Here is a 57,671-nt window from a genome sequence, read left to right as displayed (position 1 = left end):
CGACAAGCTTTAACGTTCAATAATGTTTTTTTCTTTTATTTTAAACAGCTTCTAAAAAATCTTCAATTCGATAAACGGCGTAGCCTTCTTGAACGACCTTAAAAATAAACAAATGGTGAAAAATTCCGGTTCAGGAAACATTAGTCCGTTGAATCCAATTATTAATTGCGATTGTACTTAATCCTGCTTTGGGACAAAGCCATTAATCATAATATCAGCTATGGCTGCAATTATTAATAAACCAGCTAAAGCAATGTACGATATATTCGATAGCCTTTTCATAGGCTTCATAAAATCCTGGTTTAGCTGATTTTTCGTACCGTCGTCAGATATATTTTTGATTTGCCGGGAAACATATATGTTGTTCACTAAAAAGAAGGTAACGGCTGCGTGTACCAAAAATACAGTTATGACTTTAGAGACAAATCCGAAATCGGCTTGCTCCATGGGGCCAATCGCATTGTGCAAATGCACCGGTTTGAGATCTGTCGACCATACAATGTAAATGAAATGTGCGATCAAGAAAACTACGGGCACAAGCGCATTCACGGTAACCCACTTTGCCCCATTAATTGTCTTGTTAAAACTGGTTACTAAATAAGCCTGGTAGCCAACAATAAAACATGGATTAACCGCGAAGAGCAGGTTTGATATTGTTTTAATTACTCCATATGCTTGCCAGAAAGAGTGAGGAATGTTAGACATTTGGGACGCAATTATTGCCGGCAAAAACAACAATATCAGCTGCCAGTAATTCAAGCGTATTTTCATGGATAAGGTTTAAGTTAATTAGGTAGTAATATAATCAATATCAATTTAGTCTGAACCCGGATTAAACGAATTTTTTAAAAGGGCAGAATTTAGCTGCGAGGGGATTTTAAAATTCTAAAAATTCTTTAATTCTAAAAATTCCGGTTCAGATAACATTAGTCCGCTCACTCCAATATTAATTGGATTGTACTTATTCCTCATTTGATATAAGTACACTAATCCTTCAAAAACCTCATTTTAATAACCAAGGCAACTATTGCCAAAACAAAACTGCCTGCTGAGCCAAGGATAGATATGATCAATAGTTTTTTCATGGGTTCCCAAAAATCATCGGATAGCTTTTGGCGCAGCAAACTGTCTTTCACCCTTTCAATTTTAGCTGATACATACAGGTTGTTTATCACAAAAAAAGTAATGAGCTCATGAATAAAAAGGATACCCACAATTATTTTGACCAGCCAGAAATCTGACCCGGAGGTTGGGCCGTCGGGCGATTTCTTACCATTAAAATCCTCTGCCAATAAAAGTGTACAGCCATATGTGCAAAAAAACGTCAGTAAAACCGGGGGTACATTATTAATAATTATCCATATGCTGCCCTTTATCTTTTTGTTGAAAAAAACTACAAGGTAGGTTTGATAGCTGATGGCTAACAGGAAAACGATACACAACAACAGGCATATCATTTCGGCGTTAATGTAATATTTTGCCCGGATGTGGTTAGGCATAAACGTACAGCCGATAACCAATATGAATGGTGAAAAAAGGGCGATGAGCTGCCAGTAATTCAATCGTAATTTCATCGGATAAGGTTAAACTAATAAGGCAGCAATATAATCAATATCGCTGCCTTATTAGTTGATGAAAATAAGATTTTTATCTATACCGCTATCACATGTTTCCCCTTTTTATAACCGATGGTTGCAAAATAGAAGATGAAAAGGTAGATAGGGATCAGGATTACATAAGCTGTTTGAGCCGATATTTTATCAACCAGTAAACCATAAATAGGAGGGAATACCGCTGCGCCTGCTATGCCCATTACCAGTAATGAAGAACCAATTTTGGTAAAGCGGCCTAACCCTGAAAGTGCCAGCGGCCAAATAGCAGGCCACATTAATGAGTTTGCTAAACCTAATAAAGCGATGCAGCTAATAGACGCGTATTTGGGTGTAAATAAAGCTAAACCAGTTAAAATAACTCCCAATACTGCCGAATATACCAAAGCTTTTTGCTGAGAAATATAACGGGGAATAAACACGATACCAGCAATATAACCTATTACCATACAAATTAGGGTGCCCGATGCAAAATATTTGGCAGTTGACAAAGGAATATGATGTGCTATCCCGTAACCAATTATGGAGTCGCCGGCTATAACTTCGGCGCCTACGTAAAAAAACAAGGCTATCACCCCCAATATTAAATGCGGGAATTGCGTAATACTTGTTTTGCCCGAATTTGCTGCAGCTACAGTTTCATCTTCGTGGTCGGTATCAATTTCTGGCAGGCCCGAAAAATAAATGAGCACTGCTAATATGGCTAATACGATAACCATTAATACATAAGGCAATATTACCCTTGATGCCAACTCGTTCAATTCGGCAGTTTTTTGGGCAACATCTAATTTGGCAAGGTTAGCGTTAAAAGCATCAATGTTATTTAAAACAACCGCACCAAGCGCTATTGGCGCCAATACGCCGGCAAACTTGTTAAATATACCCATAACGCTGATGCGCTTTGCAGCACTTTCGGGCGGGCCAATTATAGTGATGTAGGGGTTTGATGCCGATTGCAAAACCGCAAGGCCACTGCCTTGTACAAATAAGCCAATTAAAAAGATGGCGTAGGTACGGGTTAAAGCGGCAGGTATAAAAATAAGAGCGCCAATGGCTATGATGAACAGGCCCACTGCCATTCCGTTTTTAAAACCAAATATTTTAAGCAACCATGCCGATGGCTTGGCCATTAACAGGTAAGCAATATAAAATGCACTTGCCACCAGGTACGACTCGCGGTTGTTTAGCTGGCAAGCTATTTTTAAATATGGTATCAATACCGAATTTAACCAGGTTACAAAACCGAAAATGAAGAATAGAACGCCGATAATTATTACCGGACTTACAATTGTTTTCTTTTGTGCCGATATTTCGGGATTGCTCATGGATGCCATTTTTTTATTTAAATCGTTAAGAAGTTAATTAAGTTTCTAAAATAATTAAAAAAGTTTAGTATTTGCAATCTTGATGTTGAAAATTTAACAAATTAATATTTTATGATGGATTTTTTGGTGCTTTTACTAAAATAGATCAATCAATGGCGAAATGGATATGAAAAAAGCCAGATATTACTAAAATACAACAATCCGATTTAAATTCCGAAATTCGGGCGCTTGCATTTTCAAATGAGGATATTAATAGTAAACAATACCCGCATCCCGGCCCCCAAATATGGCGGCACCGAACGTGTTATCTGGTGGCTGGGTAAAGAGCTTAGCCGGTTGGGGCATACGGTAACCTATCTTGTTGCGCCCGGCTCAACCTGCGCTTTTGCTAAAATATTGGTTTATGACCCAGCTGTCGACATTAACCTGCAGGTGCCCGACGATGTGGATGTGGTGCACTTTCACTTCCAGGTAAATGGGTTTAGCAAGAAGCCTTATTTAATTAATGTACATGATAACCCCGGCTTTGGGCAGCAGCTAAATCGAAACTCGGTATTTGTATCTGCCAACCAGGCATCGCGCTACGGTGGCGAGGCCTTTGTACACCACGGCCTGGACCCGGATGATTACCGTAAGCCAGATCTGTCGGAAAAACGGACACATGCCCATTTCCTGGCCAAAGCCGCCTGGAAGGTTAAAAACGTAAAAGGCGCTATTGATGTAGCCACCCAAAGCGGCAATAAGCTGATGGTGTTGGGCGGTACGCGCCTCAATTTAAAAATGGGGCTGCGTTTTACAGCAAACTTAAATGTGCGATTTAAGGGCATGGTAAATAACGATGTAAAGGCGACTGTGCTAAATGCTTCCAAAGCATTGTTGTTCCCCGTATTATGGCACGAGCCTTTTGGCCTGGCTATTATTGAAAGCCTGTATTTTGGCTGCCCGGTGTTGGGTACGCCCTACGGATCGCTGCCCGAACTGGTGCCGGCAGAAGTTGGGCTGTTAAGCAACAGTAAATCGGACCTGGTAAACGGACTTAAGGCGATAAATCAATTTAGCAACCAGCTTTGTTACCAATATGCCATGGATAACTTTAGGGTACATACCATGGTGCAAAAATACCTTAAGTTGTATGAGCGTGTTTTAAATGGCGAACAATTGAATTTGGGATTGCCAACATTACAGGTTGCTGGCACGGTGAAATATTTGCCCTGGAATGAGTAGGGATGGTTCTCTTTTACCAAGATACCCAATTTTTCAGACTGCTTTTTCTGAATTTTGCCCACAAAAAAACTTCATTTTATTTTTGTGTTAATAAATGCACTATTTGTATCAATAAATAGTGCATTTGTTGCTGAAAAGTGTGAAATAATTACCTGTTTGTAACTGTTTGTATATGAAAAAACAGCGGTTTTTAAATGTAAAAGGAAAGGGGTAAATTTGTGTTATTCGGGCGCCGAAAAGTGGATTATACGCCTGTATTGCAGCTTAAGCAGGCAACTACGTCAAATATGTTAAACTGAAATGGGAACTTTTGCATGCATTTCATGTTAATTAAAATTCCGAAATTAGCCCCTTAATAATTCCGAAATCGAACATCCGAAATCCGACATCAAACTTCCATGCTGCAAATACAAGAAAACGTATCTCTTAAAAACTTTAATACATTCGGCATAGATGCCAAGGCGCGTTATTTTGTAGAAATAGCCCACCAGGATGACCTGGTTGAACTATTTGCCGACCCGCAATGGCAGCAAACCGAAAGGTTGGTTTTAGGTGGAGGCAGCAATTTATTATTAGTTACAGATTTTGATGGCCTGGTTATCCGTATGAATATCAGGGGCATTGAACACCGCATTAGCCATAACGATGTATTTGTAGAAGCCGGCGGCGGCGAGGTATGGAACGATTTGGTGAACTTTTGCGTTGCCCGTGGGTATGCCGGCATCGAAAACCTGAGCCTGATTCCCGGTTCGGTGGGGGCATCGCCTATTCAAAACATCGGCGCGTACGGCGTAGAGCTTAAAGATGCGTTTGTAAGCTGCAGGGCTTTTGAAATTGCCACCGGTGCATTTAAAACCTTCAGCAAAGCCGATTGTAAATTTGGCTACCGCGAAAGTGTTTTTAAAAGTGAGCTAAAAGACCAATATATCATTGTATCGGTTAAATTCCATTTATCGCTTATTCCCAACATCAATACCCAGTACGGCGCCATAGGGCAGGAGCTGGCCAACAGGGGCATCACATCGCCTACTATAAAAGATGTATCGCAGGTGGTATCACACATCCGGGTATCTAAACTGCCCGATCCTACAACTATAGGCAATGCCGGTAGTTTCTTTAAAAACCCGGTAATAGCTCAGCACGAATTTGAAACTGTACACACTAAGTTCCCCGATGTGGTTAATTATCCGGCTGCCGACGGACAGGTAAAGTTGGCTGCCGGATGGCTTATTGAACAATGCGGCTGGAAAGGAAAAACCATTGGCCATACCGGAACGTGGAAGAACCAGGCGCTGGTATTGGTGAACCACGGCGGAGCCACCGGAACCGAAATTTATAACTTTTCGTCGCAAATTATAGACAGTGTGTACGCTAAATTTGGCGTTATGCTACAACGCGAGGTGAATATTATTAGTTAAAAAAATAAATTTTAACTAAATTTTCGATTTTGTTTTCATTTGTTTTCAATAAAGTTTTTGCTGGAATATTTGTTTTGGTATTCTGTTTTGTGGTGCTTTTTTATGTATTTAATAGTCTGATAAGCAGGTTGTTGTTTGTTGTTAAAGTGTAATATTTACACTTTTGTTTTGTTTGTTGATTTTAAGGCGCAAAGTGGTGTTTTGTGCTGTATTTAATACAGTACTGGCACTATGCTTGCCTAACTGTTAACACAAAACTTTAACAAAATGACAAAGATTGAGTTTAACACCCTTGTACTGCGCCAGGCAACTTCATTAAGATCATACGCCTTACATTTTACGCACGACGCAGACGATGCTAACGACCTTGTTCAGGATACAATGTTGAAGGCCATAACTTATTACAATAAGTTTAAAGAAGGTACCAATTTAAAAGGGTGGTTATACACCATCATGAAAAATACGTTTATTAACAACTATCGCCGTTTTGTTAAAATGAGCACATTTGTTACCAAAAGCGACGAAATCTCTTCGCCAAACCTGGTATTCAGTTCAACAAAAAATCAAGGTGAAGCTAAATTTGTGATGGATGATATTAAAAGAGCTTTAGATAGGTTGCCCAGTGATTATTATGTGCCATTTACCATGTATTTTGAAGGTCACAAATACCATGAAATTGCCGATCATTTAGATATTCCGATAGGTACAGTAAAAACCCGGATACACGTAGCACGTAAACTGCTGAAGAAGAACCTGAAAGCCTACGATAACGGAATTGCCAAACCCGTTTACGCCGAAAACTAAATTTATAAACTCAACCATATATATAATAAAAAACCCGCTTATTAAAGGCGGGTTTTTTGTTTTGAAACATTATGGGTTTCAATTTGTACTTTTGACTAAGCCGTGGCGGCTACCAGGCGACTGTTAACACGTTGCCACAAGGGCTAAATTGCACCTCATGAACAACCGTATCTATTTTATTGCATCTATTATCCTGATGTTGCTGGTTACCCAACAAAGCCGTGCAGACGAGCCTAACCTGAGGCGTATCCGGAGTTTATTGGTGGTGTGCATGAACAGCAGCAAAACAACCGATTCGTTATATAAAAGCCTGGCTGTAATCAAGAACCCTGCCGGGGTTATTAAAGCATACATTGCTACATTATCGGCATGTAAGGCCAAGCTCAGCTGGAATCCTTATATGAAGGTGAAACACCTTAACAATGCCGAGGCTACCTACAAAACAGCCGTAAGCGCCGATCCGCACAATATCGAGATCCGGTTTTTACGTTTTTCGGTTGAGCATAACGTGCCTGGCTTTTTAGGTTTTAACAAGGACCTTGTTACCGATCGTGACGAAATTATAACTCAGCTTGATAAAAAAAACTATGGTACTGGTGATAAGGATTTAACGGTAGCCATCATCAAATTTCTGCTGAATTCCAAACGCTGCACCCCCGCACAAAATGATGATCTGAACAAACATTTAGCCGAATTAAAGTGAGATACACTTACCTCATCATCAATATATTGACGGTTTTTTTCCCGTTTGGATTGTCGTTTGATAAAAAGGTGCATTTTTATAAAAGCTGGAAATATATATGGCCGGGCATGGCTATAACCGGCCTTTTCTTTTTGTTTTGGGATGTGCTGTTTACCATGAAAGGCGTTTGGTCCTTTAACCCGCAATATATTGTCGGTGTTACAATCTGGGGTTTGCCGTTAGAAGAAGTGCTTTTCTTTTTAACAGTGCCTTTTGCATGTATTTTTATTTATGCCTGCTTAAACTATTACGTAAAATGGCAAATAGATACCCGGTTAACCAATATCATCAGTAGCCTGGTTGTAATGTTTTCTGTTTTAGGGCTTATTTTTTATTATAATAAAATTTATACTGCAATTACTTTTGGGCTTTTACTTGCATTGGTGTTAATGGTTCAATATGTAATTAAAGCAGAGTGGCTTAGCTGGTTTTACGCAGCATATGTAGTGGCGCTGCTCCCTTTTTATATCGTCAACGGAATTTTAACAGCCATCCCGGTGGTTATATACAACAATAGCCAAAACATGGGCAAAAGGGTAGGGACTATACCCGTAGAAGATCATTTTTATCTAATGGCGCTGTTACTTATGAACATCGGCTTTTTTGAATACTTTAAAGCAAGACGAAAAACTAATGACTGAGCTGCCCCAATATACCAAATCGCAACTGGCGCTGCGCAACGGGCAGGATAAACCCCAGATTTGGGTGGCCTATAAAGGCATTATATATGATGTAACCGAAAGCCGCCTATGGCGCAATGGCAAACATTACGAACATTGGGCCGGCCAGGACCTAACTCCCGAGCTTGTTGATGCGCCGCATACTGAAACTGTATTTGAAAAGTTTGAAAAAGTGGGTACGCTACACGCAGGCCCCCTCTAAATCTCCCCCGGTGGGGGAGACTTGAAAGTTTGCAGGGCAATATTAAAGCCCTCCCTTCCGGGGAGGGTTTGGGTGGGGCTGGCTCCTTATATCTCAAACTTGGCCAATCCCACAAATTGGGCTATGCGGGCAGTAATTTCTTCCTGTGTCAGGTTCCTTAATCTTTCAGATCCAAACTTCTCCACGCAGAATGATGCCAGGGCCGAGCCATAGATGATGGCGTTTTTCATGCTTTCGAAGCTCACAGTGCCCGCTTTGGCCATATAGCCGATAAACCCGCCTGCAAACGTGTCGCCTGCGCCTGTGGGGTCAAAAACCTCCTCTAATGGAAGGGCGGGGGCGCTGAATATTTTATCTTCATGAAAAAGCAGGGCGCCGTGCTCACCTTTTTTAATGATCAGGTACTGCGGGCCCATGGTTAAAATTTTACGGGCAGCTTTTACCAGCGAAAATTCGCCCGATAGCTGGCGTGCTTCCGCATCATTAATGGTTAGTACATCTACTAGCTTCAAAGTTTTCAATAATTCATCTAATGCAATATCCATCCAAAAGTTCATGGTGTCCATTACAATCAGTTTGGGGCGGTTTTTAAGGCGTTCGATAACGCTTTGCTGAACCTGTGGCGATAAATTGCCCAGCATCAGGTATTCACAATCCTGGTATGATTCGGGAATTATTGGATCAAAATCGGCCAAAACGTTCAATTCGGTAACCAATGTATCACGGCTGTTCATGTCGTTATGATACCTGCCGCTCCAGAAAAATGATTTTTCTCCCTGTTTAATTTGCAGCCCTTCGGTATCTACATTGTGTTTGTTAAGGTCTTCAATCTCGCTTTGCGGGAAGTCATCGCCTACCACGGCAACGATATTTATATCATCAAAAAAGTAAGATGCGCCCAAACTTGCGAAGGTTGCCGACCCGCCGACGATTTTATCCGTCTTCCCGAAGGGGGTCTCAATTGCGTCAAATGCCACAGTACCAATAACTAACAAACTCATGGAAAATATTTTAAATTTTTTTTGCGCAAATATTGTGAAATTACCGCAGAAATTATACTTTTGCACCACTCCAAACGGAAAAATAGTCCTGAGTAGCTCAGCCGGTTAGAGCATCTGACTGTTAATCAGAGGGTCGCTGGTTCGAGCCCAGCCTCAGGAGCCACAAAATCAATGATTTATCCCCACTCCGGCGAGTGGGGATTTTTTTTGCATGAAATTTTATACCTTTTTTGGGGTCCGCAATCTCCTTCAACGGGAACCCGGCGTTTATCAATCTAACCCCAAAAGGGATAAAAGTTTACACTACAGACCTAATTACTATCGATATTAGATTGATAAACGTTAATTAGCGTTTTTTCTAAACATTTAAGCATAGCTTTACATTACAATATAAAATTAACTCTTAAAACCAGTTGCTGTTCAATGAATTCACCTTATCGTACTGCTGGACGGGCAGCAATTGCAAGCGGCATATTGGGGATGATTGCGTATTTTTCACTTATTGGGTTTCTTTTAATCCGCAATCAAGATTCACAAAATGGAACTCTTCCAATTAGAGTTCATGACTCCTGTGTTATTTTCCAATTTCTCTTTTTAATTCCAGTTTCAATTGCGCTGTTTAAAATCATCAAGGAACAAAATTTAAAAATAACGCAAGCATTTCTCAATGTTGGAATTGGTGCGCTTTGTTTTACTGTACTATTTCTATTGCTCATCTTCCCTAAAATTCTTGCAGATACTTTGTATATGGCTCCACAAGGTGTTTTTGGTGCCTGGGTTATCGTTGCATGTTGGCGTTTAAAGGTATTTATTCCTCAATGGCTTAGGTGGTTTGGAATAATTGTTGGCTCGGGACTTATATTAGCCGGCTTATTTCCCATTGGATATGGCATATTTGTGGATAATGTTATTTTTCATATACCTGCTCCATCAGATGAGGTAATGGACAAGATACCCGCCGAAACCACGGCAAATATAGTTGTACATCTATTTCTTTATATTGGCTCATTTATCGGCGTTTTGACCCTCCCGGTCTGGACTATATTAATAGGCGTCAGATTGCTTCGAAGTAAAATCGAATAGTAATTTAATATGTCGCTCGCTGCCTGAAGTTTTTCAACATTAGTCAGCAAATCTGTATAGCTTTTTCCGGACGGGACGGCACATTTCAAAAGCGGACAACGGCATGTTCGTTTTTATTACAATGTTAATAATGTTGCTTTTTTAATTATCAATATATCAGCATATTAGCTATTTGGAACAACGATTGAGTTATTTGATCTTGTGAAGCCATATATATTCCATATTACCCTTTATGATCTGGCGTTTTTGGCGGCGATATTTATAGGCCTGACTTTTACCGTATTGTTATGGTTTACCCCAAAACTGAACCGTACTGCAAACCGGTTTCTGGCCCTTGGCTTGTTAGCTGTTGTTTTATGGATGGTCCGGATATTGGGACAAAGCGTTGGCCTGGATGCATACTTTCCCTACTGGAACCAATTACCACTTCAATTTTCGTTGGCTCTTGGGCCGCTTATTTATTTTTATGTGCGCAAGATAAGCCTGCCGGGATACAAATTACACCGGAGGGATCTGTTGCATTTTACTCCTTCCCTGCTGCAACAGGGTGTGCTTGTATGGGAGAATAAGCAGAGCATCGGTATTGGCGCAACAGCTTATAATACATCACTCTTTGGGCAAATTAGCCCTGTGTTGAACATAGCGGCTTTTATTTCGGCGTTGGCCTACTTGTATATCTCCTTCGGGGTAATAAAACGTTATTATCAACAGATAAAATTTAATAACGTAAATGACCGGTACCGCCATCAAATGCGATGGCTGCAACGTTTAATAAAAGCTTTAGCGCTGTTATGGTTGTTGTGGGTGCCGTACGCTTTTGTAGATTATTTTTATTTCCACTACAGTTTAGGTATAACTACTTACTATTCCTTGTACCTGATGTTGGCCGCAATGATGATTTGGATAGCGGCCACGGCGCATTCAAAAACGGAAATCGCGACGACGATGCATGCAATGCCAATTTCAAAACCTACAACGCCCGCGTTGCTGAGGCAAAAGGGTAACTGGCTGAAGAAGGTTCTTGAAGATAAACGTTATTACCAGGATCTGGAGTTAAGTTTAAGTTCACTGGCCGAAAAACTTAACCTCAGCACGCATGAATTATCGAGGATAATCAACACAGGGCTCAAAAAAAGCTTCAATGATTTTATCAATGAATACCGGGTTTTAGATGCAGCCCGTAAAATGGAGGATCCGGCCTACAGCCATATCACACTGCTGGGCATTGCATATGAATCAGGCTTTAATGCCCAAAGCACATTTAGCCGTATTTTTAAGCAGGCCACCGGTAAAACTCCGCTGGAATATAAAAATGACCTCAAAAAAGGCTACCCATCCTATAATTTGAGAAGTATTAGGCTATCCGCTGCGGTAATTTCGAACCATGAAGCCACTATCAGGTGGTCTACAGAGAAATTAAACCGCAATTATATGTTCAAAAATTATTTCAAAATCGCGTGGCGCAATATCGTTCGCCATCAAAGTTACTCGGCAATTAATATAGCCGGCCTGGCAGTAGGGATTGCAGCCAGCCTGCTCATATTTGTAGTTGTTCAGTACGAACTGAGTTTTGATACGTATCAGCCGGGTTATAAAAATACCTACCGCATTGTTACCAAAAAAGTGCGGGAAGGCAACATCAGGTACAGTGCCGGAATATCGACACCAGCTGTAGACGCCTTTCGCCTTTATTTTCCGCAAGCCACTGTTGCAGGCATCAATGCCATTTATGGCAGCCAGATTGTTGCCCGGGCGGCAAATGGTAACCCGGCAGCAGACAAAAAATTTGTAGAAAACACAGGCATCATGTTTGCCGAACCCGGATTGTTTGATGTTTTTTCAGCAACCTGGCTGGCCGGCGATGCATCAGTTTTAAAAGATCCCAACATGGTGGTGATTGATCAAAGCAGTGCGATAAAATACTTTGGCGATTGGCACTTAGCTGTAGGAAAAACACTCAGGATGGACAACCTGCTTACATTGAAGGTAGCAGGCGTAATACAGGATTTACCTGCAAATACCGACCTCCCGTTTAAAGTGTTGGTTTCATACATCACCTGGAAGCAAAATGCGAAAAGCTACAACTACCGAAATACCTGGGACGAAACCAGTAGCGATTGCCAGGTATACATCAAATTCCCGGCAAACGTATTGCAGAGCACCGTAGACAGTCAGATGCTCAGCTTTTCAAAAAAACAATTTGACAATAATAAACGTACCGGCCGGAAGAGATTTGCTGTAGCACAACCCTTATCAGCCATCCACTTCGATACCAGTTTTGGCGGTACACTGGGCGATCATATAACCAGCAGGTCTACGCTACGCACGTTGTCGCTCATCGCAGTACTGATCATCATTATGGCATCCATCAATTTTATTAATCTATCAACTGCGCAATCGGTGGGCCGCTCCAAAGAGGTAGGGATCCGCAAAGTGCTGGGTAGCAGCCGCGGGCAATTGATTGGCCTGGTGATGTGCGAAACAGCCATCATCGTACTGTTTTCTGCAGGGCTTGCGGTAGTTGTGGCCGAACTGGCCTTTCCATTGCTTAAGCGCATAGCCAGTGTGCCCGATACTATAAGCTTGTTCAATCCCGGCATATTGCTTTGCCTGGCTTGTGTAATAGCTGCAGTAGTATTGCTTTCCGGCGTATATCCGGCAATCATTGTATCAGGGTTTAAACCTATCCAGGCGTTGAAAAACAAAATCAACTCCAAAGCGGCGGGCGGCATATCGCTCCGCCGGGTGTTGGTAGTTACGCAGTTTGCCATTTCGCAATTATTGATTATTGGAACGGCTATCGCCGTTAAACAAATGGATTTTGTAAACAATGCCGATCTTGGCTTTAATAAACAAGCTGTTCTTGCGGTACCTTGCCCTGCCGATAGCGTTGGTTTATCGCGCCTTAACAGCTTTAAACAACAGGTACTGGCGTTACCAGGCGTACAGGCGGCCAGTTTTTCGGCTGATGTGCCTTCTTCGGCGCATAACAATTCCAGCAATTTCTTCTATAATCATTCCGAAAAAGATCCGGGTTTTGATGTTTTCATGAAGGCAGCCGATGCCGATTATTTTAAAACATTTGGCCTTAAATTTATAGCGGGCAAAGGCTATGAACCAAGCGATACCGCGCGTCAATTAGTGGTTAACGAAACTTTTGTACGCAAACTTGGCCTTAAACGTGCAGATGATGTTTTGGGCAAAACCATCACCTTTGATAATTACTCAAACCTGCCTATAGCAGGTGTGGTTGCCGACTTTAAAACAAACTCGATGCGCGAGGAAGTTAAACCCCTGTTGATGTACCCCTTCAAACAATTGGAACAGGAAATAGCGATAAAAATTGAAGGGAAAAATTTAAGGAAGACTGTCGCGCTTGTGCAAAGTACCTGGGAAAAGAAATATCCCGAATATGCCTATACAGGCTTTTTTGTTGATGACAGCATTGCTAAATTTTATGAGCAGGAAAACCAGCTGGAACTGATTTACAAGGTATTTGCAGTTATTGCCATTTTTATATCCTGCCTTGGGTTGTACGGATTGGTTTCGTTTATGGCGATACAGCGTACCAGGGAGGTAGGGATACGAAAAGTTTTAGGCGCATCAATTAGCAGCATCCTGTATTTGTTTTCAAAAGAATTTTTAGCGCTTATCATGGTGGCATTTGTAATAGGTGCGCCAGCTGCCTGGTACCTGATGAACGGATGGCTGCAAACGTTTGCCTATCGTATTTCGCCGGGCGTATTGGTTTTTATTGGAGCGGTTGGAATCTCGTTATTGATAGGCTGGTTGACTATAGGTTACAAAGCATTAAAAGCCGCACTGGCAAACCCGGTGAAAAGCTTACGGAGTGAGTGATTATTTTGTCGACTAATGGGCTTTCTAATTGTCTTAGGTGCAATTGCTTCTATATCAATTTACAAAAAAAGGGAACGGGCATCCCGCATACCCCGGAATTGTAATTTAAAGTTTGGGGTTCCATTGCACTTTCGTACTTTGAACGGCAGTTAGGCAGAAGCGGTTAGTTTCGCCGTATTTGCTTGTAATAAATTTATTTGATCGACCATGAGACTTAAACTAAGGGAGGAAAACACAGGAGGGGAATTACTGCTTTTTAAGGACGAGGCGGCATTTGACCGGTTGTTTTTCAGCAAAGACCGGTTCAATAAGTATTTTACTATTGCGTGGAATACAGGAGAAAGCCAAACGGTTACCATTGACGGATCTGAATATGATTTTCCGTCCAATTCTCTGCTAACCCTTTTGTTTAATCAATCTTTTAGCTTTAAAAATTCTGCAAATATTATTGCCTGGCAATTTAACCGTGAATTTTATTGCATTATCGATCACGATAGTGAGGTGAGTTGTGTTGGGTTCCTGTTTAGCAGTACCGATCATATGTTTGTTGAGCTGGATGACATGGCACAACAAAAGTTACAACTGCTCTCCGACGTTTTTATTGAGGAATTCAAGACTTCCGACAATATCCAGAGTGAAATGCTGCTGGTGCTGCTAAAGCGCCTGATTATGTATGTTACCCGGCTGGCCAGGTTTGGGTATGTACCGGCCAAAAAACTTCAGGACGAAAGGTTTCACATCATCCGAAAGTTTAACCTGCTGGTAGAAGCAAATTTTAAAACCGAGCACTCGGTTAGTTTTTATGCGGAACAGCTTTGTAAGGCCCCAAAAACCTTATCTAATCTTTTTGCAATTTTCAACCAAAAAACGCCTTCGCAAATCATCCAGGATAGGATCGTCGTAGAGGCCAGGCGGCTCCTGTGCTATACCGATAGATCGATAAAGCACATCACTTTTGAGCTTGGTTTTGAAGATGTGCCTTACTTCTCCAACTTCTTCAAAAAAAATATGGGTATATCGCCATCTGATTTCAGAAATTCTCCAAAAATTTCTCAGGAAGGGAAATAATTACAACTAACCGGGTAATGTACATATAAACCCGCCCTGCTTTTCGGCCCACCTTTGTATTGTTGATTCAAACAAAAAACTTCAACAATAAAAACGATGAAAAAGCAAACAACAAAAAACACATTGAAAGCAGGTCTTTTAATTTTAACAGTCGCTCTTTTTGCCGTAACCGGCACAATAACTAAAGCAAATGCACAAACAATCAAAAATGTAGTGCTGGTACATGGCGCATTCGCCGATGGCTCGGGATGGAAAGCCCTTTACACCGTACTTACAAAAAAAGGTTACAATGTTACTGTGGTGCAAAATCCGTTAACATCACTCGAAGATGATGTGGCCGCAACCAGGACAGCGCTTGACAAGCAGGACGGCCCTTGTATTCTTGTTGGCCATTCATGGGGAGGCGCTGTTATTACCGAGGCAGGCAATCACCCAAAAGTGGCCGCATTAGTTTATGTAGCCGCATTTCAGCCCGATAAAGGTGAATCGGCATTACAATGGTTGCAAACCGCGCCTCCGGCTCCCGAAAACGGTGTACTGGCCCCAGACAATAAGGGCATTGTTTACTACGACAAAGCTAAATATCATGCAGGTTTTTGTGCCGATATAAGCCAGGAGGAAGCCGACTTTATGTATGCATCACAAGGTGCATTTTATGCCAAAGGTTTTATAACACCGATTACTGACCCAGCCTGGAGGCATAAACCAGCTTACGCCTGTATTGCAACTGAAGATAAAAGCATCAACCCTGTTATCCAGCATAAAATGTACGAACGCTCAAATACTAAAGTAACAGAAGTGAAAGGCAGCCACGTAATCTTCATGTCGCAACCGCAGGCAGTGGCCAGGGTGATTATCCAGGCTGCAAATGAAGTATCGGCAAATCATTAATCTGTAAGCAAGATCTTCCCGAATACCAATGATTTATCCCTGCTCTGGTGAGTGGGGATTTTTTATTTGCACAAAATTCACATATAAGTGAACAAAAAAAACTCTCCGAGGCCCATTAGTCGATAGTTAATTACTATTCATCGATACTTTTCTTTTGCCGGTTTAATATAACCTACATTTAGGCTTTACTATCATAGTAGTGATTTGAAGAGGGAAAAGTTTATTCCCTGTTGCAAATCAACTTAAGGGAAAACGGCTATCTGTTTTTATATGATCCTATAAGTTATATAAAAAAGATGTTTGGCAAATTACCCATCTGTTGCCGGTTAATACCGGTAATCAATAATCGGTTAACAGCCCTAATACGGGTGGTTCGATTTTTCTACCTAAATCAAATTAAATTTTAACAAGGCTTTGCAGGCAAAATTGAATAAATAGAAATATGAAATATTTAGAAAATACAGTTTCATCAGTAACAAGATTAGATCGGTTTAAGGAAGAGTACATGCAATTGGCAGAGGCGGTTAACGCTTTTAAATCCGAAGCGGTTCAACTGGTGATTGCAGAGCGCCTTGTTACACTTATTCACGGCGCTGCTGATGAGAATGCCACGCTGATAAAAAGCAGTAACGTTCCATTTTTAGGAAAAAAGCCGGGAGCCACCAAAGCTGTCCAGCGGTTGCTGCAAACTGATTATTTTGATTCGCCCAGGGCAATAGGCGATATTGTTGCTCATTGCGCTAAATTGTTTGGCAAGGATTATAAAACGTCTGAATTTTCGGGCGTATTGTCATTTCACGTAAAAGAGGGTAACCTTTCAAGAACCGAGGGGGAGTATAGCAGCCGTTTTGTTTATTTTAGATAACACTCTTAACCTCAGGTTTTAGAGTTACGTCAAATGCCGCAAATCCATTTCTGCAATTTATTCCCGCCCGGTTTATAAGTCAACCCATTACACGGGCTATGGCAATTTACAACTTAAACGTCCCGGTTGCCGCTATAAGCAAGCAAATGCAACGCTGCGGCAAATGCAAAACCGAGAAGTACTATTGCTGTCTACATGCATATCCCGATCTGATTGGTTACCTGCTTTGCCCGCAATGTTTAATATTCACCCTCCGGTAACTCATCTCTAAATCGCATCCCTTCGTTTTTAACTTTTTTCGTTTTCTGTCAAATTTCCCCGTGTGTGCTACTATGCGTACAGAAAAACCACAGGGGTTGAATGTCGGTAGAAATAGATCAAAATAGCTTTACGTGCCGTAGGTAAGTCACCATTGAACATTTCATATCAAATGAGCATGGATAAATGCCCAATTTTAGTGGCCAGTTTCGTACCTGCGGCACGAAAAGGAGGGGGACTTAATTATTCTACCGACATTTTACTCCTAATGGAGTGCTTTTCAAAATCACTATCTCCTATAAACATGTGTACATACGGTAGCTCTATTGGAGGATAAATGCAATCCTGATAGCGTGAGATTAAATATATAGCATGCGAAAGTTAACCTTCACCACCTGTAATTCCTTCTCCCGATCCGCAGGTAAAAGTGCCAACACATCTTCTTTTTCATTTAACAGGCAAGGGTAAAACTTTAAATGAAACCACGTCAAAATATTTAAAATAATAAGAAACATCAGGGAGCTTATTGAAAAATATTTTTCCTTCTACTTTTTCTGGGATAATTCATATTTTTTATAAATATTTTAAATAAATACTGCATAAATTTAAATATTTGTAATTTTTATACCATTCTATTAAAATTAATATAAATTTGACAATCACTTAATTGATCTTATACGATGAAAAAACTACTACTCACAGCTTTGTGCCTTGTGGTGTTATTCGCTAACGCTGTATTAGCACAAAACAAAACAATTACCGGTACGGTAATTTCAAAAGACGACGGATTGCCGCTGCCCGGTGTATCCGTAAGGGTATCGGGAACAACAATTGGTACCCAAACCGGCGCCAATGGCCAGTTTACTTTAAGCGTGCCCGGCACGGCAAAAAGTTTGGTATTCAGTTTTACGGGTTTCACCAGCCAGACGGTCGAAATTGGCTCGTCGCCCATTAAGGTCATGTTGGCTATCAACACCAATAGCCTGTCCGAAGTAATCGTAACAGGTGCTTACGGCACCAGGCAAACTTCCCGATCGGCCTCCTATGCCGCGCAGGTTGTAAAATCCGAAGCCCTGAATACTATCCGCGAGCCAAACCTCAATGATGCTTTGGCCGGTAAAGTTGCAGGCATCCAGGTAAGGAGCCAGTCGGCTGCAGCTTTGGGTCGTAACACCAATATCCGGTTACGCGGCGCTACCGGCTTTGGAAGCGGCAACAACCCGCTATATGTGGTAGACGGTACTATTTTACCCAACTCCGACGATTTAAGTAACGACGATATTGACAACATTACGGTTTTGCAGGGCCCGGCGGCATCTGCCCAGTTCGGATCGCAGGGTGCTTACGGTGCCATTGTCATTACAACCAAAAAAGGTAAAAAAACCAGCGGGCTGGGTGTCGAAATAAACTTAGGGGCCAACTTTGATAAAGCCTACATATTGCCTAACTACCAGAATACCTATGGCGGTGGCGCATCTGCCGATTTTATGCAGTATACCTACAAAGAAGGCGACCCTGAAGGATGGAAAGCTTTAAACGGTAAGTATTATCCCGATTATACTGATGACAGCAGCTGGGGACCTAAAATGGTTGGCCAGGAGTATATCCCCTGGTATGCCTGGGCAGCCGGTACTAAATACTCTTTTAAAACCGCAAGCTGGACAGCCCAACCAAACAACGCCAAAGACTATTTTCAAACCGGAATAGCGTTAAATAATAGCTTCGCGTTTACAAAGGCGGCTGATAATTACAATATCAGGATGTCATACAACAACCAAAATACCCGTGGCATTTTACCAAGCAGTAATCTTAACAAGAATGTTTTTAGCTTAAATGTTAACTACGATCTTAACAAGCATTTTACGGTAGGTGCAAGCGTTAATTTTGTAGGCCAGCAACTTACCGGCCAAATTAATGATGCGTACGCAAGTCAGTCAAGCGGGTCATTCAACTCCTGGTTCCACCGCGATCTGGATATGGGGATCATGAAAGAGCTGCAAAACTTGAAGTCGCCCGACGGAACCTACGTAAGCTGGAACCATCAAAATCCAACATCGTACGATGCCTCAGATCCATCAGCCTTTTATGGTGGCAATTACTGGTACAATTTTTACACCTATGCCAACCAGATTAACAACGTAAGTCAGCGCGATCGTTTATACGGCAACTTTTCGCTTACCTATAAAATCAATAACGATTTAAGCGTTAAAGCTACTTACCGTAAAAATGCCACAGATAGCTGGTATGAAAGTAAAACAAGTTCCGAACTGCAATATAGCGGCACGCAAACCGGTGTTAAAGGCGGCTACGCTACCGGAACTGTTTACCAAAACAGGGAGAATTACGAAACCCTGGTTACCTATAGCAAAAAGATATCCGATTTCCAGGTTAACGCCAATGCCGGTAGCGACATCTTTAATTACATCTATAAAGACAATACGGCCAATACAAATAACGGTTTAAGTATTGATGATCTTTACACTATCGGCAACTCCGTAGATGCTGCTACTGTTGGGAATACCCGCATCCAGGAACAATACCGTGCTTTATTTGCAAAAGCATCTGTAGGTTACAAAAGCTGGTTGTTTGCCGATGTTACCATCCGTAACGATTGGTTTTCAACCCTGTCGGTTGTTAATAATGCCAACTCGGTGCTGTCCAAATCGTTTGGCGGTTCATTTGTTTTCAGCGAATTATTGCCGCAAACAAAAAGTTGGTTAAGTTTTGGTAAAGTAAGGGCATCATACGGCGAAATTCCGCTGGCGCTTGGTACATCTACAGAAACATTTGGTGCATACCGCAATAATACCACTTACTCAATAAGCTCCAATAAATGGAACGGGAACCTGCTGCAGGCCGGTAACGGTGTTTACATCGATCCAAGCCTGCACGGAACAACTACCAAACAAACTGAGTTTGGTTTAGACCTGGGGTTCTTTAACGACAGGCTTACCTTTGCCGGTACCTATTACCAGGGCGATGATAAAGATATCCCGGTATCATTATCTGTAAACGGGGCCAGTGGTGTTTCAACCATATTAACCAATATTGGCTTAATCAAAAAACGCGGTGTCGAGTTCTCTTTAGGCGGCTCGCCGGTTAAGTTGCCTAACTTCAGCTGGACGGTTAACACAAACGTGGCCCGGATCATTGAAAATACAGTTGTGGAAATCAGCGATAAATACGGCGTAGACCGTGTGGCTGTTGCCGGTGTTTGGGGCAGCACTATGCCTTACCTTATCCAGCAAAAAGGTAAAGAGTGGGGCCAGATTTACGGTAACGGTATTAAACGCAATGCCGATGGCGTGCCCATCCTTACATCAGCCGGAGCTTATATTAATGATCCTAATGTATATTTTGGCAGCGTACTGCCTAAGTTTACCGGTGGTTTGCAAAACTCATTTGCAATATTTAAAGATTTTGTTGCCAGCTTTAATATTGACTACCAGATAGGCGGCAAGTTTGTTTCATTATCAAACATGTGGGGCCAATACAGCGGTTTAACTGCTAATACCGCCGCGCTGAATGATAAGGGAATGTCGGTACGTGATCCTGTTGCCGATGGCGGTGGTGTTAAAGTTACCGGCGTTGATGCCAACAATAACCCGGTTACCTATTATGTAGATGCTAAAACGTACTACCAGGGCTTATACAACAACAAAACTTTCGATTCCTTTATTTATGATTTAACGTTTGTTAAGCTTCGCGAGGTTGCTATCGGCTACAACATTCCGGTTAAAAAACTCGGGTTTGGTAAAACGCTTCAATCGGCCAGGTTTGAACTAACAGGGCGTAACCTGTTACTGCTGTATGCCAAAACCAAAGACTTTGACCCATCGGAAATAACCGCATCGCAGGGAGAAACGGCCCAATGGCCCGGCACCAGGGGTTTCGGCTTCAATCTCAAAGTAACATTCTAAGCATTACCTACCAATCAATATTTTAAACAAAATGAAAAAGATATACATATATACAGCTGCAATGGCCGTTGTTTTATACACAACGGGCTGCAACAAGCTGAAAGATTTTGGCGATGTTAACAGCAATCCGGGCGCTACAACAACAGCCATTACATCGGCTTTATTAACCAACGTACAATCAAACCTTGGGGGCTACGCTTCTACCAATACCGAGCCTTTATCTGGCGCCCAGTACGGCCAGTATTTTTCTGAAACCCAATATTCAGGAACATCATTATATAATTTACCGCAAAACTCATTTACCGGTAACTATAGTGGCAATTTAAATAACCTGCAAACTATCATCAACCTTAATGTAAGTAACAATTCAACCGCTGTAGCAAAAATTATGCAGCAATACATCTATTGGATAATTACAGATTCATGGGGCGATGTGCCTTACACCCAGGCTTTAAAAGGGAGTGCGGTGATACAGCCGGTGTATGATACCCAGGAGACTATTTATAAAGGCATAATTTCGACACTTACATCGGCCATAAGCGAGTTTGATTCATCATCGAGCCTGGCCGGCGATATTATTTATGGCGGCGATGTAGCTTCATGGAAACGCATGGCCAACTCGTTGAAGTTGTTGGCTGCAATACAATTGTCAAACAGGGTAACCGGCGCCAGCGATTATGCGGCTGTAGCAGTTAAAGAGGCTATTGCATCGGGTGTAATTACCACCAATGCCCAAAACTTCACCCTGGTTTATCCCGGCGGCACTTACAAAAGCGCATGGTACAGCCTTTACAACGGCCGCAAAGATTATGGCGAATCAAAAACGCTGACAGATATCACCGTAGGAAGCAACGACCCCCGGCAGGCCGAATTTGGCGGGGCAAGCGAATTATCGGGCAACGTAACCACATCAAATATTGGCGTGCCCTATGGTTTGGTACGCCTGAGCGTTTTGGCATTTGAGGATGCAAACCCAACCTGGGCCCGCGTTTTGCGTGGCGACCTTCGGTTAGAGACGGGATCGGTGGTGATGATTAATGCTGCCGAAGTTTGGCTGGCGCGCGCCGAGGCAGCCAATTTAGGTTGGACCGACGAAAGTATTACTACCGATTATACCACAGGCGTTGCCGCATCATTTGAGCAGTGGGATGCCGGAACGCCATCTGCTTCTTACCTGGCGCAGTTCCCGGTAACTGATACTAAAAACGCCGACATCACCGGTTCGCAAATAAAAAACATTTCTATCCAAAGGTGGATAGCCAGCTACCCTGATGGCCATGCAGCCTGGGCCATATGGCGAAAAACCGGCTGGCCGGCGCTTACCCCGGCACCGGATGCCACAAACTCATCGGGCCAGATTGTAAGGAGGTTTACCTATGCATCATCTGAATACAACACCAACGGAACAAATGTTAATGCTGCCGTTGCCAGGTTAACAGGCGGCGATACCCAGGATGCACATGTGTGGTGGGATACAAGAACAACTAATTAACCCTTCAACTTAAAAAACATGAAAAAGAATATATTTTTTAAATACCTGGTTGTGGCCTGTGCATTTGCTGTTGTGTTTGCAGGATGCAGAAAGGAACCCGCTGCCGATAAGGTTACTACAGAAACACTCAATGCCGGTAAAACCTTGATAGGCTTTCCCGATGGTATGGAATCATCAACATTTTTTGATCCGTTTACTGATGTTAAAACCATTGATGTTTTTACGCTGAAAAAAGATGCGGCAAATAATACAGATCTGAAAAAGGCGCAAAACTTTGTGGTATCGGCTGAGCCGGATTCAATTGATGCTTACAACGAAGCCAATGGTACGGCTTATGAATTATTACCATCATCTTTTTATACAATCGGAACCTCATCTGCCGATGTTTCGGTATCTGGCGATAACCTCACTTTTAAATTTGCCTCGGGCGATTTTGCAAAGAATTTTGTGATAAAGCTCGACGGCAGTAAACTTGATTTATCAAAAAGCTACGCCCTGGCCTATAAAATTACAGATTCGGCCGGAGTGGGTATCCATGCGGCAAGCAGGGGCACTATGTATGCATTTTACAGTGTTAAAAACAAATACGATGGGGTTTATACACTTGGCGGCACTATTGCCCGGTATATTGATGGGGTTGCCGATGCTACGCTGGGCGGCACCTATCCCGATGGGCTGCAGGTTGATGTTGCTACCATAGGAACTTACACCAATTCGTTTTCTTTAAAATGGATTACCGGCAGCGGCGTTGGCGGTATTGCCGGGCTGCAGCTTACGGTTGACCCTGCAACTAACAAGGTTACCGTGATAGCAACCGGGAATGCGGCTGTGCAGAACACTGCCGGAAAAGATAATTATTACGACCCCGATACCAAAACATTCCACCTGGCATTTGACTGGGGAGCCAATGCCACCAACAAAAGGGTTTTTGATGGTACTTTGACCTATGCTGGCTCACGATAAAAATTACAAAGGCTTTTAAAATACTCCTTTAGTTCTTGCGGTTTTTTCATTTACGTTAATAAATAAAAATGAACAGTTAAAGTTAATTAAATGTGTCTTCCAAAGGAGTGGGGACACATTTTTTATTGGGGGTAAATAATAAATTTGTCTAAAAAGGTATGCCTTCCGAACCCCCGGAAATAAATCAGAACAAAAAACATCCGATATTGGCTACATAAACCACTACCATGGAAAAGATAGCCCCGAATACAAAGCTTTTTACCACTAAGCATTACCAAAAAACAACTGCCCTTTTTGTGGTGATGAAACGGGTGTTATTACTTTTAACATTCCTTGCTCCTTTAATAGCACAAAGCCAGCAAATACAGCCGGACACCCTTGGCGGATACAAACAGGTTTGGGCCGATGAATTTAATAACGAAGGGCCGCCAAACCCCGCCAACTGGAAGTTTGAGCAAGGCTTTGTACGTAACCATGAAGACCAATGGTACCAGGCCGATAATGCCACCTGCCACAACGGGTTATTGGTAATAGAAGCTAAAAAGGTGCACCTGCCCAACCCCGCATATGTACCCAACAGTACCAACTGGCAGACCAGCCGGCGGTTTATTGAATATACATCGGCCTGTATGAATACCAATGGCCTGCAAAGCTGGCAATATGGCCGGCTGATTATGCGGGGCCGGATAAATACCGATGCCGGTTTATGGCCGGCCTTCTGGACCTTAGGCCTGAACAAGCCCTGGCCATCAAACGGCGAAATTGACATTATGGAATTTTACCGCGATAAACTGTTGGCCAACATAGCCTGCGGCACCGATGTACCATATAAGGCCAAATGGTATAGTAATGTAAAAACACTCGATTCATTTGAACCCGGCTGGAACCAGCGCTTTCACACCTGGCGAATGGATTGGGACGAAACATCCATTAGCCTGTATGTTGATGACATATTGCTTAACCATGTGGCCTTAAAAGACCTGGTTAACCAGGACGGCAGCAACTTTAATCCCTTTAAACAGCCACATTACATCCTCCTGAACCTGGCCATTGGCGGCGATAACGGCGGCGAACCATCGGCAACCACTTTTCCAAAACGGTTTGAGGTTGATTACGTGCGTGTGTATCAAAAATAAAAATGCGGGATAACCTGCGTTAATATTTATAGAAGACAGTTCATGACGGTTTCACCGTTTCAACACGTATTATTGTGTAAATAATTATAAAACCACATTCTGCTTTTTTATTGGGTTGATACAAGCTATCGGGCGGTAATGCCTGCGGATGGCTGGCATTTACTGTATGAGCAATAGGTTATGCCCGTGTTTATAAGTCAAAGTGTGGTTTTATTATTGAAATTATTAAACTTAGTTAACCATACCCCCCTTCATGAAAAAGAGTTGCCTGTTCGCTTTTAAAAGTATTACGCTTGTTTTCGCCTTAGTTTTTTTTATTTATCCTGGTAATGATGCGGCTGCATTTGCCACGCAACTAAAGGCCAATCCCGCGGCAAGTATTGATAACCTACAGGTGGAGTATACCGATAAGCCCATGGGTATCGATGTGGAAACGCCGCGCTTTAGCTGGCAAATGAAAGCGCCGGCAGGGGCAAGGGGCTATGTGCAGCTATCCTACCAGCTGGAAGTAAAAGATGGCGCAGGCAAACCCGTTTGGAGTACCGGGAAGGTAAACAGCAGTAAATCATCAGGTATTGAATATGCGGGGAAAAAGCTTAAAGCGGCCACCCGTTACACCTGGAAAGTGACCGTTTGGGACCAAACAGGCGCCATGTTAACCAATACCTCGTGGTTTGAAACGGGTTTGATGAACGCCGATCCCGGATTATCGGCCTGGGATGGTGCTACCTGGATTGGCGGCGGCAATAACGACCTGGTTTTATACTCCAAATACCTGCCCGTTTTTAACATGAATTACAAGCTGGCCATAGCGCCCGGCAGCACCCGTGCAAGCATCATCATGGGCGCCAATGATGCCCGCCTAATGGATAAAAACAAAAATATTTTCCAGGTTGAAAATAAAATGAACGAGAGTTATTTCAAGATCGAGCTGGACATTTCAAAGCTGGGCAGCGCCGGTACAGGTAACGCTAAAATTAACATATACCGCAGCGGTTATACCGGCAATGATACCGCTACACGGGTGCTAAAATCATTTGATATTAAAACAAGTGTAATTAATGAAGGCAATAAAAACAAAGAGCACCGTTTTGCAATCTATAACGAAATGGGCACTTTAACCTTTAGCGTAGATGGCGACTATGATTTTCTTGTAGATAATGATAAAACACCTGCAGGTGCCCAGCCTGTTTTTCCGCCGCGCGGGCCGCACAGGGCAGTAGTTACCCTTAACCCGCTGGGCGCTCGTGATGTAATCTCGTTCGGTTTGCTTTGCGATATCGGTTATGCTGTGGATGCCGGGCAGCAGGCCGCATTTTCGGGGTTGGAAGTATCGAACGCGCGCAAACCGGGCAATATTTTGTTTAAGGAAGATCTATCGGCACAGCATTACGCGGGTATTTATAAATCTTTCATAGGCAACGGTGGCATCAGTATAAAAAACGACCGTTTCCAGGTTTCGGGCGGTAGCCAGGGTGTTTTTGCGGTGGCCGACCCAAGCCATAACTCCATGCCTATGCTGCGTACCCAATTTGAAACAAACAGCAAAAAAATTACAAGCGCCCGCCTGTACGTTACCGCCCGCGGCATTTACGAGGTGTACCTCAACGGTAAACGCGTAGGCAATGATTACTACAACCCCGGCTTAACGCAATACAACATTACCCACCTGTATCAAACGTATGACGTTACCACGATGGTTAACAACGGACAAAACGCTATAGGCGCCATGCTGGGCGAAGGCTGGTGGAGCGGCCTGCTAAGCTACGGTACCATCTGGAACCACTTTGGCGACAGGCAATCATTACTGGCCAAACTGGTGATTAAATATGCCGACGGTTCAAAAAAAGTAATTACTACCAACGATAAGGATTGGAAATATTACAACAAAGGCCCTATAGTTTACAGCAGCCTGGATATGGGCGAAGTTTATGATGCCTCGTTAGAAGCCGGGATAAACAACTGGACTACGGTAAGCTATAATGACAATGCCTGGCAAAAGGCGGTTAAAGTACCGGTAGATGGTACCACCTATTCGGGCGTATCCTATGATTTTTTTGGCCATAAGGATGAATTGAACTACGATAAGCTATCGCTGATTGGGCAAATTGGCCAGCCGGCCGGCATCTACAAAACGCTTACCGCCCAAAGCATGCAGGAAGTACGCAAGGGCGTTTACGTGTACAACATGGGGCAAAATATGGTGGGCGTGCCTAAAATTTACATTAAAAATGGTAAAGCGGGTAAAAAGTTATTGCTGCGCTATGCCGAGGTTTTATACCCGGCCCTCAAACAATCGGGCAAAAACGTGGGGATGATCATGACCGAGAATTACCGCGGGGCCCTGAGCCAGGATGTGTATACCATGAAGGATGGTGAGCAAACATTTCAGCCTCACTTTACATCGCACGGGTATCAATATATTGAAATTACCGGGGTTGATGCACCGCTGCCGTTAAGTGCTGTGCAGGGTTTGGCCATCAGCTCCATCCACAAGCTAACGGCAGATTACGTCACCTCAAATCCCAAAGTAAACAAGCTGTGGTCAAACCTTACCTGGTCAAACATCGATAACTTTTTAACCATCCCTACCGATTGCCCGCAGCGTAACGAGCGCATGGGCTGGTCGGGCGATATCAGTATTTTTTCGCGCACTGCCACCTACTTGTCCAACAGCGACCAGTTTTTAAGACGGCACCTTTTTGCCCTGCGCGATTTGCAGATGCCCAATGGCAAGTTTACCGATATTGCCCCGGTTGGCGGCGGTTTTGGCGGCGTACTTTGGGGCAGCGCGGGTATTACTATCCCCTGGGAAGCCTACCAGCAATATGAGGATGTGGCCTTGTTGAAAGAGCATTACCCGGCCATGGCCAGGTACATGAGTTTTATCGATTCTACCATCAGCAAAAAAAACGGTCTCAGTTCCGATTCGCAGTTAGGCGATTGGCTTGGCCCTCAAAATAACCAGCTGGGTACCGATTACCTGGTAACCGCTTACCATATTTTCGACCTGGGTATAATGGTGAAGATTGCCAGCGCTTTAAACAAGCCCGACGACGCTGCCAAATACCAGGAAAGATATGATGAGCGCAAGGCATTTTTTAACAAAACCTTTATCAATGCCGATAAAAAGGCGATGGGGCTTTTGGGTGGCGGCATATTTGCACCCCGCGATGCAAAGCAGGAGTTTAAAGTAGCCGATATACAAACTGCTTATGCCGTTGGCCTGTCATTAGGTGTTTTTAACGATGAGAACACGCCTTATATGGCCAAAAATCTACAGGCCGCTGTCGAACGTGAAAACAAGGACGATGACGGTATTACCCGCCCTAAATACTCCTTAATGACTGGCTTTATAGGTACCGCCTGGATCAGCAAATCGCTATCCGATTACGGCCACGCCGACCTGGCCTACAAAGTGCTTCAAAATGATCATTATCCCTCATGGCTATACGCTATTGACCAGGGCGCAACCACCATATGGGAACGCCTGAACGGCTACACGGTTGAAAACGGTTTCGGTGGTAACAACAGCATGAATTCCTTTAACCACTACTCCTTTGGCGCCGTTGGCCAGTGGATGATGGCCTACTCACTGGGCATCCAGCGCGGCGAGGTTGGTTTCAAAAACTTTATCCTGCAACCCGAACCCGACCCAACCGGCCAGATGACCTACGCCAAAGGCTACTACGATTCGCCCTACGGGAGGATTAGCAGCAGCTGGAAAACGGCAGGCACCAACCTTATTTATAACGCAAGAGTACCGGCAAATACCAAAGCCACTTTATACCTGCCAGCCGCTTCGGCAGCTGCTGTAACCGAAGGCGGTAAGCCCGCGGATAAGGTAAAAGGAATTAAGTTTTTAAGGTATGCCGATGGGAAAGCTGTTTATGAATTGGCATCGGGGAGTTATGTGTTTAGTGTGGAGAAGTAGGGGAGGGGATAGGATGGTCTCTTCTACACGGTCTCACAGACCGCCCTGGTAGTAACATGTAAGGATGCTGCAACTTTCTTGTGATCGTCATTGCGAGTGTCCATCAGTTAAAACCTGAAAAAAATTGTTATGGCGTTCAACTGATATCGTTAAACGAATGTTCTAAAACTACCGTCATTGCGAGGTACGAAGCAATCCCGAACTATGTGGGACTTAGCATTTAAGGGATTGCTTCGTGCCTCGCAATGACGTATATTTTATATTGATAATCAACGATCTATAAGGATCGTGATTGTAAGTTGTTGATTATTAAATATATTTTTCTCCTCCACGGTCTGTGTCCTCACAGACCGTTGTTTCCAATGTTTTCGGTTGGCGAGGGTAATTAACAGCTGGGGTAGTCAGAGACTACATGCATAGTGGTTCGAAGTCTGGAGACTTCGAACAGCGGAACACTACGGGCAGCGGGGGAGGCTCTTGTACTATTGAGGCAAGGAATGAAGAGAGCCTACTGAGGTAACCTTTTTTATCATTTTACGCATGTTCGCGCGGGTCTGGCGAAAGCTGAAAAGCCTTTAGTATAAACGGTATAAATTTTGGCGGTTTAAAGGATACCTTTGGTTCAATATCTCCATACGTGCATGAGCCAAAGTACTAACATCCAGTTTAGAGGCGAATAAAGCACTAATCTGCGCTTCGGTCAGTTTCTTTTCTTCATTAGTATATAAATTTTCGGCGAGTAAGGTTAACGCCTCCCAGATCACAGGATTCATCAGGGCTAAACACATGAACTGAAAACCCTGCCAGTATAGCCGTGCTGGATCGATACGCAGGTGAAACAGCGTTGTTCTCGCGTTTCCTATGGCTGCCGTATAATCATCTGTACCGCCGTGGGCATCCACCAGTGTTTCGTCGTTTGGAAACAAAGATATTTTCTTCCTGACATAAGACGAGCCATGGCTATAGATAGTGGTGGCCGCCATGCCTGCCACGTTCACCAGCATAATCTTTTCCGCTTCCTGCCAGGTTTCATGCCCAGGCGTTAGTTTGCTCATATGCACGCCGCCGCGATACTGCGGGTCGATGTTTTTCCGATCGATCGTTACATAATTCACGCCCAGCAGCTGTGGGAACAGCCAGGCGGCCATGTAATGCCCGGCCTCATGGTAACAGGTGCGCCTTACTTTTCCCTTGGGCGTGGTAAAATAATAACGTAAACGGTTTCTCCATTTTTTTAAGCGTTTGACCATTTGTTTCATTAGCACGCAAAACTACACAACCTATTAGTTCTTATTTGGATATTATTTTAAAAAAAAATAAAAATAAATTTTGAGATTTCAGTTTTACTACTTATTATTGCATCAACAAAAAACAATTAAACAAATGGCAAAATCGATCACCTTTAATACCAATCCGGTCCTACATGGCTGGAGTACCGGTATGACGGGATTTGATATGCCGTCTACTCCGGACCAAATGGATCGAGGAACTATTTATAGTTTCTAAAAACTACACCCGATCCAAGCTTCTAATTTTTGTTAATCAATTTCTTTTAGGTCTGTTAAATTTATCAAGTCATGAAAACTTTAGTTTTCAATTATCTTAAAATCTGCGAATTACGCAATTTAATTGGTTTTTTTGCCGGGAATTTTTACCGTCGAGGCGAAAATAACGATAGCGATAATCGGGATTTGAAAATGTCTTTCCCGGCAAGGTTCGGAGGAAGGACGGGCACCAAGGCATTAGCCAGTTCCATTCGGTCAAAAGATGGCCGTTTTGGATAAAAAGCATTGATGATTTGAATAGCAAATAACACCAGCTTCATTTTTTAACATACCTTAAATAAATACATATTGAAATATGTATAAGTAGATATTATTGACTATTATTTAATAAATTAATATAAAAATCTTACCGTAAAAGGCGGTAATTAATCAACCAAACATGAAAAAGTTAATAATCGCAGCATTATTGCTGCTGGCGGGTTCAGCAGCATTTGCACAAAGGGCAGACGTGTCTGCCCAGGAACGATCACAGGCAGAATTCGCCCGCGATCATTACAACGGCACGGGTGGCTCCAGGGTAGACGTTGGCCGTGATCAAAATGGCCGCTCGGTAAGGGAAACCTTTACCTCGGCCAATGGTGACCGAAATACGATCATCCGTGATCACGACACTAATAGGACAACTACTATTATCGATCACCCTGATGGTACCCGCGAGGTGAATGGTCGTCAGGTAGAGCATTCAGATCACTCGGAGCATGCCGATCATTCAGATCATGCTGATCGGTCGGAGCACCAGGAGCATGAACATCATGATGCGCCTGATCACGACCATCATTAATACCGGAGCAGCCTCCCCGGAGGCTGCTTAAAAAAAATACTGATAACTAATAAAGCTTAAAAAAAATGAAAAAGATCATATTATCCGCGTCGTTAGTTGCTTTGCTGGCTTTAAAGTCTATGGCTCAGCAGCAGCAGCAGCAACCTTTAAATCAACAGCAGCAGCAACAAATACAGCAGTCGATGCAGGCATTGCAGCAATTGCAGGTCGCTCAGCAGGCCGCCCAGCAAGCCCATGTCCAGCAACAACAGCAGCAACAGCAACGGCAGCAGCAAATCCAGCAACAGCAATATCAGCAATACGGTCGGCAGCAGCAATTGCAAATGCAGCAAATTCAGGCTCAACAACAACAGCAGCAATATCAACAGCAGTTGCAAAATCAAAATGGCTATGCGCAGGGTCAGTCGCAGATTGGTAACCAAATGGCTTCGCAGTTAGCAGGTTTAGCGTTAATGCAGTCACAGCAGCAGCAGCGTGCTGTTCAGGTACAGAACCAATATGGCCAGGGCCAGGCTCATCCTCAACAACAGCAACACTAATTGAAATAAGAAAGGCCCGAAAGGGTCTTTTTTATTTGCAATATTTCCCCAGTTGTCCGTAGTCTTCTGCTGTTCGAATGTCTCCGACTTCGAACCTCTGTGCCTGTAGTTTGGTTTACCCGACCGAAGATTGTATATATTTAAGTGCATCTCAATTCTGCAGATATTGGCGGTATTATTGAGTTGATTGTTTGGGTATCCTGTAGACAGGAGACGATAGACATAGGAGTTCGAAGTCGGATACATTCGAACAACAGAACTTTATGGAAAGCGGGGTAGTCAGAGACTTCGAACAACGGGGGCTTTGTCTTGCAAACGCTATAGCCTGTAAAACCCGGTATGCGTCAAGCTCCCCTGAGTTTGCCGGCACTGTTCGCCGCGACATTCGTCATAGCCGGGCTACCGATCACCTCTTCTACTTTGCAGAAGACGTCAGGCAGTTTATCAAGCCCATAGAACGTCAAATAGACCTCATCGATTTTGTGATGTTAAAGTAATGACTATCCGAATTATAATTAAGTCGATTATTTTTACATTTACAGGAAAACAACCTGGTCAACCTTGCCATGAACAAGACAACTACGTCATCAAATTATCTTACCTGGCTGATCAGTATACGACAGGCGCTTACCCATAAAACGGCTTTGAGCTATGGGTTGCCGCTTATATTACTGATAGTACTACACAAACCCATCGAGGAAGTTACCAGCCTGCTCATCGTTACGCCCGTTCTGTCAAAAGTGGCCTCAACTGATATCGACAACATAATCTTTTGGCTTATTGCGGTTTATTTGTTATTGCTATTCCTTTCACGCATCATCAGCTTTGTTCCTTCAGCTAAAGCTTTCCTGATACAGGTAATCATCAGCCTGATCTATTTATACTACCGACATTATCAAGATGTTTGGATCTTGCACCCGCTAAAAGGCCATCAGGACATCTATTATACAGACATTATTATAGAGATCGCTTTCCTCAACGCTATTTTATTAATACGGCAGCTTTTCGCCAAGAAGCCGCTGATTGCCGGCAAAGGGTTTGATGATGACAGTTCGCTTGGGAAACAAAAGCCTGACCTATTAGGTTATGAACCCTATGTTCAGTCACTCGCTACCCGGGTTGAACAAAGCCGTCCTGAAAAGGCTATCGCAATCGGTATCAACGGACGGTGGGGTAGCGGCAAGACATCTTTTTTCGATTTGTTGAAACGAAAAATGGTTACGTCTCCCATCATTGTTATCGACTTTAACCCTTGGAACTCGCTCAGCCCCAATGCTATCATTAAAGACTTTTTCGATACCGTGCAACGGGCGACCCGGCCCTATCACTCGCAGCTGCCTAAGTTACTGGATACCTATACCGATAAACTGATCAGTCTGCATAGCGAAGGTTGGGGGAAGTTTGCAAAGGAACTGAAAAGCGTTATCTTACCTGAACAATCTCTCAATGATCTGTACGACCAGATTAATAAGGAAATCAAAGCCATTGATCGTAAGATCATTATTTACATTGACGACCTCGATCGACTGGATAAGGAGGAGATCGCTGAAGTGATCAGGCTCATTCGTAACACGGCGAGTTTCAGCAACACATTTTTTATTGTTGCTTATGACCGCGATTACGTACTCACGGCCATTAAAGCAATGAACGCATTTAACCACAATCACTTTTTAGAAAAGATATTTCAGATCGAAGTTAACCTGCCTTATTTCGACCCTGCTATCATTCAGCGAAAATTGGCTGACCTGCTCAAGGCTTATTACTCTGAAGATTACCATGAAAACATCGAGAAAGAAATTGTGGGCACCCCGTCAGCTTACCCCAATTACTTCGAAGGATGGATCGAAACGCTGCGCGATGTTACCCGGCTTAGCAATGGCATCAAGCTAAACCTGGATATGTTGTTAACCGAGGTCGTATTTTCAGAATTTGTGCGCCTGGAAATCCTCCGGCTCAAATACCCTTCGGTCTACGAAGCGTTTTATCGCCGCTCAGGCACATTTCTACATATTTCTGATAAGCATAATGGTACCGATGGCTATCAGCTTAAAACCATCAGTGACAAGCGCGGGGAGCCATTTTATCTCACTAATGAACACAGCGAATTTGAATTGTTTGTCCAGCAAAACGCGTCCCGGCTATCTGTTGAGCAGCATGAGATTGCACCAATAATCGATCTGATCGATGGTCTGTTTGGCGTCAGTATGTTAACAGCCCGTTTTCGCAGTCATCTTTCTGTCGTACATCCCAGCCGATTCGAGCTATATTTCTCCTATAGCGTACTGGAAGGCAAGCTTTCAGAAGCCGAATTCCTTAAAGCCATTGAAAGCGATTTCCCACAGCTTAAAACACAAATCGATGAATGGAACAGGGAAAAACTAAATTTTGAAGTACTACGCAGGTTCTTGCAAATCAAAACCTTCAAAAACCGCAAACGTTTCGAAACGACAGTTGAAGGTATCTTTTACTTCGCACGACAGCCTGATAATGATGCCCAGTATGGCTTCGAAAATCGCCAGCTTGCCGACTTATTAAGTGACGATAAAAAACGGATTTCCAAACAATTTTATGATGGCAAGTCGGATGAATATGCAACATTTTTGCGGCGCCTTTTAGATGGGGCAACATCACCCTATTCATTCGATAGCACCTTTTTGGAACACCTGAATAAAAGCTCTGATGACTCATTTCCAATCCATAAACAGGAACGCCTAAAAATAGTGCAAAAACTGTTTTACGATTATACACAAAACTTTAAAGCTTGGGATTATAATCTTTGGCACCTTTATCACGCCTGCTCCTACAAAGAATGGACACCAACCGGCGGAAGTGTCTATCGTAGCGATACTATTTACCCGGTGGAAGCCAATCAAATTATGATCGCGACCATTACCAAACACATAGATGCATTTCTCCCTGTGATCATTGATTTTCCACCCTTTGTCAATGACCACATGTATATTAGTGGTATCATTAAAACAATTTTCGGCAGTTATGAAGCATTTGGCGATTTCTTGAACAACCTGGATACGTCAAGCAGTGTGGCAGTCAAGGAATTTGACGAATTTTACCGGCAGCTCGCTACCCAAAATTTTGAGAAGGCGGTCCCTTTTGAGTTTACAGTAATCAAGGTGGTCAACCGCGGCCAAGTAAATTGATCCATTTTTAAAAGTTGCATGGGTAGTTGCCGATGGGCATTTGGCGAAATTGTAAAAACTGTCCAAAGATCAGCGTTCTTCCAAAAGTATGATGCGCGTCATCATGTCAACCTTATCCGAACTCCAAGTTGGTGCATACGTCTCACATATTCGCAACATGCAAATCAATATTTTGTAGTAAATCTCCCCTCAATTCCCCGAAACCCCCGATAACGATTGAAACGGATACCGGCCAAGCGCCTAATGCCTTGTGCGCGTATGAGTGTAAAGCGCGGGCCGCAGGCAACGGCAGGGAAAGAATTAAGAATCAAGACAAAAATGCCCGGTACGTAAGGACGAAATTATTTCCTTTGTTTTCCGGTGGTAAAAAAGTTCATTAATAGATGCTTCCTTCGTCAGCATGACAAGAGATAAACGCACGGCAGCCGCAATAATTTATTAAATTTGATGGACAAGAAAAATGAAACCACTATGGGAAAATTTTTTGAAACCATACAGCCTGCTCACCAGGCTTTTATTGAAAAGCAAAAAATGTTTTTTGTAGCCTCGGCGCCGCTTGCTGCCGGTGGGCATGTTAATTTATCACCCAAGGGGATAGATAGCTTTAAGGTACTGTCGCCAACCAGGGTGGCCTACATGGATATTATAGGCAGCGGTAACGAAACTTCGGCCCATCTCCTGGAAAATGGCCGAATCACTTTTATGTTTTGCGCCTTTGAGGGGCCGCCAAATATTCTGCGTTTATATGGCAATGGCTATACCGTGCTGCCCGGCGATGAAGAATGGCCGCTGCTGGCCCCGCATTTTGATATCCTGCTATCAACCCGGCAAATTATTGTGGCCAACGTTTACCAGGTGCAAACATCGTGCGGCTTTAGCGTACCCTACTACAGCTATGAAGGCGAGCGCGACCAGGCTTATAAATGGGCCGCCAATAAAGGCGCCGAAGGGTTGGAGGCCTATAAAAAAGAAAAAAACCTGGTAAGCCTTGATGGGTTGCCAACGGCGCTGCATTAATTACATATCGTCAATTGGATGCCAAAGGGTTGGGTTATCCCTGAATTTGGTTAGCAGTTCAATTACTTCTTCAACTTCTGCAATGCTTAATTCGTGCTGGCCCGCTGTGTAGGAGAAAACGTTGGCCGGCTGTTCAAAGGCAACAAAGCCTAAGTAATCCGGGTCGATAATTTTGTCTAAATGCAGGGTGCTCAATTTATCTAAAACTTGTTCTTCGTGGCCCTTGTCCCTGTCTATAAACAGGCTATAGGTATAACTAATTACCGGGTGTCCGTCCAGGTGCGCTTCGGTATCGGGTATTACCATCAGCCTTAGCTTGTTGGTTAACGTAAAAAATATCGGTTTCATAATTGCTTTGTTTCAGCTTAACGCTTTGAATACTAAATAGTTTTATGTGGGTACATATTAGCATCCAACAAATTATAACGCATCAATTGTCGCAAAAGTACCGCTAAAATGTCTGAGCCGGCCGTTGCCATTAGTTGTACTCCTTTGTAAATTCGATGAACAAAAAAATATTATGGAAAGTTCAAACACTCAGCCGGACAAGGTTAACATCATCGAAACCACCAAAGTAATTGATGCCAAATACGCGCACCTGGATGGATCGACATTTGTAATGCTTAAAATGAGCAACGCCAGCTTTAACGACGTTGACCTGAGCAAACTTAAGATTACCAATGCCAACCTAAGCGACCTGGAGATTGAAGGCGCGCAGCTTGGCGGCGCCTACATTCACAATATTGGTATGCCGCCCGAAGGACACCCCGCATACAACCCCGCAGCCAAACAACGCCCCCTGCGCTTTGATGATTGCGAACTGAGCCACAGCACCATCAACAACTGCAACCTGCAAGGCGTAGCCATAACCAACTGTAATATTACGGGTATGACCATCAACGGTATTTTGATTGAAGATTTGCTGAATGGGAGGGTGTAGGAGAGTGCGGCGGGGAATAACGCATATCGCATGTCGGCACGACTCACCCCGACGAGGCTTCGCCCGTCTGCCCCTCTCTCCGACTGCGTCGCATAGAGGGGATCGGAAAATTTAATAAAAATATTAAAACCCTCTTTGCGGCGTCAGCCGGAGAGAGGGTGGTCGGGCGTAGCCTCGACCGGGTGAGTCGTTGCCAGCGTTCAATGCCAATGTTTATTTGAACCCGGAATACGTCATGTGCAATTAATCACCAGCAAAAAATTATTTTCAATAAATATGGTACTATGTATTGTATAGTACTGTGTTTTGTATTAGCTTTGTGATGAGCGCAACACTTACAACATATCATCATGAAAAAAATACAACAATTTATGGCCCTGGCAGGGCTTATGCTGCTGGCCACAGCCTGCCGCTTTGGCGGCCGGCACACCACCATTATTGAAAATGCCGATGGCAGAACCGTTAAGATTGAATACCGCGGCCAAACCTACTTTACCGAGGATGGCAAGGCCATTAAAGCTATTTCGCCCCATGGGTCGGTATCCTGTAGTATCAACAGTGATGACCTGGTGGCCGAGAACGACAATGGGAAGATTGTTTACGAAATAAACGGCGGCGGCAAACAAACCAACCTTGACGATTACGGAAAAGAGTTTTTGGCCAGGGCCGTCCACGAGATGATTAAACGCGGCCATAATAACGACAGGTAGCCAGATTTCGGTTGATCATTACAAACTAAACCGGGCATGGCTGTCCGGTTTTTTTGTAACTATTGATTAAATCGATGAGGGTTATTGAAAAGTATCCAAATGTTGTTATTTATTACCTGAAAAGTAATAATTAGTTGTGTTTTTTTGCATCATTTGTGTGGTTTTGTATAGTTTTTTTGAGGATTTTTGCTTGGTTTTTGACCCTCCATTTTCAAATCTTCAAATTAATTAGATTAATTTTATTAAATTGGGTTATGAAAATACTTACCCGACTTGGAGTTTTGTTATTGATGTATTTGTTTAACCTCAATTTAGCCACCGCACAATCTGTACCGATGGAGACCCCTAAAAGCACCGATCAAACCCTGAAGATAAGCCGTAATAAAATTGATTCGCTGGATAAGCAACTCATAGTCCTACTGGGCCAGCGGGAACGGGTGGTTAAGGAGATTGGTATTTACAAAGCCAAGAATAATATAGCGCCATTACAAGCCGACAGGTTTAAGCAGGTGCTTGAAAAAGCTGTTGCTGCCGGCAAAAAAGAAGGCCTCTCAGAAACCTTTATCACCGAACTGATGAACGCCATCCACAAAGAAAGCCTGCGGATTGAAGAGGAGCTTAAAAGCCAATAAATTATTTACTGCGGCCAAAATCCGGCTTGCAGAGTGTATAAAATACACAAATGTATCTTAGCGTATCAAAACATATTTACGGTATCGTTCCCGAATTTTTAACTGTTTGATTATTAGCAATATTTAAAATAGTTTTATTGGTATTAAACCGTATCAAACTGCCGATAAATTGCTATAAATCAATTATTTATTGCGGTGCATATTTGCATTATTCAAATTAACTTTCTTAATTTGGGATACCGGAACCAAGTCCCCTAATGGCTAATTGCCCGTCGGTAAACCAATTAAGATAACCCATGAATAAAAAAGTAATAATTGGCTGTTTTATAGCAACTGGCCTGCTACAGTTACCATCGGTAAATGCCCAGGTTAAAGTGCCGTTTTCTACCGCTAACAAAAAGGTACGTGTTATAGTTTCTGATAACGAACCGGGCATGAGGTTTAAAACTACCGAAACCTTAAAGTTTCAGGATAGCCCCCAGCCAGGCGAAACAGAAGTATCTGTTTTTGTTGATCCGGCAAAATCATTTCAAACCATGCTGGGTATTGGCGGCGCGCTCACAGATGCCTCTGCCGAAACTTTTTACAAGCTCCCTAAGGATAAACAAAAAGAACTGTTAGCCGCTTACTATGATAAGGATAAGGGAATAGGTTACACCCTGGCCCGTACCAACATCCAAAGCTGCGATTTTTCGAGCGACAGCTACTCTTATATCAAAGAGGGCGATGGAGCGCTTAAAACCTTCAATATCAGCCATGACAGGGCTTACCGCATTCCCTTTATCAAAGAAGCTATGGCCGCTGCCGGTGGCAAGCTTACTTTATTTGCGTCGCCATGGAGCCCGCCTGCCTTTATGAAGGATAATAACAGCCTGTTGCATGGCGGTAAGTTGTTGGCTAAATACTATCAAAGCTGGGCCAATTTTTATGGCAAGTTTATAAGGGCTTATGAAAATGAAGGTATCCCTATCTGGGGCTTATCGGTACAAAATGAGCCTATGGCATCGCAAAGCTGGGAATCATGTAAATATACAGCTGAAGAACAGCGCGATTTTGTAAAGAACTTTTTAGGGCCAACATTGGCCAAACAGGGCTTAAGCAGCAAAAAACTGATTGTATGGGACCACAACCGCGATTTATTATATCAGCAAGCCAGTACTATTCTTGAAGACCCCGCAGCCGCCAAATATGTATGGGGCATTGGTTTCCACTGGTATGAAACATGGACGGGAGCGGGCCAGCAATTTGAATCGTTAAGGCGTACGCACGAGGCTTTCCCTGCTAAAAACCTCATTTTTACCGAAGGCTGTATCGAAAAATTTGACTTCAATAAAATTAACGATTGGTCGCTTGGCGAACGCTATGGGTTGGCGATGATAAACGACTTTAATGCCGGTACCGTGGCCTGGACAGACTGGAACATCCTGCTGGATGAAAACGGCGGCCCTAACCACGTTGGTAACTTTTGTTTTGCACCGGTACACGCCGATTTACGTAACGGCAGCCTTATTTATACCAGTTCGTACTATTATTTAGGGCATTTTAGCAAGTACATTCAACCGGGTGCCAGGCGGGTTGCAGCCGTAGCCAGCCGCGACAAATTATTAACTACCGCTTACCTAAACCCTAACGGCAAGTTATCCGTAATAGTGATGAACCAGACCGACGAAAAAATTGAATATAGCCTGTGGATAAAAGGTAAAGCTGCCAAAACAACCAGCCAGCCGCATTCCATTGCCACACTTGTAGTAGAGTAACAAAGATCTTTTTATAATCAACTAAATCTCAGATGTATGGTGGATCATTTATGGTCCACCATTATCGTTTAAAGTCAAAATTAAAAAGTCAAAAAAGACTACTTTGATATATTGGGATTTAACGACTGGCGGCTGTTACTCAAAAATTACGGTTTTGTTTTTTGATACAAATACACGGTCTTCAAAAACCAGTTTAAGAGCCCTGGCCAGTACGGAGGTTTCAATTTCCTGCCCGGCCTTTACCATGGTTGCTGCTGTAAAAGTATGGTTTACCGGGATAATTTGCTGGGCGATGATAGGCCCTTCGTCAAGCTCATTTGATACAAAGTGGGCTGTTGCACCAATTAGCTTTACACCCCGTTCAAAAGCCTTGCGGTAAGGATTTGCACCAATAAATGCAGGTAAAAACGAGTGGTGGATATTGATGATGCGCATAGGAAACCTGCTCACAAAATTTGGCGACAGGATACGCATGTATTTAGCTAACACCACATAGTCGGGCGTGTACTGTTCAACGGTTTCAATTACCCTTTGTTCAAATTCTTCTTTCGTGCCCTCCTCATGAGATATGTGGTGAAAAGGCATATCAAAGCGTTTGCAAATGTTTTGCAGTGTGGCATGATTGCCTATAACGCATTGAACAGTTGCACCCAATGTTTTAAAATAGTTGCGAATAAGTATATCGGCAAGGCAATGGTATTCTTTAGTTACCAGCACTACTACCTTTTTGTGGGGCAGGGGGTTTACCAGCACCATGGCGCCATCGGGCAGCAGCCGTTTTAATAGTTGCTCCAGTTGTGCGCTTTCGGGGTTATCATCAACTTCAACCCGCATGAAAAATAAACTTTCGTTTTGATCCACGTGTTCGCGCATGGATACGATGTTTAAATGCTGCTTCGCCAATATGGCTGCTATGTAAGCAACCAGGCCCACCTGGTCTTTACACTGAATAACTATAATCATGGTTTAATGATACAAAGAATTTGCTGCAAAATAACATAAGTAGTTATATAAAATAATTTTTCTGAAAAATTGTAATGTGCTGTAGCAAAGCTTTGAACACCTGCGTAATGCATTATATAACCTGAAAAAATGAGATACTTTATCCTGTTATTTGCCGCGCTGGTACTTTGCAGCGTTAGTTCATGTAATAAAGATGGCTTGCCGGTCCCGGCATCTACCCAAATAACAGGCAGTTGGCGCTGGGTAAAATCTGTTGGCGGCATTGCTGGGGTTACACTTACACCGCAAAGCCTCGGTTACTCATTTACCCAGGTTTATGGTGCTGATAGTACTTTTAAAATGTATAAAAAAGACTCGCTTACCTTATCGGGTAAGTTCTCGATAACCAGGAACTATAAATATTCGGCTACCGAAACTTTTGACCTGTTGAAGATTAATAACCAAAACCCTACCGCTTTTATTATCCGTAACGATACCTTATACCAAAACGATGTGTTCATTTCCGATGGTTTCAGCACCGTGTATGTGAGAATTAGGCCCGATTAAAGAAGTTTAAAGGTCATCCGGTTTGCTATCGGGGCAAAACGCCGGCCCTGCAAGCAAGACAAAATGATTGTTTTGCAGGCAGGGAGCTGGTTGGGCAGCAATGCCGGGCCAGCATGGCTTTTTTTTACACGCCGTCCGGTACAAAATTTATTTCATGGCCGGCATCAAAAGCTACATATGCTCGTCGCCATGGCTGGTCATCAACCAGTTTCCACTTATGGGCAGTTCCGGTGGTATCCAGGGCAATCAGTATTTCGCCGGGGCGCACAATAAAAGTTTCGCCGGGGCGGGTTTCAAACTCAAGGGTGCCTGATAAGGTTATCACATACTGCTCGGCAGGGGCATTGTGCCAATCAAAAAATGAATGCGGTGGCGATTCCTGGAACCTGATGCTTGATGCCTGGTTGAAAAGACCTTCGGATACTGTCCCTGTTTGTACATGGGAGTGCCCGTCGGCTCCGGTATATAGCTTATAAGTTTTTATCATTGTGTTTTGTCAGCTTTGGCAATTGCCGCTAAAGTAAGTTATTTGCGACTTTTGAAATACCTGTTTGGATAATCGTATTGTAAATATCCGGCAAACTTATTGCATTTTTGATGGTTAAGTAAACGATGATCCCGGCCGTACCCAGAAAGTTTCAATTTTTTCCGTTCCTGATCAGTTTAATAATTACACTGGCCATTGGCTTTGTGGCTTCGCTATTTACAAGGCCCGAAATTGCCGGCTGGTACAGCACACTCAAAAAGCCATCATTTAATCCTCCGCCATGGCTGTTTGCGCCGGTGTGGACAGCGTTATACATTATGATGGCTACTGCAGCTTACCTGGTGTGGAAACACCGCAGCCGTAAGCCTGTATACATCATAGCGCGCAATATTTACTTTATACAGCTTGCCCTGAATTTTTCATGGTCGATAGTGTTTTTTGGATTGCACCAGGTGCTTGGAGCCCTTATTGTTATTATTTTACTATGGCTAAGCATTATTTTAAACATCAACTGGTTTTATAAGTTTAGCAAAGCCGCAGGCCGGCTGTTATGGCCTTATTTACTTTGGGTAAGTTTTGCCGCGGTACTTAACGCTGCTATTTATTTGCTGAATAAGTAGTGTAAAAAAACACTATTTTTATTGCGTACATTTTACTGACGGTTTATTGAAAGATGAAAAAATTATTGCTTTTATTTTGCTTAGTTGCAGCAGCTCACAGTTTTGTTTTTGCTGATGCAATAACCATAAACCATTTTGTAGTTAAAGAAAATCCTTTTGCGGTTGACCAGGTGGCCATAGTAGCAACCGACACGGCGGGCGTAACGCAGGAGAAGGTGAATGGGCTGTTCACTTTTGTGATGAATGGATTTGAATATCAGCTTAAATTTGAAAAAGGGGTTGCTTTTTACCGCCAAAAAATAGACCGGTCGACGTTTTTGTATGCCAAGCACATGAACGAGACCGGCACCCACGCCATACTTTATTACATATACAAGCACGATAGTAAACTAAGCCCATGGCACATCAGTTGGGTGCTTTTAGTTGCCATACCGCTTATATTGGTACTGCTGGCTTATATGTTTAAGCGGTTTATTATTATAGCGGTAATCATCTTTTGTATTTTCCTGTATTTTAACTACCACAACAATCTCAGCATCCCTACATTTTTTGAAAGTATAATTGACGGGTTGAAGAACATGCTTTAGGGCGAGAGAGTCAAGAATCAAGAGCCAGGAATCAAGACTTTTTGAAAAAGAATCGAAGCTATTGAGGTTGTTGAATGGCAACTTACATAAGTTGCAAATTAAATAACCAGCCAATCTTTTCAATTCAATAATTCATTAAATCGATAATCATTAATTAAAAAGGTAGCCCTATCCCGAAGTTCAGCTGCATAAAATTGTAACTATCGCCAACAACGTTGCCTTTGCTATCAACGCCGGTGGCGTTGGCTTTTAGATAAGCCTCTTTAAAGCTGCCTGATTTAAACAGTTCATTGGCGTGCTTGATAAGTACCCATTGATCACTGCCGCTAAACTGCGGATCCTTAAACTTGAAGGCCATATCCAACCTGAATACAAAGAAGCTTAAATCGAACCTTAAGCCCGTTCCTACGCCAATGGCGGTTGACTGCCAAAGGTTATCAAACCTGAACTCGCCATTCGGGCTCTCGGCTTTTTTGCCCAGGCGCCAAACGTTTCCGGCATCAACAAAAACAGCGCCCTTTAGCTTGGCGCCAAAAAAGTTATTGATTAGCTTGTAACGGTATTCGGCGTTGGCCACCAATTTTATTTCGCCAAACTGGTCAAGGTATTTAAAACGGGCGCGCGATACCGGATTGTCTTTATTTGTTGTTGTATCAAAGTAAGCCGTAGCCCTGTTATATTGGCCAGGTCCCAGCGTGCGTGGCAGCCAGGCGCGCATATCATTGGCGCCGCCCCCGTAAAAGTTTTTTTCAAATATCAGCTGGTTGCTGTTGCCATACGGTATGCCAATACCTGGATTAATGCGAAAAATGAATTGTTTTTCGCCACCTAATGTCCGATAAAAACGAATATCTCCCTCGGTCTTAGCATATTGGCTGAAAACATAACCCAGGAATTTGCGCTGGCCCGAGTCATCCCGTGGCGTGTTAAATGTGTTGCTTAGTAAGCTTAAGAAATTGCCGCCAACATCAAGGCTTCCACGGAAGTATAAAAAGTTATCATATGAATTTAATTCAATGGCGTTATACTGAAAAGTATACTGGCTACCGGTTGTAAATACAGTCCGGCCAATTAAGTTGATGTAGGCCTGCCTGTTGTAGGCCAATAAGCTATCCATTGCAGCGGGGTCAATAACGCCCCTCGAAAATTCAATATTTATGGGTGTAATGGTATGCAGCTTGCGCGCCGTTTCATAAAAATCATAGCTGATGGAGTTTACAAAACTTTGACGTGTTACCAGGCCTTTTTGATAAAACAAGGAATAGTTTGTTGAGAAGGTTGTATGGGGCACGCCAAATTTTCCTAAAAGCGGGAAATTGAAGGGGGATATGATGCGGGGATAAATGAGGTTTGCACCCAGCCTAAGCTCTTGGTTTTGTATATTATCATTATTTGTGGTATTTGTTCCGTTATCAAACAAAATGCTCCAGTTTAGTTTTAACTGCAGGATGGCCGCCTGGTTAAAAAGATTCCGGTTGGTAAAGGTATTACCCACATTGTAGCCATACCTGCCATTGGCAAACAGGAACTCACCCTCAACACGGTCTGAATAGTGTTTAAGCGGAATAATGTCAATTTTGGTATTCAGGCGGTGTGTGCTATCGCCCAGTTTTTCATAGGTGGGGTTGGGCACATTCCGGAAAACATTTAACTCCGAAAGTCGGGTTGTAGTTAAAGTTTGTTTATCGATGTTATATAACTGGCCCTTTTTTTGGAAAGTATAATCAGTTACCACCCGCGATTTAAACCGATGCGAGAAATCTACATACCTGAATTGCGAATCGACCTGCAAGGTATCGGCTTTGCCGGTTGTTTTGCCATTACTGGCAGATATGGTTATCAGCGTATTATTAATTTTATAAACCGGGTGTTCTGTTTTACCTGCCGGGTTATCAATCATCATTTTAATATCAACCACGCTGCTGTTGAAGGTAGAATCGTAGGTGAAGTTTACGTACTGGCGGTAAAAATCAAAATAGCCATTACGTTTCATCAGCAGGTAAAGTTCATCGCGGTCATGCGCCAGGCTATCCATGTCAAAACGCCCGCCGGGTTGTATGTGCGACATGCTGTTACGGTTGGCGTGGTAAAGGTTGGCAATGTTTTTATCCGGGATGCTATCAACCAGCTTACGGATGTGGAACATCGGGCCTTCTACAGTGGTAAAAACTATTTCGGCGCGTTGCTTTTTGATGATAACACTATCAGTAACTTTTGCTTTTAAATAACCACGGTTTTGGATGAACTTTTCCATCTGGAAACGCGAGTACTCAACCAGGTTGCTATCAAGTAAGGTAGGTGCTTCGCCTATGTTGCGTTTGCCATGGTTGCTAAACCAATAATAAAATTGCAGGTTTAGCTTGTTATTGGGCTGCTGTTCTTTATCAACATAATTTAACGCGGCTTCTTCAAACTGTTCGTCAATACCTTTGATGGTAATTTTACGCACCAGGGTTTGATTTTTGCCAATGCCGCGGGTAAGGCTACAGCCCGAGCCTATTATGAGCAGTAAAATACTTAATATTGCAAGACGGTAACCAGCAGGTTTTTTGTATGCTTTCAAAATCACAAATCAGTTTATTAACATCCTTACAACATAAAAAATTTCGCAGGGAGCATGGTTTTTTCCTGGTTGAAGGCTATAAATCAGTTGTTGAATTTACAGGTTCGCGTTACCAGGTTGATACGGTATACCATACCGGCGCAATTGCCCCAAAAATGCTGAATTTATCCCGAAAAATAAACTTTCAGGAGATTTCGGCGAAGGATATCGAAAAAATCAGCACTTTGAAAACGCCGCAGGAGGTAATTGGTTTGGTTAAAATACCAATATGGCCAACTTTAAATTATGATAGCCTTAAACAAAGGTTTTCTTTGGTCCTGGATAATATACAGGACCCGGGCAATATGGGTACCATTATTCGCACTGCCGATTGGTTTGGTATTAATGATATTGTATGTAGCGAGGATACCGTTGACGTATACAACCCCAAAGTAGTGCAGGCCACTATGGGCTCGTTGGCGCGTGTAAATGTGCATTATACCAACCTGGCGCAAGCGCTGCCACAAATTAAATTGCCGATATTTGGCGCGATGCTGGATGGCGAAAATATTTACAACACTCCTTTTGGCACCGAAGGATTATTGGTAATGGGTAACGAAGGCAACGGCATAAGCGCTGATATTGAGCGGTTAATAACAACTAAAATAACCATCCCGAGGGCAGGCCATGCCGAGTCATTGAATGTGGCAATAGCAACTGCCATACTATGTTCTGAAATAAAAAGAAATTCAATGAAATAAATATTGGCATTGCAATAAATAAATTACTATTTTTGCAATCCTAAAATTAGGGTCGGGTGGCCGAGTGGCTAGGCAGAGGTCTGCAAAACCTTTTACAGCGGTTCGAATCCGCTCCCGACCTCAAGGGTATTAAAAACATTAAAATAACAACACCATGGGCGTTACACGTTTAAAAAGAAAAGATAGAAAAAATAAAACTACTTCACGTTTAGAAGTTCAGTTTTTAAAACTGGCTACTAACCTTGAGTACGGAAGCCGTTCTGCCGAGAAAAAAGGCAACCAAATCCAAAAAAACAACGAAGCTTTAGCTATCGCTGCCGGTAAATAATCTATCTGTTTTCAGGCGCCTGGCGCTTAAAAAGATCTTATAAATCCTGCTGGTTTCAGAAACCGGTGGGATTTTTTTTATGTCCGAATCAGAATTTGCAGGATTTTAGAATTAGCAGAATAAGCAACCCTTCTCAATTAGTGCAAATGAATTTTTATGATTCTGCGCCATTCTGATTTAATTTTTCAACTTTTAAGATTCTGGCTATTCTTTAATTCTGCAAATTCTCATTCAGAAGGCGTTTATTTATACTCCCAATCAATCCTGGGCCTTCGTAAATAAACCCGGTATATAGTTGCACTAATGATGCGCCTGCATTTAGCTTTTCGATAGCGTCATCGGCAGAGTGTATGCCGCCTACCCCAATTATCGGGAACGATCCGTTTGATTTTTTGTGAATATAGCTGATAACCTCGGTTGAGCGTTTGGTTAGCGGTGTGCCGCTTAGCCCGCCCATTTCGTCTTTTAAGCTGGCTGGCGAATTTAAATTCTCCCTGCTGATGGTTGTATTGGTAGCTATAAGCCCTGCAATGCCGGTTTGCTGTACAATCTCTACAATGTCATCCAACTGCGAATCTGTAAGATCTGGTGCTATTTTGAGCAGGATAGGCCTGCTAATGCCATTTTTTGAATTACGTTGCTGTAAGGTATTCAGCAGATTCATTAAAGGCTCTTTTTCCTGCAGTTCGCGCAGGCCGGGTGTATTGGGCGAGCTTACGTTCACTACAAAATAATCAACCACATCAAACAGGCGGTCAAAGCATTTGATATAGTCGCTTACGGCATCTTCATTGGGGGTAACCTTATTTTTGCCAATGTTACCGCCTATGATGAGGCTTTTTTGTGCGCCTTTGGCATTTTTGCGGAAGGATGCAATCCGTTCGGCAGCTACATCTACTCCAAAATTGTTAAAGCCCATGCGGTTAATCAGCGCGCCATCTGCCGGCAGGCGAAACATGCGTGGCTGCGGGTTGCCGGGCTGGGGCAGGGGGGTAACGGTGCCAATCTCTACAAAACCAAAGCCTATGTTGGCCATTTCGCCCATTAATTCGGCATTTTTATCAAAACCGGCGGCAAGGCCAACGGGATTTTTAAATTTAAGGCCAAACACTTCGCGCTCCAGTTGCGGGTTGTTTACATCCCATATGGCCCGGCTTAAAGCGGCACCACCCGGAAAGCGGTTAAAGCGCTTTAAATTTCGGGTTACAAAGTAATGTACTTTTTCGGGATCGAACTGGAACAGGATGGGTTTTAATAAAAAATACATGGCGCGAAGTTAACAAATACTGATAGGTGTATAAACCAGAATTTTATGAAAATTAAACCGGCGGCTTATATTAATAAGGCAAATGCCGGTACAAAATTTAACAAAGTTTAAAAAAGCCGGGTAAATCAGTAAATTCGGAAATCCAAAATCAAATCTATCAAACCATTTATGAATAATATTCTTAAACCCAATCGCCGTAATTTTTTAAAAACCGCATCGGTGGGTACCATAGCTGCAATGGGACTGCCCCAGATTGTTTCGGCTGCATTGGCCGATAATAAGCCGTCAAAAAAAATCAATTTTAATACCGGCGATGTGGTGCTTTTCCAGGGTGATTCTATTACCGATTGGGGCCGCGATCATAACAGTACCGAATTTAATACCACCAGCGCCTTAGGATCGGGCTACGCGCTTATCACCGCATCGCAGCTATTGCTTAACCATGCCGATAAAAACCTTAAAATTTATAACAAAGGTGTTAGCGGTAATAAAGTATACCAGCTGGCCGAACGCTGGGATACCGATTGCCTGGCGCTAAAACCCAACGTACTGAGCATTCACATAGGCGTAAACGATTTTTGGCATACCCTTACCAATGGTTACACCGGAACTATAGACAATTATATTGCCGATTATAAAAAACTGATAGACCGTACCAAGGCAGCCCTGCCGGATATTAAACTGGTTATTTGCGAGCCCTTTGCCGAGAAGGGCGTTAAAGCAGTTGACGATAAATGGTACCCAACGTTTGATTTATTCCGCAAGGCAGCTAAAGATGTAGCCGAGCAATATGAGGCTGTTTTTGTACCCTACCAGTCGGCATTTGATAAAGCCGAGAAAATTGCCCCGGCCACCTACTGGAACCGCGACGGCGTACACCCCAGTGTAGCCGGCGAAGCCCTGATGGCCCAAACGTGGCTGAAGGCGGTAGGAGCATAGGGTAACGTTGTACGTTTTACGTGGTACGTTGAACGTTTTGGCCTTGGGGTTACACGTATAACGTACCACGTAAAACGTACAACCTGAACGCTTCTGCTTTTCGGCTCAAAAACCGTATCTTTGCGCCCAAATGATTGCTATAAATAACCTTACGTTTGAGATTGGTGCGCGGGCCCTTTATGATGAAGCCAACTGGCATATAAAACCCGGTGAAAAAATTGGTTTAATAGGTGCCAATGGAACCGGGAAAACTACCCTTCTGAAAATTATTGTAGGCGACTATAAACCTACATCGGGCACCATATCAATGGCTAAGGACCTTACCATGGGTTACCTTAACCAGGATTTGCTGTCATATTCATCTGATAAAAATATTGTGCATGTAGCCATGGAAGCTTTTGAGCGCCAAAACCAACTGCACGACGAGATAGAAGTTTTACTAAAAAAACTCGAAACAGATTACACCGAAGACTTGATTAACAAACTAAGCGATAAACAGCATGAGTTTGAACTGTTGGATGGTTATAACATTGAATACAAAGCACACGAAATTTTAGCCGGTTTGGGCTTTAGCGAGCAGGATTGCCAGCGTAAGCTAAGCACATTTTCGGGCGGATGGCGTATGCGGGTTATGCTTGCCAAAATCCTGTTACAGGCACCTGATATCCTTTTGCTGGATGAGCCTACCAACCACCTTGACTTACCATCCATCCAGTGGTTGGAAGATTATTTGAAGGCTTTTAACGGTGCTATCATCATCGTATCGCACGATAGGTGGTTTTTGGATAAGGTTATTAACCGCACCGTTGAATCGCGTAAAGGTAAGCTGACTGTTTACGCGGGTAACTACACTTTCTACCTGGAAGAAAAAGCACTGCGAGAAGAAATTCAACGCGGTGAGTTTAAAAACCAGCAATCAAAAATAAAACAGGAAGAACGTTTGATCGAGCGTTTCCGCGCCAAGGCATCCAAAGCAAAAATGGCACAATCACGTATCAAAATGCTTGATAAAATGGAGCGGGTAGATGACGTGGATGATGATAACCCATCAGTAAACTTTGCCTTCCGGTTCTCTAAACAATCGGGCAGGCACGTGGTAACATTAGAAGATATTGTTAAAAAATACCCTGCGATTGATATCCTGGATGGTGGCGAAGCCGTAATTGAAAAAGGCGATAAAATTGCTTTGATTGGTGCTAACGGTAAAGGTAAATCAACCTTGCTGCGTATTATTGCCAATGCCGATCATGATTACACCGGCAAAGTAACCACCGGCCATAACGTAACTACTACCTTTTTTGCCCAGCACCAGCTGGAATCATTACACCTGGAACACCAGATTTTACAGGAGTTGCAGGCATTTGCGCCAAAACATACCGATACCGAATTGCGTACCATTTTGGGTTCATTTTTGTTTACCGGCGATGATGTGTTTAAAAAGATCAAAGTATTATCCGGGGGCGAAAAATCACGTGTGGCTTTGGCTAAAGCGCTTACTGCGGATGCAAACTTCCTGGTACTGGATGAGCCTACCAACCACCTGGATATGCAATCGGTAAATATCCTGATCCAGGCATTGGAGCAATACGAAGGTACTTTTATCGTGGTATCGCACGATAGGTATTTCCTTGATAATGTGGCCAACAAGATTTGGTTTATTGAAGATCAGAAAATAAAGATATATCCTGGTACCTACGCCGAATTTGACGAGTGGTATTCAAAACGCAAGCTTGAACCTAAAGTGGCGGCACCTGCACCTCAACCCAAAAAAGAGGAGAAGAAACCCGAGCCCGCTAAACAACAGCACGGCGAAAACAAGCATCAGCAGTTGAAAAAACTGAACCAGGACCTGGCCAAAATGGAAGATCAAATTGCTGCGCTTGATAAAACAGTGAAAGAGTTTGAAGCCAAACTGGCCGATACAAAAATATACACCGATAGCCAAAAACTAAAAGAAACTAACGCCGCTTATAACCAAAAGCAAGCCGAGCTGAAACAAATTCAGCAAAAATGGGAAACTTTGGCCGAGCAGATATTGGAGCTGGAAGCGTAAGCTGCAATGCTTAAAATCTGTTATCCTGAGTGGTGAAATTTCACGAAAGTTCTGAGGGGGGGAATGACATCAAAAATAAAGACTGTCATGCTGAGTGGTAAAATTTCGCGAAATTCTGAAGGGAGAATGACAATCAAAAAAAAACGACTGTCATCCTGAGGAACGAAGGATCTATTCGCGAACTTTGTGGGCGGTTATGCATGGCGTACAATAGATCCTTCGCTATCGCTCAGGATGACAGAAAAAGAAACATGTCATGGGTAGGAACGAAGCATCTATCGCCAACTTTTCTATCGGAAATGTGTGTCGGCGAATAGATTCTTCACTACGTTCAGAATGACAGGTGTTTTTTTGTGTTAACACGAAATAATTGATTAGGTAAAACATATTATGAAACCCGTCATTGTGAGGTACGAAGCAATCCCCAACAATACAAGGCAACCTTGCAAGGCCACTTTGCATACCGGGGATTGCTTCGTACCTCGCAATGACGCGTGGTTTTTGAGGCTGGTTTACTTATTCATCCTAATTTTCCTCTCACTACAAACCCTTGCCCAATCCCCTTACGATAACAATGTATACAATCCTGCCATTAAAAGTGTGGAGTTTAACGGCACAGGCAAGCAGCCATTCCCGGTTATAAACCTGGGCAGCGATGATAAAGTGCTTTTGGCTTTTGATGACCTGCGTGGCGGCACCCGCAATTACAATTACACTATCGAACATTGTGATGCCAACTGGAACTCGTCAAACCTTTCGCCGGCCGAGTATCTGCAAAGTTTTCAGGACGATAGGTTTTATACTTTTAGCTACTCTATAGGTACCTTTCAAAAATATACACATTACGAGCAGCAGATCCCTAATGACAATATCGCGCCCAAAATATCCGGCAATTACATCCTGAAGGTTTATGAGGATGGCGATCAATCTAAGCTGATCCTAACCCGCCGCTTATACGTAGTAGGCCAAAAGGTTTCAATTGCAGCCAATACACTTGCTTCGCCAAGTACGCAAACCCGGCAAACCAATCAAAAGTTAAACTTCACTGTCGATTATGGGAGCCTTAGGGTGCAGAACCCATCCTATGATATCCGGGTTTTTGTAATGCAAAATGCACGTACATCAACGGGTATTTTAAATACCCGGCCCTCCAATATCCGTGGCACTTCATTGGTTTATAATGATGTAGCTATTAACGATTTTCCGGGCCGTAATGAGTTCAGGCTGTTTGATCTGCGTACGCTTAAGCTCAACTCGCAAAGGGTGGCCAGGATTTATAAGGATACCGCAAACATAGTGGTGCTGATTGGCGACCCATGGCGCAATAACCCCAACTATGTGCAGTACTTTGATAATAACGGTAAGTTTTATATCTTAAACCAGGACGGCAACGACCCGCGTAATGACGCTGATTATGCCCGGGTGTATTTTAGCCTGGCCGCAAATACTACCGGAAACGATGGCACGCCATACATTGTAGGCATGTTTAACGATTATAAAATTGACGAGCGAAGCAAGCTTACGCGCGACGAGAATGGCCGTTATTATATCAACCTGTTGCTAAAACAGGGCGTATATGATTACGAATATGTTTGGGTTGATAATGCAACCAAAAAAGCCGACGATGTGCCCATTGAAGGCAGCCATTTTGAAACCGAAAACGATTACCAGCTACTGGTTTACTACCGCCCCCCAACTGCCCGTTGGGACGAGCTGGTAGGGTTTAGTATGGTGAATACGGTAAAGAAGTAATCCTTAAAAATCATACAACACCCCGTCCGTTTTAGTTTTATACCACTGTCATTATAAGGTACGAGTAATCTATTCTACGCCGTGCATAGTAGCTTTGAAAAGTCTGCGAGTAGATCTTCGTATTTACCATGACAAGTTGAAAAACGAAAGTCATGCCGAACTTGTTTCGGGATCCCACAGGACAGGTGAGCCACATGAAGTACACTTAGCATGTGGGGTGCCGAAACAAGTTCGGCATGACTTTGGGGATTAACCGATGTCATCCCTCCTTCAGAACTTTACGAAATTTTATCACCCAAGGCAAACGCATCAAAATAGCTAACAGAATAAGCTTATGTCGTCGTCGGGAAGATATAAGCATCAAACGACACTTTGTTTTATTGGCTGATCCTGGTTAAATGATCCGGCTACCGAAGGGACTTGTGTTGGCCAAAAACAGGCACAAATATTTGGATGCGCCTAAATTACGCGATCAGTTTCGTGTTAACCATGTTTAAATATAAAATATTGATTATCAATTATTTATAGATTGTCTATCTAAAATGTGTTAAGTTATGTTAACCCAATTACATGCGTTTGCCCTGGGATAACAGGCTCTTTATTTCCAAATCCCACAATTATTTATAATTTAGTGTCGTAATTACAATTAATCCAATTATTGCCTTTATGTATGCTATAAAATCTTCCTCAAAGGTCATTAAGCTTAGTGGCTTGTTGCTTATCGCGCTGTTTTTTAGTGCCAAAACGTTTGCCCAGCAAACCCGTCAAACACTTGATTTTGACAAGGGCTGGCGCTTTAACCTGGGTGAGGTGGCCGATGCCGAAAAGCCCGCCACCAGCGATACCAAGTGGCGCAGCCTTAACCTGCCTCATGACTGGAGTGTTGAAGGCAAATTCAGCAAGGATAATCCTGCAACACCCGAAGGCGGCGCACTGCCGGGTGGTATAGGCTGGTACCGTAAATCATTTACCGTTCCGGCATCATCAAAAGGCAAATTGGTATACATCGATTTTGACGGCGTTTACCAGAAAAGCAAAGTGTGGATTAATGGGCACCTGCTTGGTTTCAGGCCCAATGGTTATATCTCTTTCCGGTACGAGCTAACTCCGTATCTGAATTTTGGTGGTAATAACGTTATAGCTGTTAAGGTTGATAACTCGGTTCAGCCAAATTCGCGCTGGTATTCCGGTTCTGGTATTTACCGGAATGTATGGTTGGTTACTACCGCTAAAACCGCTATTAACCATTGGGGTACTTTTGTAACCACTACAGATGTAAGCAATGCATCGGCAAAGGTAAATATCAAAGTAAGTGTAAAAAACGGGGCGCCGTCTGCCGCGTTGGTTGTAAAAACTACGTTATATGATGCCCTTGGCAAAGCGGTTGCAGGCGGCGGAGCGATACCATCTAAAACACAACTACAGGATACTGTATTTGAAACAAGTACCACCCTTGCAGTAAAAAACCCAACCTTGTGGAGTGTTGATAAGCCTTATTTATACAAAGCGGTTACGCAGGTACTATCTGGCAAAACCGTCATTGACGAGTATACTACCCCGGTGGGTATTCGCTATTTTAACTTTGATTTGGACAAAGGTTTCAGTTTGAATGGTAAAGCCATGAAAATTTTAGGCGTGTGCGATCATCACGACCTGGGCAGCCTTGGCGCGGCCATCAACACCCGTGCATTGGAGCGTCAGCTGCAAATATTAAAAGCGATGGGTTGTAATGGTATCCGTACCTCGCACAATCCACCGGCGCCTGAGTTGCTTGACCTTTGCGATAAAATGGGTTTTATTGTAATGGATGAAGCCTTTGATTGCTGGGAATGGGAAAAAGTTAAATACGATTATCACCTGTATTTTAAAGAATGGCATAAACGCGACCTGGAAGACCAGGTACTGCGCGACCGTAACCACCCCAGTGTAATGATATGGAGTATCGGTAACGAGATTCCGCAACAGCACGATACCACGGCTTTAAGGATAGCGCCGGAGCTTTCCGCCATTGTGCACAGCCTTGATACTACCCGCCCGATTACAGCAGCCAATAACAACCCGGATAAAAATAACAAGATCATTAGTTCGGGTGCGATAGATTTAGTGGGTTACAATTACCATGAAGGGGAGTACGCCGCTTTTCATGACCGCTACCCCGGCAAAAAATTCATAGCTACCGAAACAACATCTGGCTTGGAAACCCGTGGGTTTTACGAAATGCCATCAGATAGCATCCGTGTATGGCCCGAAAAATGGGATAAGCCATTTGAACGGGAAGGTAATAACGTATCGGCTTATGACAACGTACGACCACCATGGGGATCGACCCATGAGATGACCTGGAAGGTGATGAAAAAATATGATTTCCTTTCTGGGATGTTCATCTGGACAGGCTTTGATTATTTAGGCGAACCTACACCATATAGCTGGCCGTCGCGGAGTTCGTACTTTGGTATTGTTGATTTGGCCGGATTTCCTAAGGATGTGTACTACATGTATCAAAGCGAGTGGACAAACAAGCCGGTACTGCATATCTTCCCACATTGGAACTGGACTCCGGGCAAAATGGTTGACGTTTGGGCTTATTACAACAGTGCTGATGAAGTGGAGCTTTTCCTGAATGGCAAATCATTAGGCACCAAAAAGAAAACCGGCGACGACCTGCATATCATGTGGCGCGTAAAATATGAGCCAGGTACGCTAAAAGCTGTATCGCGCAAGGATGGCAAAGTGGTGTTAACCAAACTTATCCATACCGCAGGCGAGCCAGCGAGGATCGAACTATCGGCCGACCGTAAGCTCATCAAAGCTGATGGGAAAGACCTGTCGTTCATCACTGTAAAAATATTGGATAAAGACGGCAACGTGGTTCCAGATGCAGATAACCTGGTCGACTTTAAAATAAGCGGCCCGGCCTTTGTTGCCAGCGTTGATAACGGCGACCCTGTTACACACGATTCTTTCAAGGTATCGTACCGTAAAGCTTTCCACGGCTTGGCACTGGCCATAGTACAGGCAAAAGAAAAAGCAGGCGCAGTTACATTTACAGCAACATCAAAAGGCTTGCCTGCTGCTACAATTACGTTGAATGCGAAGTAGCCAACTGTAATCTAAAGAAATACCGATATGTTATCACGCGACGTGGCAATTGTTAGCTTTGAATGGCTCACAATTGCCACGTTCTTTATAATGACCCTTTATAAAGAACTGATTATTCGTACCCTTGACCCACAGATTAATGTGCGTTGACGCAGGCGACAGTTAACGAGATGACATGTGGTAAGATGCCTGTGAGGATATAGTCGTAAGGGGAAAATTAAGGTATTTATCGGTGAGCAACAATTTAAGATGCTACATTGATTCAATTCAAGAATTTTTAGTTATTTCTTCTTCTGGCCTGGCAACCCTACCCGCTTCAGGGTCGCTCGTGCTTCTTCTGTTTTTTTTACAAAATAAGGCTCGTCGGCGTAGCTTTTTACATCGTCGTTAATAATGTCACCACTATAGCTTTTCTTCGATGTCGCTTTTTTAATTGTAGTTGGCATAATATCTCCTTACCGATATATCAAATATACTTGTTTATTTTCTTCTTACCAAAAAGGCATCGTAGTTAACGTTTTTTTTAAATTCATGCCAGCTATCTTCCTTTAGTCCATATACTTCAAAATCTATGCTGATTTTTTCCCAAAGTCCGGCTATGCCAATTTGATATAGCCTTGTTCTTGCTGGTGTACTTCCTGTGGCATAAATATATTGATTGCCATAATAATTAGTAAAATCAATAACGGTATTAGCAACAGTAGCAAGAACCATACTGCTGTCTTTATTGTTTGTTACTACACTATCATCCACAACACCCGTTTCGTCGTCTGCATCGCCAAAACCTAAATTATAAACTGTAGATTCTAAATCTTGAATTTTAGAGAAACGAACTATCTTTTTGATTTTCCCTTTAGGTCCCTCGCTATAGAATATATAGTCCTGATGGTCATTACTAATTTGATAATTATAACGATCTAAATTCATACAGCGAATATTCCGGTTTAAGTATTGTTACCCCAAACTTAATAAGTTACAGGTATTTTTCAAGATACGCAGGCTCTTAATCTTAAAAAATATACACTACACTAAATATATTCCAAACAATTGGGCGTTTGACGCATTAATTGACAATACTCTATTATCCTGCTTTTATGCCTGCCAAAGAATACCCTTTTTTCCTCAAGAGTACCGTTATCATGTTCGGGCTCATTTTACTGGTTTATATATTTTACCAGCTGGCCGATGTTTTTGTACCGGTAGCATACTCCTTGTTCATCGCTATTTTGCTGAACCCCGTTTGTAATTGGCTCGAAAGTAAAAAAGTCCCTAAAGCACTGGCCATTTCCATTACATTGTTGCTCGCATCCATTGCGATAGCCGGGTTGTTTTATTTTCTATCCACCCAAATAATCCAGTTTGGCGATTCGCTGCCCGTGCTGAAGCAAAAATTTGCAACAATCTCGGCTTCAGCGCAATCATGGGTGGCAACAACTTTTGGTTATCCCATACAAAAACAAAACCTGCTTATTAAAGAGGCAATGAATAACAGCCAATCGCTGTTGGGCAGCACCCTGGGTTCGGTATTAGGTATATTTGGGTTGATATTTATTATACCGGTTTACGTTTTCCTGGTACTATATTATAAAACTTTACTGCTCAACTTTTTTTACGAAGTGTTTTCAGAAGAGAACTCCAAACAGGTGGCCGAAATATTAAAAGAAACCAAAACTGCTATCCAAAGCTACATTATAGGCTTACTGATAGAAATGATGATTGTGGCGGCCATGAATTCGCTTGCCCTTATCCTGCTTGGCGTAAAATATGGCATACTGATTGGGGTTATAGGCGCCATTTTAAACCTGGTACCTTACTTAGGCGGCATTATCGCTATCGCTTTACCGGTATTAATGGCTACGGTTACTAAAGATGGTTACGCCACGCAATTGGGGGTGATAGTGGCTTACCTGGTAATCCAGTTTATTGATAACAATATCCTGGTGCCACGCATCGTATCATCAAAAGTGCAAATCAATGCACTCATGTCTATCATAGTTGTGTTGCTGGGCAATATGCTCTGGGGGCTGTCGGGTATGTTTCTGTCCATTCCCTTTATCGCGGTATTAAAAATTATTTTCGACCGGATAGATGGCCTTAAACCATGGGGCAAACTACTTGGCGACACCGTACCGACCCGCCACAAAGGTGAGATAT

Annotated in this window: 47 protein-coding genes and 2 tRNA genes (1 of these 49 cut by a window edge); 37 read left to right on the top strand and 12 right to left on the bottom strand. The window is 43.0% G+C overall.

Features of this window, described 5'->3' with window-relative positions; translation table 11 throughout:
- Positions 1 to 177: 177 nt before the first annotated feature.
- From FSB76_RS08500 to FSB76_RS08490, 3 genes are all read right to left on the bottom strand, one after another.
- Complete coding sequence (locus FSB76_RS08500; RefSeq protein ID WP_147053166.1) at positions 178 to 771, bottom strand: hypothetical protein; 594 nt, start codon at positions 769 to 771, stop codon at positions 178 to 180.
- Between the two features lie 215 nt (positions 772 to 986).
- Positions 987 to 1,574: a hypothetical protein gene (locus FSB76_RS08495; protein ID WP_147053165.1), complete on the bottom strand. Its 588-nt coding sequence runs from the start codon at positions 1,572 to 1,574 to the stop codon at positions 987 to 989.
- A 77-nt stretch (positions 1,575 to 1,651) separates the two neighbouring features.
- Entirely contained in the window at positions 1,652 to 2,935 is a 1,284-nt protein-coding gene (locus tag FSB76_RS08490; protein ID WP_147053164.1) for a sugar MFS transporter, read from the bottom strand.
- Between the two features lie 240 nt (positions 2,936 to 3,175).
- On the opposite strand from FSB76_RS08490, the gene FSB76_RS08485 reads away from it, so the two are divergent.
- From FSB76_RS08485 to FSB76_RS08460, 6 genes are all read left to right on the top strand, one after another.
- Positions 3,176 to 4,159 (top strand): glycosyltransferase, encoded by a 984-nt coding sequence (locus FSB76_RS08485; protein WP_147053163.1) that lies wholly within the window; start codon positions 3,176 to 3,178, stop codon positions 4,157 to 4,159.
- A 380-nt stretch (positions 4,160 to 4,539) separates the two neighbouring features.
- Positions 4,540 to 5,577 (top strand): UDP-N-acetylmuramate dehydrogenase, encoded by a 1,038-nt coding sequence (gene murB, locus FSB76_RS08480; RefSeq protein WP_225976531.1) that lies wholly within the window; start codon positions 4,540 to 4,542, stop codon positions 5,575 to 5,577.
- A gap of 267 nt (positions 5,578 to 5,844) precedes the next feature.
- Positions 5,845 to 6,381, top strand: a complete 537-nt coding sequence (locus FSB76_RS08475) for an RNA polymerase sigma factor (protein ID WP_147053161.1) — start codon at positions 5,845 to 5,847, stop codon at positions 6,379 to 6,381.
- 157 nt (positions 6,382 to 6,538) lie between these two features.
- The gene (locus FSB76_RS08470; RefSeq protein WP_147053160.1) at positions 6,539 to 7,084 is read left to right on the top strand and encodes a hypothetical protein; all 546 of its coding nucleotides are present in this window, start codon (positions 6,539 to 6,541) and stop codon (positions 7,082 to 7,084) included.
- Positions 7,081 to 7,764, top strand: a complete 684-nt coding sequence (locus FSB76_RS08465; protein WP_147053159.1) for a lycopene cyclase domain-containing protein — start codon at positions 7,081 to 7,083, stop codon at positions 7,762 to 7,764. Before FSB76_RS08470 ends, FSB76_RS08465 begins: the two co-directional genes overlap by 4 nt.
- Positions 7,757 to 8,005, top strand: coding sequence for a cytochrome b5 domain-containing protein (locus FSB76_RS08460; RefSeq protein ID WP_147053158.1), 249 nt, complete (start codon positions 7,757 to 7,759; stop codon positions 8,003 to 8,005). Before FSB76_RS08465 ends, FSB76_RS08460 begins: the two co-directional genes overlap by 8 nt.
- A gap of 86 nt (positions 8,006 to 8,091) precedes the next feature.
- Here the strand turns inward: FSB76_RS08460 and FSB76_RS08455 are convergent, their stop codons facing one another.
- Positions 8,092 to 9,006, bottom strand: a complete 915-nt coding sequence (locus FSB76_RS08455) for a PfkB family carbohydrate kinase (RefSeq protein ID WP_147053157.1) — start codon at positions 9,004 to 9,006, stop codon at positions 8,092 to 8,094.
- An 86-nt stretch (positions 9,007 to 9,092) separates the two neighbouring features.
- Here FSB76_RS08455 and FSB76_RS08450 point away from each other — a divergent pair.
- From FSB76_RS08450 to FSB76_RS08400, 11 genes are all read left to right on the top strand, one after another.
- A tRNA-Asn gene (locus tag FSB76_RS08450) sits at positions 9,093 to 9,169 on the top strand.
- A gap of 260 nt (positions 9,170 to 9,429) precedes the next feature.
- Positions 9,430 to 10,089 (top strand): hypothetical protein, encoded by a 660-nt coding sequence (locus FSB76_RS08445; RefSeq protein WP_147053156.1) that lies wholly within the window; start codon positions 9,430 to 9,432, stop codon positions 10,087 to 10,089.
- 201 nt (positions 10,090 to 10,290) lie between these two features.
- Positions 10,291 to 13,947, top strand: coding sequence for an ABC transporter permease (locus FSB76_RS08440; protein WP_147053155.1), 3,657 nt, complete (start codon positions 10,291 to 10,293; stop codon positions 13,945 to 13,947).
- A gap of 207 nt (positions 13,948 to 14,154) precedes the next feature.
- Positions 14,155 to 15,015: a helix-turn-helix domain-containing protein gene (locus FSB76_RS08435; protein ID WP_147053154.1), complete on the top strand. Its 861-nt coding sequence runs from the start codon at positions 14,155 to 14,157 to the stop codon at positions 15,013 to 15,015.
- Positions 15,016 to 15,111: 96 nt separating this feature from the next.
- Positions 15,112 to 15,906 (top strand): alpha/beta hydrolase, encoded by a 795-nt coding sequence (locus FSB76_RS08430; RefSeq protein ID WP_147053153.1) that lies wholly within the window; start codon positions 15,112 to 15,114, stop codon positions 15,904 to 15,906.
- A 442-nt stretch (positions 15,907 to 16,348) separates the two neighbouring features.
- Complete coding sequence (locus tag FSB76_RS08425) at positions 16,349 to 16,771, top strand: hypothetical protein (protein WP_147053152.1); 423 nt, start codon at positions 16,349 to 16,351, stop codon at positions 16,769 to 16,771.
- A gap of 938 nt (positions 16,772 to 17,709) precedes the next feature.
- Positions 17,710 to 20,949 (top strand): SusC/RagA family TonB-linked outer membrane protein, encoded by a 3,240-nt coding sequence (locus FSB76_RS08420; protein ID WP_147053151.1) that lies wholly within the window; start codon positions 17,710 to 17,712, stop codon positions 20,947 to 20,949.
- A 31-nt stretch (positions 20,950 to 20,980) separates the two neighbouring features.
- Complete coding sequence (locus FSB76_RS08415) at positions 20,981 to 22,441, top strand: SusD/RagB family nutrient-binding outer membrane lipoprotein (protein ID WP_147053150.1); 1,461 nt, start codon at positions 20,981 to 20,983, stop codon at positions 22,439 to 22,441.
- A gap of 18 nt (positions 22,442 to 22,459) precedes the next feature.
- A complete protein-coding gene (locus tag FSB76_RS08410; RefSeq protein ID WP_147053149.1) occupies positions 22,460 to 23,404 on the top strand; it encodes a DUF1735 domain-containing protein in 945 nt (314 codons plus the stop codon).
- Between the two features lie 227 nt (positions 23,405 to 23,631).
- Positions 23,632 to 24,540 (top strand): glycoside hydrolase family 16 protein, encoded by a 909-nt coding sequence (locus FSB76_RS08405; RefSeq protein WP_225976451.1) that lies wholly within the window; start codon positions 23,632 to 23,634, stop codon positions 24,538 to 24,540.
- Between the two features lie 253 nt (positions 24,541 to 24,793).
- Complete coding sequence (locus tag FSB76_RS08400; protein WP_147053148.1) at positions 24,794 to 28,474, top strand: alpha-L-rhamnosidase; 3,681 nt, start codon at positions 24,794 to 24,796, stop codon at positions 28,472 to 28,474.
- Positions 28,475 to 29,049: 575 nt separating this feature from the next.
- Here FSB76_RS08400 and FSB76_RS08395 read toward each other — a convergent pair.
- On the bottom strand, positions 29,050 to 29,733 hold the full coding sequence (locus tag FSB76_RS08395; protein WP_147053147.1) for a hypothetical protein: 684 nt from the start codon (positions 29,731 to 29,733) through the stop codon (positions 29,050 to 29,052).
- Positions 29,734 to 30,051: 318 nt separating this feature from the next.
- Between FSB76_RS08395 and FSB76_RS08390 the strand changes: the two genes are divergently transcribed.
- From FSB76_RS08390 to FSB76_RS08370, 5 genes are all read left to right on the top strand, one after another.
- Positions 30,052 to 30,258, top strand: a complete 207-nt coding sequence (locus FSB76_RS08390) for a hypothetical protein (protein ID WP_147053146.1) — start codon at positions 30,052 to 30,054, stop codon at positions 30,256 to 30,258.
- Positions 30,259 to 30,418: 160 nt separating this feature from the next.
- Positions 30,419 to 30,820: a hypothetical protein gene (locus tag FSB76_RS08385; protein WP_147053145.1), complete on the top strand. Its 402-nt coding sequence runs from the start codon at positions 30,419 to 30,421 to the stop codon at positions 30,818 to 30,820.
- A gap of 65 nt (positions 30,821 to 30,885) precedes the next feature.
- The gene (locus FSB76_RS08380; RefSeq protein WP_147053144.1) at positions 30,886 to 31,359 is read left to right on the top strand and encodes a hypothetical protein; all 474 of its coding nucleotides are present in this window, start codon (positions 30,886 to 30,888) and stop codon (positions 31,357 to 31,359) included.
- A gap of 644 nt (positions 31,360 to 32,003) precedes the next feature.
- On the top strand, positions 32,004 to 34,517 hold the full coding sequence (locus FSB76_RS08375; RefSeq protein ID WP_158642865.1) for a KAP family P-loop NTPase fold protein: 2,514 nt from the start codon (positions 32,004 to 32,006) through the stop codon (positions 34,515 to 34,517).
- A 447-nt stretch (positions 34,518 to 34,964) separates the two neighbouring features.
- Positions 34,965 to 35,534 (top strand): pyridoxamine 5'-phosphate oxidase family protein, encoded by a 570-nt coding sequence (locus tag FSB76_RS08370; protein ID WP_225976450.1) that lies wholly within the window; start codon positions 34,965 to 34,967, stop codon positions 35,532 to 35,534.
- Here the strand turns inward: FSB76_RS08370 and FSB76_RS08365 are convergent, their stop codons facing one another.
- Positions 35,535 to 35,882 (bottom strand): hypothetical protein, encoded by a 348-nt coding sequence (locus FSB76_RS08365; protein ID WP_147053142.1) that lies wholly within the window; start codon positions 35,880 to 35,882, stop codon positions 35,535 to 35,537.
- A gap of 172 nt (positions 35,883 to 36,054) precedes the next feature.
- On the opposite strand from FSB76_RS08365, the gene FSB76_RS08360 reads away from it, so the two are divergent.
- The 4 genes from FSB76_RS08360 (at position 36,055) to FSB76_RS08345 (ending at position 39,573) form a co-directional block, all read left to right on the top strand.
- Positions 36,055 to 36,474, top strand: coding sequence for a pentapeptide repeat-containing protein (locus FSB76_RS08360; RefSeq protein ID WP_147053141.1), 420 nt, complete (start codon positions 36,055 to 36,057; stop codon positions 36,472 to 36,474).
- A 350-nt stretch (positions 36,475 to 36,824) separates the two neighbouring features.
- Entirely contained in the window at positions 36,825 to 37,184 is a 360-nt protein-coding gene (locus FSB76_RS08355; protein WP_147053140.1) for a hypothetical protein, read from the top strand.
- A gap of 254 nt (positions 37,185 to 37,438) precedes the next feature.
- Positions 37,439 to 37,816, top strand: a complete 378-nt coding sequence (locus FSB76_RS08350; protein ID WP_147053139.1) for a chorismate mutase — start codon at positions 37,439 to 37,441, stop codon at positions 37,814 to 37,816.
- A gap of 296 nt (positions 37,817 to 38,112) precedes the next feature.
- A complete protein-coding gene (locus FSB76_RS08345; RefSeq protein ID WP_147053138.1) occupies positions 38,113 to 39,573 on the top strand; it encodes a glycoside hydrolase family 30 protein in 1,461 nt (486 codons plus the stop codon).
- A gap of 135 nt (positions 39,574 to 39,708) precedes the next feature.
- Here the strand turns inward: FSB76_RS08345 and purU are convergent, their stop codons facing one another.
- On the bottom strand, positions 39,709 to 40,536 hold the full coding sequence (purU, locus tag FSB76_RS08340) for a formyltetrahydrofolate deformylase (RefSeq protein WP_147053137.1): 828 nt from the start codon (positions 40,534 to 40,536) through the stop codon (positions 39,709 to 39,711).
- A gap of 129 nt (positions 40,537 to 40,665) precedes the next feature.
- Between purU and FSB76_RS08335 the strand changes: the two genes are divergently transcribed.
- Positions 40,666 to 41,082 carry a hypothetical protein gene (locus tag FSB76_RS08335; RefSeq protein WP_147053136.1) on the top strand — a complete coding sequence of 139 codons (417 nt, stop codon included), beginning with the start codon at positions 40,666 to 40,668 and terminating at the stop codon, positions 41,080 to 41,082.
- A gap of 124 nt (positions 41,083 to 41,206) precedes the next feature.
- Here the strand turns inward: FSB76_RS08335 and FSB76_RS08330 are convergent, their stop codons facing one another.
- Complete coding sequence (locus FSB76_RS08330) at positions 41,207 to 41,569, bottom strand: cupin domain-containing protein (RefSeq protein ID WP_147053135.1); 363 nt, start codon at positions 41,567 to 41,569, stop codon at positions 41,207 to 41,209.
- A 125-nt stretch (positions 41,570 to 41,694) separates the two neighbouring features.
- Here FSB76_RS08330 and FSB76_RS08325 point away from each other — a divergent pair, with 125 nt between their 5' ends.
- Positions 41,695 to 42,189 (top strand): TspO/MBR family protein, encoded by a 495-nt coding sequence (locus FSB76_RS08325; RefSeq protein WP_147053134.1) that lies wholly within the window; start codon positions 41,695 to 41,697, stop codon positions 42,187 to 42,189.
- Between the two features lie 53 nt (positions 42,190 to 42,242).
- Entirely contained in the window at positions 42,243 to 42,776 is a 534-nt protein-coding gene (locus FSB76_RS08320; RefSeq protein ID WP_147053133.1) for a hypothetical protein, read from the top strand.
- 154 nt (positions 42,777 to 42,930) lie between these two features.
- Here the strand turns inward: FSB76_RS08320 and tamL are convergent, their stop codons facing one another.
- Positions 42,931 to 45,339, bottom strand: a complete 2,409-nt coding sequence (tamL, locus tag FSB76_RS08315) for a translocation and assembly module lipoprotein TamL (protein ID WP_147053132.1) — start codon at positions 45,337 to 45,339, stop codon at positions 42,931 to 42,933.
- Here tamL and FSB76_RS08310 point away from each other — a divergent pair.
- The 3 genes from FSB76_RS08310 (at position 45,330) to FSB76_RS08300 (ending at position 46,407) form a co-directional block, all read left to right on the top strand.
- On the top strand, positions 45,330 to 46,079 hold the full coding sequence (locus tag FSB76_RS08310; protein WP_147053131.1) for a TrmH family RNA methyltransferase: 750 nt from the start codon (positions 45,330 to 45,332) through the stop codon (positions 46,077 to 46,079). The two genes, tamL and FSB76_RS08310, sit on opposite strands and share 10 nt — an antisense overlap.
- Before the next feature lie 50 nt (positions 46,080 to 46,129).
- Positions 46,130 to 46,200, top strand: a tRNA-Cys gene (locus tag FSB76_RS08305).
- A 33-nt stretch (positions 46,201 to 46,233) separates the two neighbouring features.
- Entirely contained in the window at positions 46,234 to 46,407 is a 174-nt protein-coding gene (locus FSB76_RS08300; protein WP_090652361.1) for a spore protein, read from the top strand.
- 211 nt (positions 46,408 to 46,618) lie between these two features.
- On the opposite strand, the gene FSB76_RS08295 is transcribed toward FSB76_RS08300, so the two are convergent.
- Entirely contained in the window at positions 46,619 to 47,674 is a 1,056-nt protein-coding gene (locus FSB76_RS08295) for a quinone-dependent dihydroorotate dehydrogenase (protein WP_147053130.1), read from the bottom strand.
- A gap of 168 nt (positions 47,675 to 47,842) precedes the next feature.
- Here FSB76_RS08295 and FSB76_RS08290 point away from each other — a divergent pair, with 168 nt between their 5' ends.
- From FSB76_RS08290 to galB, 4 genes are all read left to right on the top strand, one after another.
- A complete protein-coding gene (locus FSB76_RS08290) occupies positions 47,843 to 48,613 on the top strand; it encodes an SGNH/GDSL hydrolase family protein (protein ID WP_147053129.1) in 771 nt (256 codons plus the stop codon).
- A 130-nt stretch (positions 48,614 to 48,743) separates the two neighbouring features.
- A complete protein-coding gene (locus FSB76_RS08285) occupies positions 48,744 to 50,666 on the top strand; it encodes an ABC-F family ATP-binding cassette domain-containing protein (RefSeq protein ID WP_147053128.1) in 1,923 nt (640 codons plus the stop codon).
- Positions 50,667 to 51,056: 390 nt separating this feature from the next.
- Positions 51,057 to 52,418 carry a type IX secretion system plug protein gene (locus FSB76_RS08280; protein WP_147053127.1) on the top strand — a complete coding sequence of 454 codons (1,362 nt, stop codon included), beginning with the start codon at positions 51,057 to 51,059 and terminating at the stop codon, positions 52,416 to 52,418.
- 666 nt (positions 52,419 to 53,084) lie between these two features.
- Positions 53,085 to 55,517 carry a beta-galactosidase GalB gene (galB, locus tag FSB76_RS08275; RefSeq protein ID WP_192910139.1) on the top strand — a complete coding sequence of 811 codons (2,433 nt, stop codon included), beginning with the start codon at positions 53,085 to 53,087 and terminating at the stop codon, positions 55,515 to 55,517.
- Between the two features lie 281 nt (positions 55,518 to 55,798).
- On the opposite strand, the gene FSB76_RS32080 is transcribed toward galB, so the two are convergent.
- Positions 55,799 to 55,963 (bottom strand): hypothetical protein, encoded by a 165-nt coding sequence (locus FSB76_RS32080; RefSeq protein WP_158642864.1) that lies wholly within the window; start codon positions 55,961 to 55,963, stop codon positions 55,799 to 55,801.
- A gap of 34 nt (positions 55,964 to 55,997) precedes the next feature.
- On the bottom strand, positions 55,998 to 56,444 hold the full coding sequence (locus tag FSB76_RS08270; protein ID WP_147053126.1) for a DUF6934 family protein: 447 nt from the start codon (positions 56,442 to 56,444) through the stop codon (positions 55,998 to 56,000).
- A 167-nt stretch (positions 56,445 to 56,611) separates the two neighbouring features.
- Here FSB76_RS08270 and FSB76_RS08265 point away from each other — a divergent pair, with 167 nt between their 5' ends.
- A protein-coding gene (locus tag FSB76_RS08265; protein WP_147053125.1) for an AI-2E family transporter crosses the window boundary here: on the top strand, positions 56,612 to 57,671 show its 5' portion. It continues 38 nt past the right edge of the window; 1,060 of the gene's 1,098 nt are visible here — the first part of the coding sequence; the start codon lies at positions 56,612 to 56,614; its stop codon lies beyond the right edge, outside the window.

The organism is Mucilaginibacter ginsenosidivorax (assembly GCF_007971525.1).
Classification (GTDB): domain Bacteria; phylum Bacteroidota; class Bacteroidia; order Sphingobacteriales; family Sphingobacteriaceae; genus Mucilaginibacter; species Mucilaginibacter ginsenosidivorax.
Note: the sequence above shows the minus strand (reverse complement) of the source record. Positions and strands in the feature narration are given on the sequence as shown.

Coding starts and splice junctions, on each gene's coding strand:
- FSB76_RS08310 (WP_147053131.1), top strand. CDS start 45,330: ATGCTTTCAAAATCACAAATCAGTTTATTAACATCCTTACAACATAAA.
- FSB76_RS32080 (WP_158642864.1), bottom strand. CDS start 55,963: ATGCCAACTACAATTAAAAAAGCGACATCGAAGAAAAGCTATAGTGGT.
- FSB76_RS08270 (WP_147053126.1), bottom strand. CDS start 56,444: ATGAATTTAGATCGTTATAATTATCAAATTAGTAATGACCATCAGGAC.
- FSB76_RS08330 (WP_147053135.1), bottom strand. CDS start 41,569: ATGATAAAAACTTATAAGCTATATACCGGAGCCGACGGGCACTCCCAT.
- FSB76_RS08390 (WP_147053146.1), top strand. CDS start 30,052: ATGAAAACTTTAGTTTTCAATTATCTTAAAATCTGCGAATTACGCAAT.
- FSB76_RS08415 (WP_147053150.1), top strand. CDS start 20,981: ATGAAAAAGATATACATATATACAGCTGCAATGGCCGTTGTTTTATAC.
- FSB76_RS08300 (WP_090652361.1), top strand. CDS start 46,234: ATGGGCGTTACACGTTTAAAAAGAAAAGATAGAAAAAATAAAACTACT.
- FSB76_RS08435 (WP_147053154.1), top strand. CDS start 14,155: ATGAGACTTAAACTAAGGGAGGAAAACACAGGAGGGGAATTACTGCTT.
- FSB76_RS08285 (WP_147053128.1), top strand. CDS start 48,744: ATGATTGCTATAAATAACCTTACGTTTGAGATTGGTGCGCGGGCCCTT.
- FSB76_RS08400 (WP_147053148.1), top strand. CDS start 24,794: ATGAAAAAGAGTTGCCTGTTCGCTTTTAAAAGTATTACGCTTGTTTTC.
- purU (WP_147053137.1), bottom strand. CDS start 40,536: ATGATTATAGTTATTCAGTGTAAAGACCAGGTGGGCCTGGTTGCTTAC.
- FSB76_RS08365 (WP_147053142.1), bottom strand. CDS start 35,882: ATGAAACCGATATTTTTTACGTTAACCAACAAGCTAAGGCTGATGGTA.
- FSB76_RS08475 (WP_147053161.1), top strand. CDS start 5,845: ATGACAAAGATTGAGTTTAACACCCTTGTACTGCGCCAGGCAACTTCA.
- FSB76_RS08490 (WP_147053164.1), bottom strand. CDS start 2,935: ATGAGCAATCCCGAAATATCGGCACAAAAGAAAACAATTGTAAGTCCG.
- FSB76_RS08430 (WP_147053153.1), top strand. CDS start 15,112: ATGAAAAAGCAAACAACAAAAAACACATTGAAAGCAGGTCTTTTAATT.
- FSB76_RS08380 (WP_147053144.1), top strand. CDS start 30,886: ATGAAAAAGATCATATTATCCGCGTCGTTAGTTGCTTTGCTGGCTTTA.
- galB (WP_192910139.1), top strand. CDS start 53,085: ATGTATGCTATAAAATCTTCCTCAAAGGTCATTAAGCTTAGTGGCTTG.
- FSB76_RS08385 (WP_147053145.1), top strand. CDS start 30,419: ATGAAAAAGTTAATAATCGCAGCATTATTGCTGCTGGCGGGTTCAGCA.
- FSB76_RS08420 (WP_147053151.1), top strand. CDS start 17,710: ATGAAAAAACTACTACTCACAGCTTTGTGCCTTGTGGTGTTATTCGCT.
- FSB76_RS08460 (WP_147053158.1), top strand. CDS start 7,757: ATGACTGAGCTGCCCCAATATACCAAATCGCAACTGGCGCTGCGCAAC.
- FSB76_RS08370 (WP_225976450.1), top strand. CDS start 34,965: ATGGACAAGAAAAATGAAACCACTATGGGAAAATTTTTTGAAACCATA.
- FSB76_RS08495 (WP_147053165.1), bottom strand. CDS start 1,574: ATGAAATTACGATTGAATTACTGGCAGCTCATCGCCCTTTTTTCACCA.
- FSB76_RS08455 (WP_147053157.1), bottom strand. CDS start 9,006: ATGAGTTTGTTAGTTATTGGTACTGTGGCATTTGACGCAATTGAGACC.
- FSB76_RS08360 (WP_147053141.1), top strand. CDS start 36,055: ATGGAAAGTTCAAACACTCAGCCGGACAAGGTTAACATCATCGAAACC.
- FSB76_RS08470 (WP_147053160.1), top strand. CDS start 6,539: ATGAACAACCGTATCTATTTTATTGCATCTATTATCCTGATGTTGCTG.
- FSB76_RS08500 (WP_147053166.1), bottom strand. CDS start 771: ATGAAAATACGCTTGAATTACTGGCAGCTGATATTGTTGTTTTTGCCG.
- FSB76_RS08405 (WP_225976451.1), top strand. CDS start 23,632: ATGGAAAAGATAGCCCCGAATACAAAGCTTTTTACCACTAAGCATTAC.
- FSB76_RS08320 (WP_147053133.1), top strand. CDS start 42,243: ATGAAAAAATTATTGCTTTTATTTTGCTTAGTTGCAGCAGCTCACAGT.
- FSB76_RS08350 (WP_147053139.1), top strand. CDS start 37,439: ATGAAAATACTTACCCGACTTGGAGTTTTGTTATTGATGTATTTGTTT.
- FSB76_RS08295 (WP_147053130.1), bottom strand. CDS start 47,674: ATGTATTTTTTATTAAAACCCATCCTGTTCCAGTTCGATCCCGAAAAA.
- FSB76_RS08280 (WP_147053127.1), top strand. CDS start 51,057: ATGAAACCCGTCATTGTGAGGTACGAAGCAATCCCCAACAATACAAGG.
- FSB76_RS08445 (WP_147053156.1), top strand. CDS start 9,430: ATGAATTCACCTTATCGTACTGCTGGACGGGCAGCAATTGCAAGCGGC.
- FSB76_RS08410 (WP_147053149.1), top strand. CDS start 22,460: ATGAAAAAGAATATATTTTTTAAATACCTGGTTGTGGCCTGTGCATTT.
- FSB76_RS08345 (WP_147053138.1), top strand. CDS start 38,113: ATGAATAAAAAAGTAATAATTGGCTGTTTTATAGCAACTGGCCTGCTA.
- FSB76_RS08395 (WP_147053147.1), bottom strand. CDS start 29,733: ATGAAACAAATGGTCAAACGCTTAAAAAAATGGAGAAACCGTTTACGT.
- FSB76_RS08290 (WP_147053129.1), top strand. CDS start 47,843: ATGAATAATATTCTTAAACCCAATCGCCGTAATTTTTTAAAAACCGCA.
- FSB76_RS08355 (WP_147053140.1), top strand. CDS start 36,825: ATGAAAAAAATACAACAATTTATGGCCCTGGCAGGGCTTATGCTGCTG.
- FSB76_RS08325 (WP_147053134.1), top strand. CDS start 41,695: ATGATCCCGGCCGTACCCAGAAAGTTTCAATTTTTTCCGTTCCTGATC.
- FSB76_RS08425 (WP_147053152.1), top strand. CDS start 16,349: ATGAAATATTTAGAAAATACAGTTTCATCAGTAACAAGATTAGATCGG.
- FSB76_RS08485 (WP_147053163.1), top strand. CDS start 3,176: ATGAGGATATTAATAGTAAACAATACCCGCATCCCGGCCCCCAAATAT.
- FSB76_RS08335 (WP_147053136.1), top strand. CDS start 40,666: ATGAGATACTTTATCCTGTTATTTGCCGCGCTGGTACTTTGCAGCGTT.